Origin of the sequence: Pseudoalteromonas sp. SWXJZ94C, from assembly GCF_015864385.1 — a bacterium.
In the GTDB taxonomy this organism is placed as follows: domain Bacteria; phylum Pseudomonadota; class Gammaproteobacteria; order Enterobacterales; family Alteromonadaceae; genus Pseudoalteromonas.
Genome location: NZ_JADYXF010000002.1, coordinates 57,672 through 115,342, shown reverse-complemented (window position 1 = coordinate 115,342; position 57,671 = coordinate 57,672). Strand labels below are relative to the sequence as shown.

Sequence of the window (57,671 nt, the reverse complement as noted above, 5' to 3'; positions counted from 1 at the left end):
ACATTGAAAGATGTACATTTTAAGTTCGAGGAAGGTAAAGGTGTTATTACTGAATATCTAGCCGATTATAAAGATATTATTATTCCGGATAATTTTGATGGCATACCTGTCACTGTTATTGATTATGAAGCATTTAAAACACGCGGTCTTAATAGTGTCGTTCTTCCTAATTCTTTGGTTGAGATTGAAGGGAAAGCGTTCTTAGGTAATAATTTAAAAAGTGTTGTAATCCCTGATTCTGTGACGTATATCGGGGGTAGTGCCTTTGCATCCAATCGTTTAGCTGAGGTACAAATATCTAGCTCACTGGAAATGTTAACGTCAAACGTATTTTTTAATAACGCCCTAACACAAGTCGTTATTCCTGATTCTGTTATTTCCATTGGTGACTCATCGTTTGGAACAAATGCGCTCACCAATGTTACTATTTCCTCTTCCGTAACACATATTGGCCAATCTGCTTTTGAAAATAATAAACTGACCAACATCACGATTCCTAATTCAGTAATTACCATCGATAAGAGTGCTTTTTCAAATAACCTGTTGACTAATATTGCGTTCTCGAGCAACTTAAAAGATATTAAAGAAGAAGCGTTTCGCCATAATTTATTGGCTAATTTAACAATTCCAAATTCCGTAGATAAAATTGGTGAATCCGCTTTTCGTGATAATGTATTAACCACCCTAACCCTCCCAGATTCTATACGGACGATCAGTAAGTTTGCATTTCGTGACAATAAGCTAACTGACGTTTCTATGGGAAATTCAATAAGATCTATTCATGACGGCGCATTTTTTAATAACAAATTAACACATATTACGTTACCAGACTCGACTCGTAGTATTGGGGCATCGGCTTTTTCTAACAACGCCTTAACCAGTGTGATTATTCCAGATAGCGTAGAAAGTATAGGAGGAGCTGCTTTTTATAAAAATGAACTCACGAATGTGGTCGTTCCTCCTAGAGTTAAAATTATTGGTGATTACGCATTTGATAAAAATAATCTAACCAATCTAGATATTCCTTATTATTCCCTGTCGAGAATAGGCGTATCAGATCATTATGCAAAGCGAGGTGGTACGGTACTCACTTTAAGTAGTGTGGAGTTTGACAAAGAAAGCGGCACACTTGGTCGCTATAGAGGTTCTGCTAAAGATATTATAATTCCTGATAACTTTGACGGTGTTGCAGTGACAACAATAGACTACTTTGCTTTTTCCAATCAAGGAATAACCAGTGTGGTCATCCCAAACACGGTAACAACGATTAAGAGAAGTGCGTTTTCTTATAATTCATTAACCAGTGTCGTGATCCACGATTCTGTTACTAAGATTGGCAGCGCTGCATTTACCAGCAATATGCTCATTAAAGAAACGCTCCCTTCCTCTTTAGCTGATGTTGGAGGCAATGCATTCTCTAAAAATCTACTGAGTCAAATAACTATTCCTGCGAGCACTGTTTTTCTTGGTGGGGCGTATTCCGATAACATTTTAACGAGTATTGATATTCCTAGTTCTGTTGCAAAAATTGACAACTGGGCATTTTATGGCAATCATTTGACGAGAGTAACGATCCCGGATTCTGTTACTGAACTGGGTGAATTCAGTTTTTCAAATAATTCATTAACCAGCGTGAGCTTATCTAACTCATTAGTTATCATTGGACCTCGTGCTTTTTCTGGTAATGCATTAACCAGTATTACTCTGCCTAATTCTGTTGTTAACATAGACGAGGCTGCCTTTGCTAACAACAAACTAACATCGGTCGCTATTCCAGATTCGGTCACCCAACTTGGGGCTGCGGTGTTTGTAAATAATGCCTTAACGTCTGTTTCTATTTCTCACTCTTTAACAGCGATAGAGGGAGCTACATTCGCTCAAAATGCATTAACCAATATTACTATTCCAGATAATATTACTACAATTGAGCCTTCTGCTTTTGCCAACAATGCATTAACCAGCTTGACCATTCCTCGTTCTGTAAAAACGATAGGCGTTAACGCATTTATAGATAATGCAATTAAAACGGTGACAATACCCAATACGGTCACCTCCTTTAATGAGTTAGCTTTTGATAAAGACGTCGATATAGAAAAAGAGTAGCCATTAAGCGTAACTTATTTCAGTATAGTTCAGGTTAAATTCTGAAAAATGATTATGAAGACTTTCCATTAGGTACCAATGGAAAGTCTCGAGCTTATTTTCTCAATAAGTATAAAAATTAAAGCGCGCGTTTCTATAAAATATTTAATTAAAGTAGTCAGTAAATAAAGTAAGAATAACGCTCGTTAATCCTCATATACACAATCCACCTACATGAAAAATACCCTTTCGGGTTTATTTTTCATGTAGGTACATAACTTGCTGCTAATACTTAAACAAGTAAAAAAAGGGTTAAGTAATGTCTGCAGATACACTTTTCAATCTCACAAAACAACCTTGGCTTGTTATTGTAGTTTGCCTTTTAATTTTAACTACTGCATTGTTTTGCATCCGCTTTTTTATAATGTACTGGCTTAAAAAGTGGACATCAAAAACGAAGTTTATATTTGATAGCTTACTTATTGAGTCAATAGCTAAACCATTAACAACTTGCACTATTATTGTGCTGTTAACCATTTTGGAGCAAGGAGCCATTATAAAAGAGGCTTCTTTTTCGAAGTACATTCCGTTTTCAACAATAAATATTATATTAGGTTTACTCGCATTAATTCTCTTTTTTGATCGCTTTATTATTGGCACCGTTAATTATTACAGTAAAGAATCAGCTGTAATTTTTAACTCCCAAAGTATTATTAAAGGCGTTATTAGAGCGACCATTTTATCGGTAGGTATTTTGGTTTTATTAGGTACATTGGGGATTTCTATTACGCCAATAATCGCCTCTTTGGGTATTACATCCTTGGCGGTTGCACTCGCACTGCAACCTACCCTCGAAAACTTTTTCTCTGGTGTTCAGTTAGTTATAGACAAGCCTATACGGGTTGGCGATTTTATTGAGCTAGAATCAAAAGAACAAGGCTTTGTAGAGCACATAGGATGGCGCTCCACTTGGGTTAAAATGCTACCTAATAATATGATTATTATACCTAATAGCCAGCTGTCTAAATCACGTATTATTAATTACTTTTATCCTGAAAAAGAATTAAGTGTGCCTGTTGATGTAAATGTACATTACGATTCTGATTTAGAATTTGTAGAGCAAGTTACTTTAGAAGTCGCACGTGAAATCCTGATCTCTCACGAATGGGGGGTGGATGATTATAATACCTTTGTAGTTTTTCATACCTTTGATAGCTCAAGTATTAACTTTACCGTAATGCTAAGAGCTAAAGAGTATTTTAATCGGTTTTGGGTTAAATCTGCTTTTATAAAAGCGTTGCATAAACGCTATAAAAAAGAAGGCATCGTTATCCCCTTCCCTATTACAGCTATTAATACCACACAAGAAGCAGCAAAATTTAAAAGTGATATCTAGATAATAAATCCATCTCAAGTAACTATTTTCAGCGATAACTGCAAATCTCTAGCTAGAAAAAGTAAGTTTAAATATCATATAGTTTATTATGTTAGTAAATCTATTAACCAACGATCTGGTTAATTAAATAAGAGAGTAAGTAATACTTACCCCCCTTATTTATAAATAACTAAAACTGATACGTAATTTGCCCAACAATTTCACGAGGGCTACCCGGAAAATGTCCATTACGCTGACTAAAGCCACTTACAGCATATTCTTTATCAAACAGATTATTAATATTTACACTCAATAACACGTCATCAAAGCGACTCGTCCAGCTCATATCAAATACGGTAAATGGTTTTACTTTTTGGCCATCAGAGCTTACTTGCTCACTTACATAGTTAGCACCAAAAGCAATAGAGGAATTAATCGAATCTAGCCCAAAGCGAGACCATAAACCCGCTTGATGACGCGGCGCATTAGCAAAGCGCGAGCCATCACCAAATGTATCTGAAAAAGTCTCGCCAAGCGCTCCTTCAACCACAACCGTATCGTTATATGCGTAGTTAGCCGTTATTGTCCAATGCTCAGATAGGTCACCTACCAAGGTTGTTTCAAATCCACGGCTTTCTACTTCACCTATATTTAAAAGTGCAGCAATACCATCACCTGCTCCCGTATCGTCAGGGTTACTCATTACCACGTTTTCTTTATTAATTTGGTAAACTGCAAACGTACTCATTATTTTGCCATCAAACCATCGGTTTTTCATACCAAGTTCGGTTTGTTTACCTGTCTCTGGATCTAAGTTTCCTTCACCTATCACATCTTCTTGATCGCCCGACGATGTCGGATTAAAGCTTTCAGAGTAGTTTATATAAACAGAGGTGTTTTCTACTGGCTGGTAGGTTAATGCTACGCGAGGCGTAACACCGTTATCAGAATAACTAAAGCCAGTTTCTTTATTTAATTCTTTAAAATAGTCATAACGTAGGCCAGCAATTACAGTCCATTGCTCACCAATACTAATTACATCTTGAACGTATACACCAAAACGGTCTGTATCTATACCATCACGATCTAAATCAGTTAAGTTATAGGTGCTAGGATCTGTTTCACCATAATTTAGAGTGTAAATATTTAAATTTGCTACACCATCGGCTTCATATTGTGCGCGCAAATAATCGTATTGCGTTTCGACTATGTGATAATCACCACCAAATAAAAACTGATGTTCTACATCGCCCTGATCAACACTGTAAACAAAATCGGTTGTTAAGCTAATTTCTTCGTTTGCACGAAACTGTTTGCGGTACTCTCGCCTAATAGTTTCATCATCAATATTAGCAATGCCATCGCCGTTTACGTCAACCCAATTTTGCGACTCGTGATAAGCCTGATCACGCTCATTGTCAAGGTATCGTAGAGTGGAACTAACTGAAAACTTATCTGAAAAATAATGGTTAAGCTCAGCTTGTAGCACTAACGCTTCCATATCTTGATAGTCAAATGACTCATTTGCATTATAAGAAGGGTCTACAAGAAAGTTACCGTTATCATCTACTGGCACTCCACGCAATCGATTGCCACCCAAGTCTTGTTTAATATAATCAACACTTGTTGTAAGCGATGTAGAATCGCTTAAATCAAATAATAAACCGCCTGTTAGTTCTGTGTTTTTTGAATCTGCATTATTACGAAAGCTGTCTTGCTCTTCATAAAAACCACCAATACGATACGCCATTTTTTCACTCAAGCCGCCAGTTATATCAACTGATGCGCCACGAGTATTAAAGTTACCCAGTGTGAGCTTTAATTCACGCTTTTGCGTGTAGCTTGGTTTTTTTGTAACGTAGTTAATCATGCCGCCAGGCTCACCACCACCGTACAAAGCAGAAGCTGGACCTTTTAATACTTCAACACGAGAAACATTAAATAATTGTGGTACACCAAAGCCCGAATATGGGTCGCCACGCACCCCATCATAAAATACATTTGCGTCATCTCTAAAGCCACGAAATGTAACTCCCGAGTAACTGTATTCACTAACACCCGCAATTGAACGGTATAAATCGGTAATATCGCGTGCGGCTTGATCAATAATAAGCTGCTCTGTTAATACTTGAGCAGACTGAGGAAGCTTAATAAGATCTAAATTAGTTTTAGTACCAACCTTGCTTTCTGTTTCTAAATAAAACTGCTGAGCACGCCCTGTTACTTCAATTTTTTCAATTTCGTCGTTTTGTTGTGAAAAAGCCATATGAGAAAAAACAGATAAAGACGCAGCAATACTTAATGCCAAATAGTTAGGGTTAAACATGATGATTCCTGAGGGAGGTGTAAAATAATTAACATCTTAATGATAACTCTTATCATTTTCATAATCAATAACAGGAGGGAGGTTAACACATCTAAATATTAGAACTAATATCATCAAAAACAGGTGGTTATTAACAATGAAATGTAACCATTATTATAAAACCACCTGTTATTTATAAAGTAACTTAACGCTTAATCCAGCCAATACTTAGAATATAACGACAGCCTTTTTCAATCTTTGAAACACTGTGCTCATTTATATCGGGTCTAAAGAGTTTTATCCTACTTTTATTTACTATTGAGTTATCGCAAGTAAATTCACCGCCTTGTTGTGCATGCTTTAACACAATATTTAACCTAAAGTGCTTGCCGGTTTTAACGTTGTCGGTGTGTGGTTTTATTTCGCTTCCCTGTGGGAATTTAATAAAGTAAACATCAAATTTTATAGGCCATAGAGCACCACATAACAGCATTTTATGATAACCAGACTCCTGCCTGCCACAATCCCATCTGAATAATTTATTTATCATAAAAACAACTTAAGTTTATAAGGCAACACTCTAGCCTTTTGCGGTGACCTTATTATTACGGTTCAGAGGGTAAAATAAGTACGTAAACTAAATCCACCTTACTTTTAACTTCGCAAAGTGTACTCGCTCTACTTGCGGCTTTATTAAATTACAATTTATATCAATATAACTAATTTCATTTGGCGCTAAAAACATATCATTACTTTGCCCTACACAGTTACCAATAAACTTATTATTTTTATCAAATGTTGACGCAACTATAGCCCTCATATATATGCTCTCGTTGGTGATGTTTTGTAACTCTGCAGTAATTCTTACTTTACCATTATCTTTAAAAACATCTGATAAAGTGAGCTTTTAGTCATCATCAAAGTCAGTTGTTGATTCTAATACTTTATTGCTCACCATTTTTTTAAATCCGCTGTCAATCTCAGCCGCTACTGTTAAAGCATATACACTTATGCCTCCAAGTAACGCAATTACAAATCCCAAGCCCCAAAAAAATCCTTTTATAGATTCGTTAAAATTACCTAAATTCATTTCTAACTCCTTTTAAAATTACAATTAATAAGCTGGTAGTTTACCATTGTATTGCATTTACTATGTACCCAAAATAACCTTCTTCGCCAATCAAGTTTACTTTTTTGTTTTTTAGTTTCAGCAACTCATCATTATCCAGAAACCATTTAATTGAGTACTCATTATGTGTAGATAAATCCGAAAATGTGAGGTTTACACACTCATAATAGTCTTTAGTGCACTCGTTAACCTCAACTAGGACGTATTCTTGTGACCATTGCTCACCTAAATGATAATGAGTCCACAACTTTATTGGCAACAAAATTAATGAGGACAAATACAAATAAATAAATATCGGTGCTATAAGTAAAATAAAGGCATTGCCCAGCCAGTTCCCTAAATCAAAGTATTCTTTTAGCCATTCACGAACCCCATGGTTATGTTTATAATTCTTAAATAAGATAAATAAAGCAAGTAGGGTTAAAAACATTAATACCCAAGAATCAATAAAATTGTAATGTTGGTTAGGAATAAAAGCGGGATCCTCACTCTCATGCCATCCATAGAAAGTTGCCGGTAGCAAAAACAATAACAACGCTATAATAAAAATAAATAAACCTCGTTCTTTGCTCGTTTTCATAGTTTATAGCGCTTTACTAATACTTCATAATTGCAAAGAGTATACCGTGTTTATAAAGAGAAACTTTGTTTTTTATTTACAATAAGTTTGCTTATTATACAAATATAATAAGTGACTATTACTAACAATCTTACCGTAGTGAAATTAGTATTCTGTATTTCGAAACCAATTGTAAAATCAAAATATATTAATATTAACGCACCAAAAAGGTACTAAATAATTAGGATGCAAATAAAAACCCATCATTTTAACTAGCTATTCTTGTAAGTTTTGAACAAAGCTGTAAATTACACTTGTACTAAATAATCTCATAACGGACTAATATGACGGATAATTTTCAAAGTAATGTTTTAAATAAAAGCACATGGATAAAGCTTTTTATTCTTACTTTATTTTTATTTCAAAGCGGTGCTTTGCAAGCAAATGAGCAAATTGAAAAATCAACTCAATTTACAATGGATCGCGATACAGCTAAAAGTAGCATCAGTCACTTTAAAGCGAATAAACTAGATTATCTTCAAAATAAAAAACAGCTAAAAAAAATATTTGAAGTGAGTAAAGAACAAAATTGGGAAACACTTCATTTAGAAGCGGCTGCTTTGTATGCAGAACTGCTTTTTAGAGATGAGCAATATGACGCGCTAAATACCCATGTAAATAAGTACCTAGCAATGAAAGCTATTCAAGCACGCTGGGATTTATACTTATTACTGCTAGAAGCAAAATTAAAGTATCTCTCGCAGCAAGAAGAACAAACGCCAGCTAAAACATTAGTAAAAAAACTAGAAGCCCGGCTGCCAGAGCGAGATATAAATGAAAAAATTATTATCTATCGGGCTCTCGCATACTATTACACCAGTTCAGATTCGCTTAGCAAAACACTTGATGTATCGCTTGAAGGCTTAAACCTGTCGATAGAACAAGCCGACAACGCCTCGCAAGGGTTTTTCTTACGTAAAATTGGTGATGCATATAATTATTTAAATGAAAAAGATAAAGCCGTAGATTATGCAAAAAAAGCAATTGTCGCGTACGAAAAAACCCAAGATCACTTACTCACAGCAAAAGCTTATTGGAGCTTGGGAAATGCACTTTTAGATGTAGGTAACAGCAAAGATGCCATTGGATACTTTAAAAAAGCCTTACTTTATTTTAAATCGGTCAATATGCAAAAAGGAGTTACTTTTGCTCAATACTCAATAGCGAGTATTCAATATGAGCATGGTAATTATAAAGATGCACTGAGTACTGTTAATCAAAACATAGCGCTTGCAACCACTGCGGGTGTATTTGATATGCAGCTAGCCTCCATGATTTTATTGAGTGATATTTACGAAAAACAAAATTTATATAAAAAAGCAAATGATACAAATGACCACGTTTTTTTATTACTTGATAAATTTAGTAGAAGTATTTATAAATCCGATTTTTTAGGTAAACGCTATAAACTAAAACGACACCTTGGGTACGATAGCGATGCATTTGAAGCAATTGAGCAAGAACTTTTTTATACAAAAAAACACTTAGAAGCGACTAGCGAAAATCATATAAGATCGCTGCAGGTAAAATACGAAGTTAAAAAGAAGGAAGAAGAAATATTGCGCCTTGCGCACCAAAACGACATTAGTGCTTTTAAAGCGAAAGAAGAATACCAACAAAAATTGATCTGGCGCTTAAGTACAGCGATTGCTTTTATTTTAGTACTTGCATCTTTATGGTTATTTTACAGACAAGTTGCCCAACGTAAAAAGTATCATGCACTTGCATCAACCGACTTCCTTACAAAATGCCTTAATAGGCGCGGTATTATGCAACTCGCTGAAAATATAATAAAAGAGCAAGCAACAACAATTGCAATTGTCGATCTCGATTACTTTAAAAAAATTAACGATAGCTTTGGACACGATATTGGCGATTTAGTGCTTATTGCTTTTGCCAACGCAGCCAAACAATCATTAAAAGGTAATGGCGAATTTGGTCGTTATGGTGGCGAGGAATGGTTGTTTATTTTAAATACGACGGACGTATCAACAATTAATACTATTTTTTCAGATTTAAATAAAAATTTGTCAAAGTACTGTGCTGAAATAAGCTCAAAAAACACTTCATTTAATGAACCAGTTACGTTTAGTGTTGGTGCAGCTATTAGCCACTCAACTCAAAATCAGCTTGATGATCTGATAAAAAATGCAGATAAGCTACTTTATCAAGCTAAAGAAAGTGGACGAAACCAAGTCGTTATTAATTAAAAGTTACAATTATCATCTTAATTTAGGTCGTAAATTAATATGTATTAGGCGGTAAAAAAGCCGCCAAATATTTATTATTGGTATTTTTTCCATTGAGTTTTTTTACTAAAAACCCATTTAAATTTATAAATTCAAGCATTCTTCTATCAGTACAATTCATACCCCGTAAAACTAAAAACCACTAAATACGCAGTAAATATTATTTAAAAAACACTGGAAAATTCATCGTGAATTCAGTTAGCGATTATTATCGAACTGCTATTTATGTCGCTAATAAAGATAAGCTAATCCATTAAAATATAATAAGATTATTTAAATTTATATATGATTCTATTTTACAACGACAATCTATGACTTATCGCACAAAAGGGTTAATTCACCGCATCAAAAGTTGAATTATCGGTACAATTACACTAGTGTAAAAAACAAGCATTTAAAATCACTCATGGAGATAAGTTACATGGTATCACGAAGGAGTTTTATAAAAGCTGGTGCAGCATTTGGTATTGGCTCAATGTTGAGCGCACCAACGTTAGCACAACAATTGAAAGTAAAAATGTCATCTGGGAAAGTAATGCCCACCAGAGGCCAAATTGACGAAGATGCACTACTTCCCACTAATAATATGGATAATAGTAAACATTATCGTCCTAAATCAAGAATGGGTTTAGGCGGTTTAGCTGCAGGCAATGGCTTTAATACTATTTCACCTGATGAAGAAATTCTTCAAATGCTACATGCCGCTTGGGATTCAGGCATTAGGCATTTTGATACATCACCGTTTTACGGTTTAAGCCTAAGCGAAAGACGTTTTGGTGACTTGCTACGTAATAAAAACCGCGATGAGTATGTATTATCATCTAAAGTAGGACGCCTACTTACACCTAATGCCGAGCCATTAGAAAACAGCTGGCATTGGGCTGATCATTCCCCATTTCATTACAAGTATGATTATTCTGCTTCGGGTACTCGTCGTTCCATTGAGGACACCCTGCAACGTATTGGTGTTGCTTCGCTTGATATTGTATACATTCATGACTTATCGCCTCAAAACAGTGATATGGGCGAAGATTGGCTTAAATACTTTGACCAAGCGGCTAAAGGCGCTATTCCTGAACTGACCAAAATGCGCGATGAGGGAATAATTAAAGGCTGGGGCTTTGGAGTTAATACCCCAGACGCAATTTACAAAGCAATTGATATGTCTGATCCTGATATTTGTTTATTAGCGCTGCAATATTCTATTTTGGATCACAAACAAGCATTAGATAAAACATTCCCAATGTTAGACAAACACGATATTTCGGCTGTCATTGGTGCCCCACTTAATGGCGGTTTTTTAGCTGGTCGCAACCGGTTTAATTACTCACCTAAAATCCCACTGCCAATGCAGCAAAAATACGTAGCAATGAGTGAAATTGCAGCTAAGCATGGTATTGATATGAAAACCGCTGCACTGCAGTTTGCAGAAGCACCTTCAACTGTTTCAGCTATTATTCCTGGTGCACGTACAGCGCAGCAAATAGAAGCGAATGTTGCTTCAATGAAAGTTAAAATCCCAGATGCATTTTGGAGTGATTTAAAATCGAAAGATCTTATTGCCCAAAATGCGCCTATTCCAACCTAAAGCCAAATATTACTGTTAAAGCGTACCCTTTAAGCTTAATGGGTACGCTACTATTACTCGCTTTTATATTATTTATTGAGCTAGGTAGTGCTAAAAAATAATATCAGTCTCTTTTAAATCGCCCTTAAAAGCTTAATAACTCCTAAATGAAATATATCGCATGACCAGTAAAAAATGTTATTTATAGTAAAGCTGGGGGAAAGCAGGTAATTTATTCAGCCTTAATTGCAGTGTAAGATTGAAAAACCTCATTGTTATATACTAAGCTCAAAGATTAAGTATTATTGAGCTATAAACTCTTATTTTACTTTTCCTTTAATTACTTTTTTAGCTGACTTTGACCTTTTTGGCGGCTTTGGCGGTAAAGAGTCTACAAAATTAACGCATACGCCTATCCAGTATTCTAAATCAGCGTCCGATTCAAAACCCTCGGGTAAAATATAAACCAAGCCCTTGACCGGCTTACCTGTAAAGTCCATTTCAGTTACATGAGGCTTAGTTAAGCAAGAGCTATAATTTTTTGGCCCGACACGTACCATCAGTTTATCGCCAATAATTACGCAGCACATATACTCCGAGATTATAAAGCACAAGCCACCAAACATTTTCTTTACTACTAAATCGTGGCGCGCATTAAACAACTCATAAAGTCGCTCTTCTAACCCTCTGTCAAAAGCCATTTAAGCATCTCTATTTTTTAATAAAACACATTGAAAAACTAATTATATAAACGATTTATAAATATTACAGTAAGTTTTTATTGGCTTTATTTTTTAAAATTAAACATAAATAAAATAACAAAAAAGTTGGTATGAATAATGGGGATTTACAAAGTGGTGGGATTTTGACGTTTACTTTTTTATATAATCGCACTAACTCATAGCTGATAATTAAACTGAGATTAGTGCGACTTTAAAATAGGTGTTAACTAAAATTCACTGGTTTAATTTAATAAACCAAAGTGCTTATGCTGACAGCTGCACTTGAGTATCATCTACAGATGCTTTTTTCATACTGCCTTCTTGCTCTAAGCGAATATGCCAGCTAAACGCTTCTTCAAGTAAATGAGGGGTGTGCCCACCACGCTCACAAGCGCGCTCATAATAGTCTAACATCGCTTCGCGATATTCTGGGTGCACACAATGCTTAATAACTTGTACAGCACGCTCACGCGGTGCTAAACCGCGTAAATCAGCTAAACCTTGCTCAGTTACTAATATATCAACATCATGCTCGTTGTGATCAACATGGCTAACCATAGGCACTACGCTTGATATTGCGCCATCTTTAGCAATCGACTTAGTCACAAATATAGCTAAATGAGCATTACGAGCAAAATCACCAGAGCCGCCAATACCATTCATCATTCGTGTGCCACAAACATGCGTTGAATTTACGTTGCCATACATATCAAACTCAAGCGCGGTGTTTATTGCAATAATACCTAAACGGCGCACTATTTCAGGGTGGTTCGAAATTTCTTGAGGGCGTAACACTAGCTTGTCTTTGTATTGTTCTAAATTATTAAATACTTGCGCGTTACAACGCTCAGACAACACAATTGAGCTGCCCGATGCAAAACTAAGCTTACCTGCGTCAATTAGGTCAAACGTCGAATCTTGTAATACTTCAGAGTACATTGTTAGGTCTTTAAAGTCAGAGTCAAGTAATCCCATCATTACAGCATTTGCAATATTACCAATGCCTGCTTGTAGCGGACCTAAATTAGCTGGCAATTTATTTTGAGCCACTTCTTCTTTAAAAAAGCTAACTAAATGGCGCGCAATAGCGGCGGTGTCTTCATCAGGATCGGTAACGGTAGAAAACGAATCACTTTGGTTAGTAAAAACAATACCAACAATTTTTGCAGGATCGATAGGAATTGCAGTACTACCAATTCGGTCATCCACTTTAACTAACGGCATTGGTTGGCGAGTAGGACGATACGAAGGAATGTATATATCGTGCAAACCTTCAAGATTCGGGTTATGCAGCATATTAATTTCAACGATGACTTCTTTGGCAAAAATAGCAAAACTCGCTGAATTACCAACCGATGTAGTAGGCACAATATGCCCTTCTTCGGTAATGGCAACGGCTTCAATAACAGCCACATCAGGCATAGTTAATTGATGGTTACGTAAATGCTCAACCGTTTCAGATAAATGCTGATCAATAAACATTACTTCACCGTTATTAATCGCTTTACGTAAAGTGCTGTCTACTTGAAAAGGCATGCGACGCGCTAAAATACCCGCTTCTGTTAGTAGCTTATCAAGATCATTACCGAGTGATGCGCCTGTCATTAAATTTATTTTTATTGGATTTTTTTTGACTTGCTCAATTAATGCTCTGGGTACTGCTTTAGCTTCTCCGGCACGAGTGAAACCACTCATCCCTACAGTCATTCCATCTTTAATAAATTGGCTTGCCTGCTCTGCTAACATTACTTTTTGATGCAGGCTACTATTACGAATACGTTCCAAGTGCATACTGAGCTCCTCTCTAAATTTGACGTTATTCTAAGCCTTACATAGTACTAAACAATCTAGACTTAGGTCGTATTTACTAAAGAAGTATGAGGGTAGTGCTAAAGAACAGAGGTACGTTGCTATTTATTGTTATTATTTAAAGTGGGCATCTTGGATATCCCCCTTTTAGCTACAACCTACCATGAGAAAAATTAAGCCACCATTCTTTATAATTATTGAGCTTTACGGTGCTGTCACGTCAAAGTCATTTTTCACTAAAAAATCAGGAATGTAATCAGTTTCAACCGTTAGCTGGTAACCTTTAAGATCATAAGCATGGCTAGCAGCAGCCATTAAGGGTAGTGATATCCACCCTTGCTGCTTTCTTTTATCCTTTTTCCAATATTTTTTATGAGCCTCTAGCGCCTCTACCATGGCTTCATTAAATTCATCTTGTGCGTTGGCAGTGTAAATACAGCGGTATACTCGCATCAAAGGTAATAAAATATGTTGCACATAACGGCGACGACCAGACGCTATTGCATTAGGGTCAGCCGCAATTAATGCCGCCTCAAGTAAGTCCCCCATATTGGCTTCAGGCTCAAATAAACCCTTCATTAAATTAATAAGCGCAGTATCAAATGCATCAGCTCTTAGGTTTGCATTATCAAACACACTTTGAGGTACTTGAATAAGTTGCTCTATCGCTTTTTTGTCACGCAGTGTTACCGCTGCATAAAATACTTTTTCCCACACATCGGTATGTAAATAAGCACCCGCAGGGCCACCTGTTAACGCAAAAGTATCATTGTTAATAGTTACACCAAAGGTTTCACCTTGCCGACAAGCAAATGCAAAATTGGCACAACCAAACTCTTTAATATGTTGTAAATAGCGCACAATTTGTTGATGAGGCACTTCAGCTAACACCGCCTCACCAAAGGCGTTAATAGAATCTTGAATAGAACGACCTAAAACACCTTGAGAGTTTTTAGTTTTTATAGTGTTTATTTTATTGGGCACTCGCTCTTCGTATTCATTAATATCTTCAAGTAACAATTCCATTTTTGTTTCTTTGTAATGCCTTGCTATCATCTATTATATTCCTTTATTTTTTTAGTGTAGGTATTGCTAAAATCACTGGTTTTAGTTTTGGCTAACGAGCCATCTTTGTGTAGTTTTTGACTGACCTTTTTCGATAAAACGCAAAATCAGAATGGGTTTCATTGTTATTTTTCTTTCACGTCAAAGTCATTTTTCACTAAAAAATCAGGAATGTAATCAGTTTCAACAGTTAGCTGGTAACCTTTAAGATCATAAGCATAGCTAGCGCAGCAATTAATGGGAGTGATATCCACCCTTGCTGCTCCCTTTTATCTTTTTCCAATATTTTTTATGAGCCTCTAACACCTCTACCATGGCTTCATTAAATTCATCTTGTGCGTTGGCAGTGTAAATACAGCGGTATACGGGCATCTAATTAATCTTCTATTATGTCCATTATTTCATCGTAATCGACATCTACAAGTTCGGGATCAGGAGTCCCCGTAACTAAAAAAGATAAAAAATCAGTAAAAGTATTAAATTTAGACTCTTCTTGTCCGTAAGTTTCCGTTAAAAATAGCCCAACTTCACCAGCGCGTTCTGACTCTTGTGAAAATAAAAAATAATAGCCACCACCATCATATGAGTTAATAACCAGCCCATGCTGGGGCACTGATTGATATTCATCTTTATTGTCATATCTTTTACGGTAATATTCAGATGCTCTTATCACATCATCCTCTTCATAATATTCATAATCTTCATCTAAAGGGATAAGCCCTTTTACATTATCTCCACACCATAAACAAAAACCGTATTGCTCTAAAAAAGTTTTATAGGATTCAGGTAAAGTTATTTTAAATTTTTCTTCTAAACTTTTAATCTGCACCTGTGGCGCACCGCCTCTTCTGCATCTAAAGTTTTCAAGTTTTTGAGCTTGCCCCATTATGTTGATTATTTCGTTACTCATTTTATTCCTTTAGGTTTGAATTTTGTTTTTTTAATATAAAACGATTAAATTTTTTTTGAACTTAAACGTGGGTCGTCACTGTTATTGCCGTATAAAACTTTATCCTATTTGCATCAACAAGTGTAAGCGACTGTCCTCATTAGTTATCTTTAATTCTCTTCGCCATCGTCTAATTCTACAACCATAATAAAATCATAAAAACTATCAGCTAATTTTGAGAAAATATTGGGAACTACCCCATTTTTAGGATCAAAAGCATCACAGGCTTCTTCTTCAAATTCATAGTCATCAAATTCACCAGAATCCATATAGTGATCCCTTTCCATAAAGTATATTTCGCCAATAGAACCAGAAACCATACTCATAAATATATTACTACCGTCCCCGGTCTCCTCAATTAATATCGATTTAGGTGGTAACGAACGACCCCATTCATCACACGACTCAATCATACCTTCTATAGTCAAAGAACAATCTAAAGCTATAGACTCTCTACCTCCTTTAGGTTTAGGCAATTTAATAACATAACACCTATCAAGGGAGTCAGGAGGAACGGTCTCATACCAACCGACTTTTAGTAAGAACTGTTTAAAATCATCAGGCAAGGGAGCTTCGACTAAAGATTCTAGTTTAGGTATGTATTTAGCTTGTTCTGTACTCCTTGAGGAAGTTTCAGATATCTTACTTAATTTATTCCACATATTATTTAAATTATCCATAATTCCTCCAGAAACTATTAGCTATTCGCATTACTTACCCCACCAACATGAGGAAATTTTTATGTACTTTATAATCAAGTATTTGCCTACTCTGCATAGCTTGATGATGTGTATATATTGGTTTATCTGAGGCAACATTAATTTTCGGATTATTTTTACTACGGATATATAACCGTTTTTTTTGTAGTATTGGTAAGCCCTGAATATGCTTGTGATATTTAGTTAGTTTTGAATCAGGGCTAATCTTGATCTTTTCACTGTTAACCTTATATGCTCTTTTAGTCGCGACTTACTATGGGAACCGACATTTAGACGGCCCTTTATAATCATTGAGGTTTATGGTGCTGTCACGTCAAAGTCATTTTTCACTAAAAAATCAGGAATGTAATCAGTTTCAACAGTTAGCTGGTAACCTTTAAGATCATAAGCATGGCTAGCAGCAGCCATCAATGGAAGTGATATCCACCCTTGCTGCTTTCTTTTATCCTTTGTCCAATATTTTTTATGTGCCTCTAACGCCTCTACCATGGCTTCATTAAATTCATCTTGTGCGTTGGCAGTGTAAATACAGCGGTATACTGGCATCAAAGGCAACAAAATATTTTGTACATAACGGCGACGACCAGACGCTATTGCATTAGGGTCAGCCGCAATTAATGCCGCCTCAAGTAAGTCCCCCATATTGGCTTCAGGCTCAAATAAACCCTTCATTAAATTAATAAGCGCAGTATCAAATGCATCAGCTCTTAGGTTTGCATTATCAAACACACTTTGAGGTACTTGAAGAAGTTGCTCTATCGCTTTTTTGTCACGCAGTGTTACCGCTGCATAAAATACTTTTTCCCACACATCGGTATGTAAATAAGCCCCCGCAGGGCCACCAGTTAACGCAAAAGTATCATTATTAATAGTTACATCAAAGGTTTCACCTTGCCGGCAAGCAAATGCAAAATTGGCACTACCAAACTCTTTAATATGTTGTAAATAACGCACAATTTTTTGATGGGGCACATCAGCCAACACCGCATTACCAAAGGCGTTAATGGCATTTTGAATAGAGCCACCTAAAACATCTTGAGCATTTTGAGTTTTAATGGTGTTGATACCTATGAGCAGTAACTCTTCGTATCTATTAATTCTATCAATTATGCGCTCTATTTTTTTTGCTTCAAAATGCCTTGTTATCATCTATTATATTCCGTCTTTTTTTTAGTGTAGATATTGCTAAAATCACTGGTTTTAGTTTTGGCTAACGAGCCATCTTTATGTGGTTTTTGCCTGACTATTTTCGATAAAACGTAAAAATCAGAATAGGTTTCACTGGTATTTTTCTGTTACGTCAAAGTCATTTTTCACTAAAAAATCAGGAATGTAATCAGTTTCAACGGTATACTGGCATCAAATTAACCTTCAATTATGTCCATTATTTTATCGTAATCGACATCAACGAGATCAGGATCAGGAGTGCCAGTTACAAGAAAAGATAAGTAATCCGTAAAACTCTTAAATTTAGACTCTTCTTGTCCGTAAGTTTCTGTTAAAAATAGCCCAACTTCGCCAGCACGCTCTGATTCCTCTGAAAATAAAAAATAATAGCCACCACCATCATAAGAGTTGATAACCAGCCCATGCTCGGGTACTGATTGATATTCATCTTTATTATCATATCTTTGACGATAATATTTAGTTGCTCTTATCACATCATCATCTATAAAGTCCTCTTCGTCTTCATCGCCTTCATACTCATCTTCCAAAGGGACAAGCCCTTTCACATTATCTCCACACCAGAAACAAAACCCATATTGTTCTAAAAAAAATTTATAGGGTTCAGGAAGAGTAATTTTAAATTCTCTTTCTAAATTCTTAATTTGTAATTGTAATTGTAATTGTAATGTACCTTTTTTTTTCCGACATTCGAAATTTTCAAGTTTCTGAGCGAGAGCCATTATGTTAGTTATTTCGTTACTCATTTTATTCCTTTAGGTCTGAATTTTGTCTTTTTAATATAAAACGATTAAATTCCCTCTGAATTTAAACGTGGACCGTCACTGTTATTACCGTATAAAACTTTAACCTCTTTGTACCAATGACGTATTTTATTCACAGCTGCTTTTTATGTCTTTGCAGGTTTTGCGTACATAAATATTTGAACAATTTAATTAGAACATAAATTCAACCATTTTTGCCTAGCGCTGGCGTAATTTTTATTGTCGTTAAATAGCTTTTATATAAGCAGATTAATATAAATATGACTATTGATGGTGAAAACCAAAAAAGTAAGCTTCAAAATAAAAAGAGGGTTCAACTAAAAAATAGATTTTTGACTAGCAAATTTATAGAGGTTTTTGATGAAGGCATGTTTTATTTTTATGAGATGTAAGTCAGCCAACTAACTACTTGGCTAAATATCAGATTATATAATTTTTGTGTTTTTGTGTTTTTGTGTTTTTGTGTTTTTGTGTTTTTGTGTTTTTGTGTTTTTGTGTTTTTGTGTTTTTGTGTTTTTGTGTTTTTGTGTTTTTGTGTTTTTGAAAATATGTCAACTTATACTTCAAACAACACCCAAATGAGGAATTTGGGTGGCAGTCTTATCAGCCACATCTCGGCACACACGTCACAAACTGTGGCTGCTCCCTTCCGGGCCTGACCAGGTTCGCCTGCTAGTGTTGCGAGAGGACCAATAAGACTACCATTGAGGGCCTTGGTTGGCGCGGGAAGGATTATCTCTACTTTTGCTCTGTTATTCAAGGGATAATCGAAAAAGAAAGTGCGATTGCATACTTCATATACAATCGCAGCGTATTTAGCTATTTAAGTGCGTATTAATTGCTCTCTAACTGCGCTTTTATGTTACGAAGCGCTGCTTTTACTTTTTTCATGTTTTCTGGACCCATGCGTAAAAGTTGTTTTTGTGCAGCTGGTAAATCTTCCCATTCTGAAAACGCATACTGGAATGTGACTGAATCGCGAAGTAACGGCAAGTCACCTTCGGGCTCTGGCGTATCGAGTAGTAAATCAATCGCATCTTCTAGGGTTTGATTAAATTCGTCATCACCATAACCAATCTCAGTGTATGCATTGTTTATAAGTGGCTTGTACTCATCGTACATACGTACCGCTTGTGCGGCGCTCATGCTAGTAAATATTTTTACATACGGTGTGTAACGCTCATAACTATTAGGATCGATTGTTAAAATGTCACCTTCAGCTACGCTAAATTTTTCTTCAGGTTTAACTACTGGAGTATGCTTAGCCGCTATTTTACCTTTGGCTAGGTTATCTATAAATACAACACCACGGCGAATAACATCGTCAGTTACCATTAGGCTCATTACTGAGTCACTTAGGTATTCATCCATTTTAGCTACAACAACTGAGTCGCTTTCATCAAGTGTTGGTAATGGTTTTACCTCAGGTACTGGTTCTGCTGGGCGCTGAGTTGGCACTGCAAGTTCAGTAGGCTTTTCAGGGGCTACCGCTGGCGCACTTACAACAGGATCATTTTCTGGTTTAATCTCCATCATCGGCTGCTCTTCAACAGTTTGCTCTACTTCGGTACGTGTTGAAGTCTCGTCGCTTGGTTTTAGCAATACAAAGGCTGCCGCACATGCTACTACTATTAAAATAATAACGGCAAAAAGAAGATTGTTATTAGGTGGACGTTTTTGAACATCTGACGCTTCTGGTTTATCTGACATACGAACTCCATAAAAATTAAAATGCGATATCACTTAGAGTACGCTAAGTGGATTAAATTCATTCTACAAATAATAAAAATTACATTAATACATAATATGTTAGCTAATTAAATTAAGCACTAAAGTACTCTGCTATTAATGTAAAAAGTATAAAAGTAGTTATCCTTTGATTCTTCTAGCTTAAAGACTTACAGTTAATAAATAAAGTAAAGACGTAGAACAGTTTAATCGCCAATATGAAAATCAAACAAGTTGACCCTCAAAAACCTAAAATAGCCTTGTTATTAACAGGCGGCGGCGCTCGCGCTGCTTATCAAGTGGGTGTGCTTAAAGCATTAGCCCATAGTATGCCAAGAACTGCCCCGCTGCCTTTTAGAGTAATAAATGGCACATCGGCTGGTGCAATTAATTCTGCTGCATTAGCATGCTATGCATCTTGTGCGCATTTAGCCGTGCGAAAGCTTGAATCTGTTTGGAAAAACTTTTCTACTTCAATGGTCTATAAAAGTGATTTTTTTAGTGTGTTTGGTCATATTGCTCGTAATATTTTAACGAGCTTTCAGTCAGAACATATTAACCATCCACCAGCGAGTTTATTAAATAATCGCCCTTTGCGCGGTTTGTTAAACGAGATTTTAGATTTACATAGAATTGAGCGTAACTTACACCGTAACTATTTAGAGGCGCTTTCTATTACTGCATCTAGCTACACGACAGGTGATTCGGTAACGTTTTTTCAATCAAATACGCAAACATCTTGGCAGCGCGCTAAGCGTGAAGGTCGGGCGGCTCGTATTAATGTTGAACACTTAATGGCATCAAGCGCCATTCCTATGGTGTTCCCTAGTGTGAATATTCATAACCATTACTTTGGTGATGGCTCTGTGCATTTACTTTCACCACTGAGTCCATCAATTCATTTGGGCGCTGAAAAAATCTTTATTATTGGGGTCGAGCAACCAAGAGAGCTGCATCCTCCAGGTTATTCTCCGCACTACCCTGGGTTATCGGCTGTGGGCGGGCATTTACTCGACAGTATATTTACCGACACTATGCTCTCTGATTTAGAGCGGTTAGAGCGTGTTAATCGCACATTGGGTTTACTCCCTGCGCGCGATAAACATAAAGAGCTTAAGCAAATCGAAAGCTTTGTTATAAATCCTTCGCAAAATTTTAACGCAATTGCTGCACAATATTACGACGATATGCCTTGGGCTATAAAAGTACTTTTAAGAACAATTGGTGTTAAAAAGCATTCGCAATCGAGTTTAACCAGCTATTTATTATTTGAAAAACGCTACACCCAACATTTGATGCAAATTGGCTATGAAGACGGCATGGCGCAATTACCTAAAATGCGTGAATTTTTAGAGCTAGATTAAGTTCGTAATTAACTATTTAACCTGAACTCTGGTTAAGAGATTTCTTATCCACAGTGCAGGTTATATAGGTAGTTATATAGGTAGTTATATAGGTAGTTATATAGGTAGTTATATAGGTAGTTATATAGGTAATAATTTAACTGTTTATTCTATCCCGTCGAGTAAAAAATGCTCTACCCGTTCAACTCGCCTTGGTTTACCTTGTAGCACTAAAACATCGTTAGCGAATAATGTGGTGTCCTCTGGTGGCGTATCTATCTCGTGCCCTTCTCTGCGCAATGCTTTTACGAGCACTCGTCGTTTAGCTAAATTTAATTCTTCAATTGTTTTGTTTACGGCAAATGCTTTGCCTGGCAAGGCAACTACATGTAAATATTCTAATCGGTCACCAGAGGTATCTTCGTTATCTTTAAAGTAGCCAGCATAAAAGCTTTGCATTAGCGGGTAGCGATTACGACGTTCTTTACTTACTCGGCGCACAATTCGGGTCATTGGCACACCCGACATAGACAATACATGCGATACCAACATTAAGCTTGCCTCTAACGACTCAGGTACGACCTCAGTTACGCCTAACTCTTTTAAATAATTAAGCTGGCTGTCGTCGCGTGTGCGAATAAGTATTTTAACGTTAGGCGCGAGTTGCTTTATTGCATCAATTACAACTTGAGCATGGTCAAACTCTGTAAAGGTAATAATAACTAAGCGCGCACGCTCTACTCCTGCACATTTTAAAATATCTTTTTGCTTAACATAGCCAAATATTACAGGCTCGCCTGCAGCTTTCCCTTCTTGTACAAGTATAGGGTTACTTTCAATAGCGACGTAATCTATTGCCTCGGGCTTTAAAAATCGAGCAATGGTTTGCCCAACACGCGAAAAACCACAAATAACAACATGGTCACTATAAAGCGTACTGCTTTGAGGCTCACTCTCTATTGCCATACTAGGGCGGTCGAGTATGCCTAAGCGGTTTAAAATAAATGGCGTTTTATCAATTAAAAATGGAGTTAACGCCATTGAAAGCACACCCAATGCAATTAAAAATGATGCCTGCTCTGAATTTAATAACTCATGCTGCCCAGCAAGTGCTATTAGTACGAAGCCAAACTCCCCCATTTGCCATAGCATGATGCCACAAGCAAGTGAGTCTTGATTTCGCTCATGCATTAGCCGTGCACTTATTGTAACCACGGCTATTTTTAATATGAGTAAACCAAGTAATGCACTAATAATAATTAAGCCATGATCCAACACAAATAAAATGTCGAGCTGCATGCCTACAGTTACAAAAAACAGCCCCATTAATATATCGCGAAATGGTCTTATATCAGCCTCTAACTGATGGCGATAACGGCTTTCTCCTAGCATCATACCGGCTAAAAAAGCGCCAAGTGCCATTGATAAACCAAACATATACGTTAAAAAACCAGCAAATAAAGCCACTAATATAGTAGTAAGCATAAATAGTTCATCGGTACGTACTTGGGCTATTTCTTTAAAAACAATAGGCAGCACCCATTTGCCAATAGCCCAAAGCAGCATGCATACAAACGCCCCTTTAGTTAACGCAAACGCTAAAGCCCAGCCAATACTTTGCGTACCGCTTGATGCAAATAAAGGTAAAATGATAAGTAGAGGTACAACCGCAATATCTTGAAAAAGCAGCACACCAACGGCTAACTGCCCTCGTCGCTGATTAAGCTCACCCCTCTCTTTTAATAACTTAACAACCACCGCAGTTGAAGAGAGCGCCATAATAGTGCCAATAGTAAAACTGGTGAGTAAGCTAAAATTTAAACAATATAAAATAATAATGAAAAGTAAGCTGGTTATACCCACCTGAAGTGAGCCCAATCCAAATACAAGATTACGCATTGCCATGAGCCGCGAAATCGAAAATTCTAACCCTAAACTAAATAATAAAAATACAATGCCAAGTTCAGCTACAAATTCTATTTCGTGCGTTTGTGCCAACCAGTCAATGCCATGACTACCCGCTAAAACCCCTGTCGCCAGGTAAGCTAAAATAGGTGGCAAACCTATACGCTTGAAAAACCATACAAAAAGTACGGCTGCGACTAACAAGCCAAAAATCTGAACATTAATGCTTTGCAAAAGTGACCTCATAATTTAATTAAAGCAAAGTACTGCCTTTTAAATACAGCAATTACCTATTTTAAAACCAATTTGAAATGTGGCATAAAAATCGCTTAGTAACTGCAAAGCAATACCCTCGGGGGAAGAATTTAATGGAAAATGTCCATATTTTGACACAACGTGTAACTGGTCGTGGTGATTTTTTGCCGTTTTCGGCTGAACCTACGCGTATCGATGAGCCTGCGGCAACGCATGAGCTCGTTACAGAGTTACAAACTAGTTTAGTAATTGAAGATATTTTGGCTATATATGCAAAATTTGCAAAGCAATTAATAAATTTTTCAGGGTTGCAGTTCCAATCGACACTTGGCACAGCACAAACATCTGATAGCAACACAACAAGTACGCCATATTTTTATGATTTAACTATAGGAAAAGAACACCTAGGGCAGCTAATTTACTTTAGCCAATACCCACTATGTTCTGCAATTGAGAAAAAGCTTCGTGTTTTACATACTGCACTTGTTTATCCTCTTCGCAATGCGATGATGTATAGCCGAGTATTAAAGCTGGCTACAAAGGATGCATTAACAGGTTTAAATAACCGTAGTCAATTTAATGACATTCTATCGCAAAAGCTCGAAAATTGCCGCCGTTATCAACGCCCATTTAGTTTAATGCTACTTGATTTAGATAATTTTAAACAAGTGAATGACAATTACGGTCACAAAGTTGGCGACGACATGCTTAAAGTGTTTTCTGAAGTTTTGTGTACAAGTATTCGTGGCACCGATTCTGTATTTAGATTTGGCGGTGATGAATTTGCAATATTAATTGAAGATCCAGAGTTCACGACTAATAAAGCAGTCGCTGAGCGTATTATGCGCCTTGTTAGAACTTCAAGTATGATGTCGCAATACAAAGTAACAACCAGTATTGGTTTTACGTTGGCAAATAGCCCAGATTGCGAAAACGAAATATTCTCTAGAGCCGATAAAGGGTTGTATAGAGCAAAAGCGTCTGGCAGAAATTGCGCTAAAGCTTATTAACTAGCAAAATAAAGTAAATTATATAGCCTAGCTTCCCCCCGCTAGGCTTTTTTATAGATATAAATAAACGCATCAAACCGCCATTAATAGCTAATTAAAAATGCTTCAATCTTAAATCTGATTATTTGGTATTAGACTTACCAAACATAATTTTATAAATTACTAGCGCAGCACAAAAACCAAAAAAGAAACCACTGATTAAATTAAGTAAGGCTGTAATAGCAACTAGCGGCGTTAACAAAACTAAAAGTAGCGGAACACTCACACCTAAAATAAAAAACAAACCACCTTTACCTAACCAGTATGATAACAAAAGTGCTGCTGATATAACTCCACCTGCAATTGCATAGCCTAAGGTTATAATATTTAGCTCAAGTAAAACATTTGCTATAACAGCAATAATAACCGTGATTAGCATACCCATTGGTGCTTTATTTACTAACGACAAACCAACATGAGGTTGTTTACTCATTTACTTACACTCCCAATAAATACCATTTTCATCAATATGTTTTGCACTTATAAAGTATCCAACAACTTGAACTAATTCTTCGTTATAAAAAATAAGCGGCACATTACCGCGCAGCCAAGGCGCCACCTTTGTGTCTTTAAACCAATGTTTTAGAGTGTTACTTCCTGGTTTTTTTAATGGCTTTATACGCGCACTATTACAGTTAAAACGCACGGTTACCTGTTCATTAGAGTTTGGAGGTCTAATTCCCTTACTTTTTTTACCTGTTTGTTTTTTAAGTAAACGACCATCAGCTAGCTTTAGCTCATTTTGGTTAAGCTCTGTATCGCTTAATTGCTCTGTTGCAATAACAAAGTATAAATACCCTTGATGACGTCGTATTTGCCCACCAGTTAGCTCAATAAGTATTTGAGCGTCTTTTTTAGCATCTACTGCCTGATTAATTATTTGCTCAAGTTGCTTTTGCGATGGCATAACTTGCGTAAACAGCGACAACCATGCACGCACTACGTTAGTGATTCTAATCGGTGTGAATGCTCTAATAGCACTTATGCTTAAAGCACTTTGCTCATTAATACACAGTGCTAAATCGGCCTGAGTATATTGTTCTAGTAATTCTTGTTGTTGTTGTAATAAATGGATACTGCGTGCGGTGCATTGCTCAAAACCAGTAAATCGTTGTGCTAGTAGTGGCACAACTTGTGAGCGTAAAAAATTACGATCAAAGCTTTCATCGCTATTAGAGTCATCGGTTATATGATCAATACTAAACTGCGCTGCAAAAGCTTCTATATCACTGCGTTTTACGTTTAACAGTGGTCTAAAACATACGCGCCCACTTTGTAGCAAACGCTCTTGGTGCATTGCGCCAAGCCCTTTTAAACCCGATCCACGCTTTAAGCGCAGTAAAAAAGTTTCTACTTGGTCGTTTAAATGTTGTCCGAGTAAAATAATACTGTTTTGCGGGCTTAGCTCATCAAGTGCTTTGTAACGAACATCTCGCGCTTGGGCTTCAAGGCTCGTGCGCGATTGCTGCTCTATACTTACTTTAGCAGCCTGAAAAGGCACGTTAATATCTGCACATACATTTTGACAAAAATTTTGCCAATCATCAGCATACTGACTCAAACCATGATGAACATAAATAGCGAAAACTTGAATAGCAGAATTATCTGTTTTAAGCGTATTCATTAAATGCAGCAATACCACAGAGTCAACACCACCAGATAACGCCACTGTGAAAACGGTTTTACCTTGCTCTATATAACTATTTAGCGATTTTTTTAGTTGCTGGTAAATTGCTGATTTATGCATGTGTCCACACTTTAGGTGAGTTATACCAATTGTATTAAATAAGTAATGATTTAATAATTGGTAGTTATAAAAAACTCTGACTATTTTAAAGCAAAAAAGCCGCATAAGCGGCTTTTTTTTAACATTTAATGAGTTTAGCAGTAGCCAAACGACATCAAACGTTTGTAACGTTGATCAAGCATCTCTTCAAGCGTAAGTGCTTGTAAGTCTGCTAAATCACGCTTAAGGCGTACTTTTAAATTACGTGCCATTGCATCGTAATTGCGGTGCGCTCCACCTAGAGGTTCATCAACTAAGTTGCTGATTAAATCTAGTTCTTTAACTCGCTCTGCGGTTACACCCATTGCTTCTGCTGCAAGAGGTGCTTTATCGGCGCTTTTCCAAAGAATAGACGCACAGCCTTCAGGCGAAATTACAGAGTAAGTACTGTACTGCAACATGTTAACTCTATCGCCAACACCAATTGCTAAAGCACCACCTGAACCGCCTTCACCAATAACCGTACATATTGTCGGCACTTTAAGTGTCGCCATTACTTTTAAGTTACGCGCGATTGCTTCAGATTGACCACGTTCTTCAGCGCCAACACCTGGGTATGCACCCGGCGTGTCGATAAAGGTCATGATTGGCATTTTAAAACGCTCAGCCATTTCCATTAAGCGTAAAGCTTTACGGTAACCTTCTGGCTTTGGCATACCAAAGTTGCGTTTAATTTTTTCAGCCGTATCGCGCCCTTTCTGCTGACCAATAATCATTACTGGTTCACCATCTAAACGCGCTATACCACCTAAAATAGCCGGATCGTTAGCAAAAGTACGATCACCAGCAAACTCATCAAACTCCGTGAAAATACGCTCGATATAATCTCGAGTATAAGGACGCAACGGGTGACGTGCCAACTGTGATACTTGCCAAGCGCCTAGTTCTGAGAATATTTTCTCTTTTAACTGGTCGCTCTTCTCTTTTAATTTACTGACTTCCTCTTCTAATCCAAGGTCTAATTCGCCAGCGCGGCTTACATTTTGTAATTCTTCAATTTTCGCTTCTAATTCTGCAATCGGAAGCTCAAAATCAAGATAATTGAGGCTCATGCTCTAAACTACCTAATTAGTTAAATTCCAGTTCTACATCTTGCGCCGCCATTAGCGATAACTTATGAATCAAGTCATCACTTGGCGTAACACACCATTCGATCCCAAGAGTTAATTGCGCCAACGCATCTGGGCGTTGGTAATAAACCTTGATCGGACACGTTCCCATTTTGTAGGGTTCGAGTACTTTTTGTAATTTATCGAAGAAACCTGCTTCGACTTGCACCATGTTCAGCGTCATTTTAATCGCTTTTATACGTTTTTCACGCGCTTGAGCAATGGTGTTTATTTCTCTGGCGGTCATTGTAATACCACCAGAGAAGTTATCAAAGCTGACCTGTCCGGATATTACCAAGATATTGTTAACTTGGAGCATATCTTGGTACTTTTCAAACTCGTCTGAATACAAGCGTACATCAATGCGTGCACTCTTGTCATCTAAAGTTACTAAGGCCCAACGATTTCCTTTTTTATTAATTAATACCCTAGAGGCAATTACTAGACCTGCAGCCGTTGCAAATACATCGCGATTAGTTGGTTGTAAATCAACTATTTTTCCGCTGGTATAATGTTTAAGCTCACGTCGGTACTGATTAATTGGATGACCAGTTAAATATAAGCCTAGGGTTTCTTTTTCGCCATCTAACCATTCGTTATCGGTTAAACCAATTGCTTTAATAAATGCTTGTTCTACTTCATCAGATTCAGTTGCTAATAAGCCAAATAAATCACTTTGACCTAATAATTCAGCTTTATTGTGCTGATCGGCCGCGCGCATAGCACTTTTTAAACTCGCTAGTAACGTAGCACGCCCTGATTGTGTTTTATCGGGACCTAGTTTATCAAGTGCCCCTGAATAAATAAGTTTTTCGGTTACACGTTTATTTAAGCGTTTTAAATCAACACGAGCACAAAAATCAAATAGGTCTTTAAATGGACCCCCTTTTGCGCGAGCTTCTAAAATAGCATCTACCGGTGCTTCACCCACGCCTTTAATAGCACCAATTCCGTAAACTATTTCGCCATCAAGGTTTACTGTAAACTTAAACTCACCTGCATTTACGTCTGGCGGTAATAAGGTGAGCTTCATGTTTTCACATTCATCCACCAAAATAACGATTTTGTCGGTGTTATCCATATCTGCCGACATTACTGCTGCCATAAACTCAGCCGGATAATGAGTTTTCATCCACAGTGTTTGATACGAAACGAGTGCATACGCTGCCGAGTGAGATTTGTTAAAGCCGTAACCTGCGAATTTTTCTACCAAATCGAAGATTTTTATCGCTAGTTCGCCGTCAATGCCATTATTTCTTGCACCATCTTCAAACGTTGAACGCTGCTTAGCCATTTCTTCGGGTTTTTTCTTACCCATTGCACGGCGAAGCATGTCGGCGCCACCAAGCGTATAACCTGCTAAAACTTGGGCTATTTGCATTACTTGTTCTTGATACAAAATAATGCCGTAAGTAGGCTCCAAAATAGGTTTTAAGCTTTCGTGCTGATACTGCGCATCTGGGTATGAGATTTCTTCGCGACCTAGTTTCCGGTCGATAAAGTTATCTACCATGCCTGATTGCAGCGGACCTGGGCGGAACAAAGCAACCAATGCAATCATATCTTCAAAGCTATCGGGCTTTAAGCGCCGTACTAAATCTTTCATACCGCGCGACTCTAGCTGGAATACAGCAGTCGTTTCGGCGCGAAGTAGTAACTCAATACTCTTTTTATCATCTAGCGGAATAGTATTTATATCGACTAGATTTTTACCTTGGCGCTTCATGCGCACATTGGCCATATCGACCGCCCACTGCAATATAGTCAGTGTGCGTAAACCCAAGAAATCGAACTTAACTAAGCCTGCGGTTTCTACGTCATTTTTATCAAATTGCGTTACCGGAAACTTACCTTCATCATCGCAATAAAGTGCAGCAAAGTCGGTAATAGTGGTTGGCGATATAACAACACCACCCGCATGTTTACCAGCGTTACGTGTACACCCCTCTAAAATGCGACACATGTCGATTAAATCTTTTACTTCGTTGTCGCCATCGTAGGCTTCTTGCAAGCGTGGTTCTATATCAAACGCTTTAGCAAGTGTCATCCCAGGATCCCCTGGAATCATTTTAGAAATACGATCGACAAACCCATAAGGATGCCCAAGTACTCGCCCTACATCGCGTATTACCGCTTTTGCAGCCATGGTACCAAAGGTAATAATTTGCGATACGGCGTTACGCCCATACAAAGCCGACACGTGATCAATTACTTCGTCTCGTCTATCCATACAGAAATCGACGTCGAAATCGGGCATTGATACACGTTCTGGATTCAAAAATCGCTCAAAAAGCAAGTCGAATTCAAGCGGATCCAAATCGGTAATTTTAAGTGCGTACGCAACTAACGAACCCGCACCTGAACCACGACCAGGTCCAACAGGTATATTGTTATCTTTACTCCACTGAATAAACTCCATTACGATTAAGAAGTAACCGGGGAATCCCATTTGGTTAATTACGCCAAGCTCTATATCAAGTCGCTCATCGTATTCAACGCGTTTTACTTTTCGATCTTCTTCATCGGGGAATAAAAACTGCAGTCGCTCTTCAAGACCATCTTCTGACACTTTAACTAAAAACTCATCAATCTTAAGTGAGCCAGTTGGGTAATCAGGTAAAAAGTAAGTCCCTAGCTGAACAGTTACATTACAACGTTTAGCTATTTCTACCGTGTTTTGTAAAGCCTCCGGTATATCACTAAACAACTCAGCCATTTGCTCTGATGTTTTTAGGTATTGTTCTTCAGAGAATCGTTTAGGCCTGCGTTTATCGTCAAGCGTGTAACCATCAAAAATAGCAACGCGAATTTCGTGCGCTTCAAAGTTTTCAGGTTTTAAAAACACCACTTCGTTGGTCGCTACAACAGGTAACTGCTCTTTTGTAGCAAGCTCTACCGCCATGTGTAAGTAGTCTTCTTCAAGCGGTCGATTGGTGCGAACAAGCTCAAGGTAGTAGTTGTCGCTAAAATGCTGCTTGTAAAAGCTAACAACCGATTCAATAACACTTGGGTTATTTTTTAGTAACGCTTTACCTAAATCACCGTCTTTAGCACCCGAGAGAATAATTAAGCCCGTTTTATGTTCCACCAGCCATTCTCGGTCAATAACGGGGCGATGAAATACATGCCCACGCTGATACGCTTTAGATATTAATAAGGTGATATTTTTATAGCCGTCATTATCTTTTGCCAATATGGTTAGACGACTTGGCTCATCAGGAAATTCAGGGCTGCGAACCCAAAAGTCAGCACCCACTATAGGTTTAATACCTGCGTTATGCGTAGCACCATAAAAACGCACTAAACCACAAAAGTTCATTTGATCGGTAATCGCAATGGCTGGCATTTGCAGCTCTTGCGCTTTAGCAACTATCGGCTTTGTTTTAGCAAGGCCGTCAACCATCGAAAAGTCAGAGTGAACCCTTAAATGAACAAAATCAGGAGCAGCCATGCTTAACCCTCACCATTGGCTTGCGCTAAAACACGCTGCACAGGTTTAAAGCTTTTACGATGCTCGTCAATCGCGCCGTACTGCTCAAGCGCTGCAAAATGTGCTTTAGTTGGATACCCTTTATGCCCTGCAAAGCCGTATTCTGGGTGGCGTTTATCAAGCTCAATCATTTCGTCATCGCGCGCTACTTTAGCTAAAATAGACGCGGCTGAAATTTCAGCTACTAAGCTATCGCCTTTAACAATAGCTTGCGCTGGCATAGTGAGTTTTGGCAAACGATTACCATCTATAAATACAAATTCAGGTTGTGTGCTTAATGCCTCTACTGCGCGAGTCATGGCGAGCATAGTTGCGTGTAATATGTTTAACTCATCAATTTCTGTTGGATTGCAGCGGCCATACGCATAGCACAATGCTTTTTCTTTTATTTCAATCGCAAGCGCTTGGCGTTTTTTATCCGTTAATTTTTTAGAGTCCGCTAAGCCAGCAATCGGTTTAGTAGGGTCTAAAATGACTGCAGCAGTAACTACATCACCCACAAGTGGACCGCGCCCTACTTCGTCTACACCGGCAATTAAGGCTACATTTGGTCTATCAATTTGCATTTATTAACTCCGCCACAGCGTTCGCTGCTTGTTCGCTGGCATTTAATCTAATTTTTTCGTGAATAGCTAAAAAGCGCGCTTTTAGCTCGATGTTATCTGTGTTGAGCATAGGGGTAAGCGCGTTCGTTAAATTAGTTACGTTGCACTCGCTTTGTAAAAACTCAGGTACTAATTCTTCGTCGGCTAATAAATTAGGCAGCGAAAAATATTTTATATTAAACGTAAATAAGGTTTTAAAAATCCAATAACTCAAAGGTTTTATTTTATAACCCACGACCATCGGTTTTTTATAAAGCATGCCTTCAAGTGTTGCTGTGCCCGAGGCTAATAAAATGGCGTCGGCGGCTTGCATGGCTAATTTTGATTGCCCATCAAGCAAGTTAACATTAAGGTCAGGCGCAGTGGCATTTAAAATAGCAGTAAACTGCGCTCTGCGTTTTTCGTTAACTAATGGCACTACAATTTTAAGGTTTGGGTTTTGCGCTTGCAGCTTTGCAGCTGTTTTAATATAAGTTTCGCTTAATAAGCCAACTTCAGAGCCTCGACTACCCGGTAGTAAGGCAAGCACTTTATCATCAAGGCTTAAGCCTAACTCTTCACGCGCTTTACTGTCATCGTGCTCAAGTGCTATATCGTCAGCTAAGGTGTGCCCTACAAATGTACACGGCACTTGGTGCTTATCGTAAAATTCTTTTTCAAAAGGCAATAATGCAAGCACTAAGTTAGTCGCTGCACTTATTGTATGAATACGCTTTTCTCGCCAAGCCCAAACAGACGGGCTTACATACTGTACTGTTTTAATACCGGCATCTTTGAGTGGTTTTTCTATTCGTAAATTAAAATCAGGGGCATCTATACCAATGTACACATCAGGTGGGTTATCAATAAAGTGTTGCACTAGTTGTTTACGAATTTTAAGCAAACGCGGTAAACGACCAAGTACTTCTACAAGCCCCATTACAGAAAGCTCATCCATATCGAACAACGTTTTGCAGCCCTGAGCTTGCATTTTAGGTCCTGCTATTCCTTCAAAAATAGCATCTGGGTATTGTTTTTTAAGTGATTTAATTAAGCCTTCACCTAAAATATCGCCCGACAGTTCACCTGCCACAATGCCTATTCGTAGTTGTTTTTGAGCTTTATTCATTTGATTTTATTTCACAAGTAAACCATGCGTTCATACGTATTAGTTTACCGTGTTTTAGTGTTTCAATAAACGCCTAAAAATAGTCGTTCTATTGTGCGCTAAATAATTCTGATCATTGTATATTTATAATACTGATGTAGCATGAATAAGACATTCGCTTTTACTAATATATGTATTGACAAAAATTGCACAAAAGTAAATAATATTACAAACTTTCAGTAATTACTGAAAGTTCATTAAACTTTAACGTTGCCAATTGCTATATTGCCCTGTTAATCCGTCACTCTCAAGGAGCCAATAATGATAGATGAAACCTTTGTGGATCTATCGCGATTACAGTTCGCTGTTACCGCTCTCTTTCATTTCTTGTTTGTACCTCTCACTATAGGTATGACCTGGATCTTAGTTATCATGGAAACGGTTTATGTTATGACCGGTCGCGAAATCTATCGTGATATGACTAAGTTTTGGGGCAAATTATTTGGTATTAACTTTGCGATAGGTGTGGCGACAGGCCTTACCATGGAATTTGAGTTTGGTACTAACTGGTCTTATTACTCGCATTATGTGGGTGATGTTTTTGGGGCTCCCCTCGCTATTGAAGGCTTAATGGCATTCTTTTTAGAATCAACCTTTGTAGGTATGTTCTTTTTAGGTTGGGATCGACTTTCAAAACGCCAACACTTAGGCGCAACGTTTTTAATGGCAATTGGTACCAACATGTCGGCGCTGTGGATTTTAATCGCTAATGGTTGGATGCAAAACCCAGTAGGTGCTGAGTTTAACTATCAAACAATGCGCATGGAAATGACCAGCTTTGCAGAGCTTGTGTTTAACCCTGTTGCACAAGTTAAATTTATTCATACAGTATCAGCAGGTTATGTAGCAGCGTCTATGTTTGTGCTTGGTATTAGTAGTTGGTATATATTAAAAGGTCGTGATTTAGCATTTGCTAAGCGCTCGTTCTCTGTTGCGTCTGCTTTTGGTTTAGCCTCTGTTTTATGTGTAATTTTACTGGGTGACGAATCAGGTTACGAAGTAGGTGAAGTTCAAAAAGTAAAACTAGCTACAATTGAAGCAGAGTGGCATACCGAAGAAGCGCCAGCTGCTTTTACCGCGTTTGGTTTTCCTGATTCAGAAGAGCAAGTTACTCATGCTGCGGTTAAAATACCCTATGCACTTGGGTTAATTGCTACGCGCTCACTTGATGAGCAAGTAATTGGTATTTCTGATTTAGAAAAACAACATGAAGTGCGTATTCGTAACGGTATGATTGCTTATGAGTACTTAACAAAGCTCAGAAACGGTGAAGACACACCAGAAAATGTTGCTAAATTTAACTCTATTAAAGACGATTTAGGTTATGGCTTGTTACTTAAACGCTACACACCAGATGTTGTAGATGCCACTGAAGAGCAAATTCAAAAAGCAGTTAAAGATTCATTCCCTAAAGTGGGTCCTATGTTTTGGTCGTTTAGGATTATGGTTGCCTGTGGTATGGCAATGCTAGCGGTATTTATACTTGCCTTTTACTACAATGCTCAACGTGTTATCGAACACAAACGTTGGTTATTATGGGCTGTAGTATTAAGTATTCCACTACCTTGGATAGCTATTGAATTTGGCTGGATTGTTGCTGAGTATGGCCGTCAACCTTGGGCTATATCAGAAATACTGCCGACCTTTTTAGCTACGTCGTCACTAACTATAAACGACATATTAATTAGTTTAACTGGGTTTATTATTTTTTATACTGGTTTAGCCATTGTTGAAGGTTGGCTGATGATCCGTTTTGTTAAGCTAGGTCCAAGCTCGCTGCATACTGGTAAGTATCATTTTGAATTACCTAATAACACCGCTGAAGATAAAGGAGACCAGTTATGATTTTTGATTATGAAACATTAAAAATGCTTTGGTGGTTGATCATTGGCGTGCTGCTTATTGGCTTTGCGATCACCGATGGCATGGATATGGGTGTAGCTATGTTGCTACGCCTTGTAGGCAAAACAGATTCAGAACGTCGTACGGTAATTAATACCATTGGTCCACACTGGGATGGTAACCAAGTATGGTTTATTACCGCAGGCGGCGCGTTATTTGCAGCGTGGCCTATGGTTTATGCAGCTGCATTTTCGGGCTTTTATTTTGCTATGATGTTAGTACTATTTGCCCTGTTTTTTAGACCACTTGGGTTTGATTACCGCAGCAAAGTAGACTCAAAACGCTGGCGTAATAACTGGGATTGGGGTCTGCTTGCAGGCAGCGCAATTCCAGCTTTAGTATTTGGTGTTGCTTTTGGTAACTTATTTTTAGGCGTACCATTTAATATTGATAACTTAATGCGTGTTAGCTACCAAGGTTCATTTTTTGGTTTACTTAACCCGTTTGGTTTACTTGCTGGTTTAGTGAGTATTACTATGCTGATTGCTCATGCTGGTATGTGGTTACAGCTTCGTACAGCTGATGCAGTAGCAGATCGCTCGGGTCAATATGGTCGTTATTCACTGATTGTGTTTATTATACTGTTTGCAGGCGCTGGTTTTTGGGTTGCTAATTTAACGGGTTACCAAATTGTATCTATGCCTGATACACAAAGCCATGCAGACCCATTAGCTAAAGTAGTAACAACAGCCCAAGGCGCTTGGCTTAGCAATTACAGTGAACGCCCATGGACTATGACCTTTCCTATTTTAGCGTTTGTAATGGCACTAAGTGCGCTATTGTTTTCTAAATTGAACAAACCAGCACTAGGGCTTATTTCTACAAGTCTTATGCTAATAGGTGTAATTATGACGGCGGGTGTATCACTATTCCCATTCATTATGCCATCAAGTAATAACCCTAATATTAGTTTAACAATTTGGGATGCTGTATCGAGCCATAAAACACTCAATATAATGTTTGTTGCTGTGTGTATTTTTGTACCACTTATTTTAACTTATACCACGTGGTGTTACGTAAAAATGTGGCGCAGAGTAACGGTAGAAGAAATAGAAAACAACTCTCATGGTAGCTATTAAGGAGACTAAACGATGTGGTATTTTGCCTGGATTTTAGGTGTACTTTTAGCCTGCACATTAGGTGTAATAAACGTAATGTGGTATGAGTTTCATCAAAATAAAGACAGCATTGCTGATGACGAACAAGTTATGCATGATTTATTAAACGATGCTAACAACACAAAAGATGACGACTAACCCCCGACCAGATCGCGCGCAGCAGCAATCTCTGCGCGCTTTTTTAAAGCGACAAAGTAAACCTGCGGCAATGTGGCTAAAGTTAAGCATTGCCTTGGGGACTTTTAACGCGCTACTTATGATTGCAGGTGCTTATTTACTGGCTCAAGCTATTCACAACGTTATGTTTGAAGGTAATAACTTAGCCCAAGTTACTCATTTATTGTGGCCATTAGCAGGTATTATTTTACTTCGTACTGTATTTTTGGCGTTAAGTGAGCGCTTAAGTGCATTTGCAGCACTTAAAATAAAATCGGCTATGCGTCAAACCCTCTTAAATAAGTTAGCCTTATTAGGTCCTAGTTATATAGAACAACATGGTCAAGGTGCTACTCTTAACACGCTGCATAATGGCGTAGAGGCACTACATGATTATTACGCTAAGTATTTACCGGGTGTTGCTTACAGCGCACTTATTCCGCTGGCAATACTGATTGTTATTTTTCCAACAGATTACAAAGCCGGATTAATATTTTTATTAACCGCTCCACTCATCCCCTTTTTTATGATTTTAGTCGGCTCTAAAGCCGAAGCACTTAATCAAAAACGCTGGAAACAACTCGCGGTATTAGGAAATTACTTTTTTGACCGAGTACAAGGGTTAACACAACTCAAGTTATTTAACGCGACTCAAATAGAACTAAAACAAATAGCCAAAATATCTGATGACTTTAGACACGCCACACTTGATGTTTTAAAAATCGCATTTTTGTCATCTTTCGCTCTTGAATTTTTAGCGACTATTAGTGTTGCATTAGTGGCGGTGATTATTGGTTTTAGATTGTTTTTTGGCACACTCGATTTTGCTACTGGCTTTGTTGTATTGTTACTAGCGCCTGAGTTTTATTTACCACTACGCCAATTAGGCAGCCATTACCATGCGCGCTTGCAAGGTATTAGTGCCGCTGCAGATATGCTAATTATTTTGAATGCGCCATTACCAAACGATGAAGCAATAGCAGTTAGTACACCGATAAATAATTTAGCTTTAAATACAATTAACTCAATAAGTATTACCGACCTTAATTTTATATACCCTGACAGTAACGAAGGTATTAAAAATATTAATTTAACATTGCCAAATAAGGGTCTAGTTGCCTTAGTAGGTGCAAGTGGTTCGGGTAAAAGTACCTTATTTGATTGCTTATTAGGTTTTCATCCTGAGGTTATTAATCATATAAGCATTAATGAGAACACACTTAACTCGTCGCAAATAAACCAGTTACAAAATAATATTGCGTGGATACCTCAAAAAGCGACATTATTTTACGACAGCATTGCCGCAAATATTAAATTAGCAAAACCTAGTGCAACCCAGCAAGAGCTTGAACACGCAGCGCAGCAAGCGGGTGCTCTTGAATTTATAAATGCCCTACCCGATGGCTTTAATACACTTATTGGTGAACAAGGTGAAGGACTTTCTGGCGGTCAAAAGCAGCGTATCGCGCTCGCCCGTGCATTTATAAAGCAAGCGCCAGTCTTAGTGCTTGATGAGCCCACAGCGCATCTTGATAGCCAAACAGAGCAACTTATTCAAAATGCTATTAATGAATATGCTAAAAACAATTTAGTATTAGTAATTGCTCACAGACTTAATACCGTACAGCATGCCAATAACATAATTGTTATGCGCGACGGAGAAATAATAGAGCAAGGTAATTTTAATGAGCTCACAAACAAAAATGGTGAGTTTACTAATTTATTAAAAACAGCCCAACAAGGAGTAGCGCATGACTAATTTTATTCGCTTATTAAAGCTTTGTGCTCCTCATTATAAGGCAATGTTACTTGGTACATTTTTAGCCACAATTACCGTGCTTGCCAATGTAGGTTTACTGGCTATATCTGGCTGGTTTTTAGCTTCTATGGCTGCAGCGGGTATTGCAGGCGTACAAATGAATTACTTTACCCCAGCCGGTACTATTCGATTTTTAGCTATTGTGCGCACAGCGTCACGTTATGCAGAGCGACTAGTAACCCATAACGCTACTTTTTTATTACTAAGTGAAATACGCGTTAATGTATTTTCTACACTCAGTAAATTAAATAATGTTGATTTAGCAATGAGCCGCAGTGCGGACTTAGTAAATCGCTTACAAAACGACGTAGATGCCCTTGATAAATTTTACCTAAACATATTATTACCTATGCTGGTGGCATTGTTAAGTGTGCCAATTATCATGCTATTTATGTCGGCTTATAATGCCAACGTAGCGCTAATTTGCTTTACTGGCATTGTGTTAATTGGTGTGGTTTTACCTGCATTACTCAGCGCTAAACTTAATAAGAACAGCCACAAAGAAACCCAGCTCAGTGCACAGCTTCGCTCAGAGTTGTCAGACACACTAACAGGACTCAGAGAGCTTAGTATTTATCAAGCGCGTTCGCAGCAACTTAATAAATGCGACGAATTAAGTGAGCAATATAACCAGCAGTTATTTATTCGTCATAAAGCACTGGCAAATACAGATGGTTTAAGCTTATTAATAGTCCAACTCGCAATGCTGGTTAGCATCGTTACTATCGTCCCTATGGTCTACACCAATACGATGGCTAATGTTGAACTAGCAATGCTCAGCCTTTTTGTTCTAGCGAGCTTTGAAAGCGTACTGCAACTTCCTAATGCTTTTATAGAATTACCAAATGTCTTAAAGGCAGCTGATCGATTATTTACGCTCGAAGATAAAGCAGCAAATTCATCTGTTAAAAATAGCGAAACTCTTACACAAAATATTGATACAAAAGGTAGCGCGTTAATACTTAAAAATATTCACTATCAATACGGCGATCAAAAAGCGTTAAACGATGTAAGCTTTGAGCTAAAAGCACAACAAAAAGTAGCCATTGTTGGAAGAAGTGGCAGCGGAAAAACAACGCTTGTAAATTTACTTACGGGTTTATGGCCGTTACAGCAAGGGAGTATTACTTTAAGTAATAACGGTGATCCTGTTAATTTACATTCATTAAGTAACGATACCCGTGCAAACGTTATTAATATTTTGGCGCAACAACATCATATTTTTGATGGTACGTTGAGTGAAAACCTTCGATATGCACATCCCAATGCAACTAAAGAGCAGATGATTGAGGCGCTGACACTTGCACAACTTGAACCGTGGTTTAATGATTTAAAAGCCGGTTTAAAAACACGACTAGGCACTGGCGGGCGCAATGTATCGCAAGGTCAATCTAGGCGCATAGCAATAGCTCAAGCTTTATTACAAAACCCTGCTATTTTAGTGCTTGATGAACCCACCGAAGGGCTCGACAATCAATCTAAACAAAGTGTAATGCACGCTATGATGCAGGTAATGAATAAAACGAGTGTGTTAACCATTACCCACGACCCTGCATTACTAGAGCAAATGGATAATATAATTTGGCTTGAAGACGGTAAAGTAGTTGCACAGGGGCTACATAAAAACTTGCTGAGTAATTATGCAGATTATGTATCGCTTACAACGCGCTTTTAGTCACTTAAAACAACCATTGATACATCAATAACGCCGACTTTAGGGTCGGCTATTTTTTTAAACATATCGCGAGATAGGTCAATAATTCGACCGCGCACATACGGACCTCTGTCGTTAATTCTTACTACTACCGATTTATTATTCGCTAAGTTAGTTACTCTTACCCTAGTTCCAAAATCAAGTTTTAGATGAGCTGCAGTAGCGGCTTGTTGGCTAAAACGCTCTCCATTTGCGGTTGTTCTGCCGTGGTATTTATTAGCATAAAAAGAAGCTTTCCCTACTTGAGTAAGCTCTCCAGAAGACGATTTAATAATTGGCTGGCTACTACAAGCAGCTAAAATTGAAAAACAAACAACAGTAAAGATTAACTTAGGTAAACGCATAGGATAGCTTTTATTATACAAATTAGGTGCATGTTAACCTGAGTAGACTGAGTATTGACTGAATCACTCCTCAATTTTAAGCAATAAAAAACCACCATCGATGTTATATCTGAGGTGGTTTTTTATATCGAATTTGTATTAAGTGAAAGGCGTTATCTTAAAATACCGCGCTCTGAACTTTGAACAAAATCAATCATCAATTTAACAGCTGGGTACTTTGCAGCATCTTCGCTAAGTGACTTAATTGCCTCGTCAACACCTAAACTTTTACGATAAAAAGTTTTATAAGCACGACGTACAGCCATAATTTCATCACTTTCAAAGCCTCGGCGTTTCATGCCTTCAGTATTAATTGCAACTGGACCTGCTGGTATGCCAATAGTAGTAACAAACGGTGGTACATCTTTATTGATAGCAGAGTACATACCAACAAATGCATGCGCACCCACTTTACAAAACTGATGCACGCCAGAGTTACCCGCTAAAATAACCCAGTCACCTATATGTACATGACCCGCTACACTCGCATTATTAGCAAAAATTACGTTATCACCTATTACCGCGTCATGTGCAACATGGGTATAAGCCATAAATAAGTTATTACTGCCAATTTTAGTAACACCTTGATCCTGAGTTGTACCACGGTGAATTGTAGCGCATTCACGAATAACGTTATTATCGCCAATGATTAACGTAGTTGGTTCGTTGTTGTATTTTTTGTCTTGGCAGGCTTCACCTACAGACGCAAATTGAAAAATATGGTTACCAGAACCAATTGTAGACGGTCCTTTAACAACAACGTGAGATTCAATAATACAGTTATCACCGATAACAACATCATTGCCAATATAACTATAAGGACCAACTGAGACATTGTCTCCCAGTTTAGCGCCAGGTTCGATTATTGCTGTTGAATGAATCACTATTAAAACTCTCTTCTAGCACACATAATTTCGGCACTACATACTACTTTGCCGTCGACTTTTGCTTCTGCAGAAAACTTCCAGATGTTACGGCGTTCTTTTAAAAACTCAACATGTAGATGCAGTGTATCACCAGGAATTACTGGTTTTTTAAAACGTGCATTATCAACAGCAGCAAACAAATAAAGCTCATTTTCGCTGCGATTTTCAACCGTTTTAAAACCAAGTAAACCCGTGGCTTGTGCCATCGCTTCTAATATTAACACACCAGGGAAAATTGGCTGATTTGGAAAGTGCCCAGTAAAAATAGGTTCATTTATAGAAACATTTTTAATAGCATGTAGCGATTTTCCCGGTGTAAAATCGATAACACGATCAATTAATAGCATCGGGTAACGGTGTGGTAATAAAGCTAAAATTTCTTGAATATCAAGGCTATTTAATTCGTTTGCCAAAATAGCATCCTTATTAGTGTTCAACGTTGTGACTTAGCCAATGCTTCAAGCGCTTTAAGACGAGACTTCATATCTGAAAGGTTACGCAAGTGAGCAATTGATTTACGCCATTCTTTGTTTGTTGTATGGGGTATGCCAGATGAGTAAATATCTGGTTCGGTGATCGACTTAGTCACCATGCACATTCCGGTAATTATAGCACCATCGCATATAGAAATGTGACCATTAATTGCAACCATGCCGGCAATCTGACAATTTTTACCAATGGTCGTACTTCCTGCAACTACGCTGCAACCAGCAATTGCAGTGCCTGAATTGACTTCAACGTTGTGCGCTATTTGGCACTGATTATCAATAATAACGTTGCTATGAATAATCGTATCGTCAAGTGCACCGCGGTCTATAGTCGTACTAGCACCAATTTCAACTTTGTCGCCAATAGTTACAGAGCCAAGTTGAGGAATTTTAATCCACTGACCGCGCTCGTTAGCATAACCAAAACCATCACTACCAATAACACTGTTTGCTTGAAACAAACAATCAGAGCCAATTTTAACATCATGATAAATAGTTACACTCGGCCAAAGCTTAGTGCCAGAACCTATTTTAACACGTTCACCAATAAAACTGTTCGGACCAATTTGTGCGTTGTCACCAATAACAGCATCAGCTTCAACAACAACATTTGCACCAATAGCCGCACTCTTGCTTACAAGTGCAGTAGGGTGAATAACAGCACTAGAATGAATGCCCGTTGATGCAGAACGCGGTGTAGTATCCATTAACTGGGCTAACTTAGCGTAAGTAACGTACGGGTTTGCAACAATGATTTTATTGCCATTAAAGTAAGGAGCATCGGCTGCGCCTAAAATAACAGCACTGGCCTGAGTTGTTTCTAGCTGAGGACGGTATTTCTTGTTCGCTAAAAATGCAATATGCCCAGAACGGGCATTTGCAAGAGTAGCTATTTTTTTTATTTCTAAAGCGCCATCACCTTGAAGTTCGGCGCTTAGAAGTTCCGCAATTTGCGAAAGCGTATAATTTTGCATAGATTGATTATTTCTTGCTAACAGCTGCTACTACTTTAGATGAAAGATCAGTTACTTCTTTAGGGTTAAAGTAAATAGTTGTATCTTTTACTTTAACTTCATCAAAGTCGCCATCTTTAGCTATATCTTCAATAGTTTTAATAATTAAACCCTGAACTTTAGCTAGCTCTTGGTTTTGACGTGTTTTAATTTCTTGCTCTAAAGGACGACCTTGTTCAGCAAGATTTTTTTGCATGCCTTGAATTTTATCGCGTAATGTATCTTTTTGAGCTTGGCTCATTGTTGTACTTTCGCGTTTAAATTTTTCAGCTTCAAAGCGAATATCACCTTGTAGCTTTTCAAGCTCTTGGCGACGCTCAGCAAATTCAGTTTGTAATGACTGCTCAATTTTAGCCATTTGAGGAATTTGCTTATAGATTTCTTGCATATCTACAATGCCAACTTTGTGTGCAAATGCACTCGTAGAAGTACCCATAACTAATGTTGCTAAAACAGCTACTGCCGTTGATTTAAATAATTTTTTCACAAAAAACTCCTTTAGAAAGTGTTACTAATATTAAAGCTGATAGTTTTCGTATCGTCATCTTCTTGTTTTTGCAATGGATAAGCAAAACTAATCAGCATAGGACCCATTGGAGAGATCCATTGTAATGATAAACCGGTCGACACCCTAAAACGTGTTGGATCTGAGTAATCGTCTAATTTAGCACGCTCATCAACGCCTAAGTTTTGAAAACGGTCTACGCTAAATTCTGTATCCCATACGTTTGCAGCATCAACAAAGAAGCTCGTACGTACAGAACTTGTATTTTCTTCATCTAAGAACGGTGTAGGAACAATTAGCTCCATACCTGCAACCGCTTTAGCATTACCACCAATACGACCTTGAGGTACTAATATATCAAACTCAGACGCACCACCTATACTACCTGTAGTTGAACCATCTGCATTAGGTGTACCAGGAATAGACGAAGGTATGCGCGATATTGCTTGCGGTAATATTGTATTACGGTCAAAGCCACGTAATTCCATTTCAGTAATTCGGAAGAACTCTTGGAATGGTAATGTTTGTTCATAACCATTTGTTGAGCCATAGCCATTACCATAACCAAGCGCAGCACGCGTTGAGAACACCCAACGATGGTCATTCGAAATTGGCCAGTAGAAGCGCGAATCATAATTCAGTTTAAAGTACTTAAGGTCTGAATTAGGCGTTGTTGCTGTTAAGTTTAAAGTTTGACGCGAACCTGCAGTTGGGAATAAACCTCGGTTAACAGTAACACGCGACCAACCTACACTTAACTCATATTTAGTAAAGTCAAAACCAGCATCTGGATTTTCAGGGTCTAAGAAGGTTTCTCGAAGTACTCGTGTTTGCTCGTACTCTGCAATATCAGAAAGTTCTTCTTGTATCCAACGCACCCCAAAGTTAACACGATTAATCGCATCAATTGGGAAACCTATGTTTGTACCAATACCATAACTTTTCGATTTATAATCAACAAGGCTAAACGCACTAGCATCGTAATTACTATAAAATATGCTACTACCTTGCGATACACCGTCTGGTGTAAAGTACGGGTCAGTGTATGACAAACTTACACGTTCAGAACCCTTTGAAGTATTAATATTAAAGCCAATTTGGTTACCAGTACCTAAAAAGTTAGATTCTGTTACACCAATATTGAATTGTAAACCTTGGTATGAGCCATATGCTAAGCCCGCGTTAAAGCTACCAGCTGATTGCTCTTTTACTGTAAAATCAACATCAACTTGGTCATCAACACCTGGTACAGGAATAACGTTAAAATCAACTTTTTCCATGTACGCTAAACGCTGAATTTGAAGTTTTGAACGCTCAAGGTTTTGATTAGATAACCATGCACCTTCAAGCTGAGTCATTTCACGACGCAACACTTCATCAGACGTATTTTGGTTACCACCAACAATAATACGGCGTACATAAACGCGTTTACCTGGATTAACCGACAACGTTAATTGTACTTCTTGATTCTCGTCGTCAATTTCAGGAATGGTACGTACTTCAGCATTAGCATAACCAAAACGTGCTAAGTAACTCTTAATAAACTCTTCAGAGGAAGTAACCACTGAGCCGTTATAAAGCTCACCTGCTCTAAGTGGAATAACACTCTTAATTAAATCTTCACGACCAAGTAAGTCACCAATAAAGTCAAAACCTTTAACTTTATATTTAACGCCTTCAGTTAAGTTAGCTGTAACATAAACAGACTCACGCTCAGGGCTTACTGATACTTGTGTAGAATCGATATTAAAACGTAAATAACCACGGTCTAAATAAAAGCTGCGGATTTTTTCTAAATCGCCTTCAATGGTTTGCTTTTGGTAGCGGTCGCTACCCATAAACTGCCACCAAGGTAAATCTTGCTGTGACTCAGCCAGTTTTAGCAAATCTTCATTAGAAAAAAGCTCATTACCTACCAAGTTAATTTGGCGGATAGATGCAGCATCACCTTCATCAAACTCTAATTTAAGTTTAACGCGGTTACGTGGTAATTTTGTAATGCTAATTTCAACTTTAGCATTGTATTTACCAATACTGTGAAAGAACTCAATTAACCCTTTTTCGATATTATCGATAACGGTTTTATCAAGCGGTTCACCTTGGCGAATATCTTGTTGCTCAAGTGATTCATTAAGCTGCTCGTCTTTAATGTCTTTATTGCCTTCAAACTCAATAAAGCTAATTGTTGGACGTTCAGTTACTTTAAAAACAACGTTATTGCCATCGCGAAGCGCTTTGATATTGTCAAAGTGACCTGAGCGGTAGAGTGATTTTATTGTTTTTGAAATCGTATAATCATCAACATTGTCGCCCACATTGATCGGAATATGCGTTAAAGCAGCACCAAGTGCTACACGCTGTAAGCCTTCAACTTTAAGATCTTCAACAATAAAGGAGTTCTGGCCTAGGGCTGCAAAACTTGCACCCAATAAACTTGTTACTGCCAAATGTTTTTTTATAGCCATTTTATTATCTTTATCCTATACAACTGTATTACCGCTTAACATCCAAAATTAGAGATGCTTTACAATCGTGTTCTAATTAGTAATTTGTCACGCTGCAACTACAAACGCGATACATCATTGAACAAAGCGAAACATGTTAGAAAAATGAGTAACAAGGCACCCACTTTAAAACCAAACTCTTGTGTCTTTTCAGAGACTGGCTTTTTACGAAAAAGTTCAATTATGTAATACATTAAGTGTCCACCATCAAGCACTGGCAAAGGTAATAAATTAAATACACCTAAGTTAACACTGATTAGCGCTAAGAAGCTTAAAAAGGCGACTAAGCCATAGCTTACGCTAGTTCCAGCGCCGACTGCAATGCCCACCGGACCACTTAAATTTTTAACCGAAACCTGACCTGTAATTAAATTCCCTATCATGTCAAAACTAAGAGCAATTAATCGCCAAGTTTCTTTAGTGCCACGCACAATACTATCCAGCGGACCATAATGCCTAGTCTCAACAAAGCCTTCTGGCCACTGCTCTACAACGGGAGCAACGCCTAAAAAGCCACGCTCAGTACCGTCATCTGCTAATTGCCCTTTAGGGGTCACGGTAATGGTTTTTGTAGTATCTTGTCTTTTTACACTAAATTGTAAAGATTTGTTAGCCGACGTGGTAATAAGATTAACTAATTGCTGCCAACTGCTTATTGTTTCGCCATTTACAGACAAAATAGTATCGTTAACCTGTAAATTTGCTTGTTCTGCTGCTGAATCTTTAGTCACTGCCGCAATAGTTAATGTTGCTTGAGGTCTAAATGGAACGATACCTAATGAGCTTAATGGGGGTACATCTTGTTGATCAAGCTTCCAGCCATCTAAATTAAGTATTTTAACGCGTGGTTGCAGGTTTTCATCACGAACAATAACCTCTACGCTTTCCTCGCCTAAGCTCGACATTAATGCAAATGTAGCATCTTGCCATGTTGTAATTTCGTCATCGCCAATTTTAATAATATGCTGGCTTGGCATTATACCCGCCTGCTCTGCTCGGCTTCCCTCTGTTACGCTTCCTACAACGGGTTTAACCGATTGCACACCCACCATATACATTACAGCAAGTGCAAAAATAGCGAATAAAAAGTTAGCCATAGGACCCGCAGCTACAATAGCTATTCGGGCCTGAACAGATTTTGCATTAAACGATAAATGGCGTTGATTTGCCGGTACTTCATCAACACGCTCATCAAGCATTTTTACATATCCGCCTAATGGAATAGCGGCAATTACATATTCGGTTTTATATTTGTCATGCCATTTTAAAAGTGGTTTACCAAAACCAATAGAAAAACGCAGTACTTTGACGCCCATTTTGCGTGCAACCCAAAAATGGCCGAATTCATGGACTGTAACTAAAATACCAAGCGCTAAAATAAATGAGCCTAGGTTCCAAAAAAAATCAAACATATTAATGCACCACTTTTTTAATAAATTGCGAAGCGCTTAAGCGAGCTAACCGGTCGCACTCTAAAATTTCGTCTAAGCTTTGTACATTGGTGTACGTAGCCGCTTCGAGAGTCTGTGCATTTATTTTATATATATCGGTAAAACCAATTTCACCTTTTAAAAATGCATTAACCGCTATCTCGTTTGCGGCATTCACCGTTGTTGTTGCTCCTTGCCCGGCACTGCACGCCTCAATAGCGAGTTGCAAATTAGGGTAACGAGAAAAGTCAGGCTTGGTAAACGAAAAATTAGAAATATCAGAAAAATTTAGAGGCTTAACGCCTGCATTTATACGCTCAGGGTAAGCAAGTGCATGGGCAATAGGCGTGCGCATATCGGGATTTCCCATTTGCGCTAAAATAGAACCATCATGGTACTGCACCATCGAGTGGATAATACTTTGCGGATGGATAACCACATCAATATCGCTAGCATCGCAATTAAACAGCCATTTAGCTTCAATAAATTCCAAGCCCTTATTCATCATGGTTGCCGAATCGACAGATATTTTTTGCCCCATAGACCAATTAGGATGCGCAACAGCTTCACTAACGGTTACATCTTTGAGTGTATTTACATCACGCGTTAAAAATGGACCGCCAGAACCTGTAAGTAAAATTTTACTTACTCCGTGGTTTTGTAGCTTTTGATCGCCGTTACCATTTTGTAATGAACTAGGTAGGCATTGAAAAATAGCATTATGTTCGCTATCAATTGGCAGTAGTGTTGCCTTGTGTTGTTTAACTTTATCAATAAACAACTGACCCGACATAACTAGGGACTCTTTATTAGCAAGCAGTACTTTTTTACCAGCTTCTACTGCACTCAATGTAGGCAGTAAGCCCGCAGCACCAACAATTGCTGACATAACAATATCAACATCTGGATGAGCACATAAGTCGCTCATTGCTTGCTCACCGTGCATAACCAGTGTTTGGCACTGAGTATTAGCTAAATGACTAGATAACTGCTCAGCAGCTTGCTGCGTTGCCATAATCGCATAAAGCGGTTCATGCTCAATGCACAACTCAGCCATTTTTTTTGCATTCAGCCCTGCGGCCAACACAAAAACATCAAATAATTCTTTGTTTCGCGATACAACATCAAGCGTACTTAAACCTATCGATCCTGTAGCACCTAAAATAACCAATAATTGCTTTTGGCTCATAAACTCAGAGTCCACGCGTAACACATAACAAACATAGGTGCCGCCGCCGTTAGGCTATCAATTCTATCTAAAATACCGCCATGACCAGGTAAGCAGCTGCCGCTATCTTTTAAGCCAGCTTCGCGCTTAAACATACTTTCTAACAAGTCACCAACCGCAGAAAACAACGCGATAAATGCAGTCATAATTGCATAAATTGGCCAAACATATAAATCTACGTCAGTGAAGTAACAAAACGCCAATACAAATATGATTGATGCGGCTACACCACCGGCTAACCCTTCAATTGTTTTGTTTGGGCTCACTTTAGGCATTAACTTATGCTTACCAAAGCTTTTACCCGTAAAGTAAGCACCCACATCAGCGCTCCACACAATTCCTAAAACAACTAAAATAAGTACAGAACCAAAATGAGTAGACTCCATGTACTGAGCACTGCGTAATGTATTTAGTGCAAGCCATAGTGGTACAAGCGTAAGTAAACCGGCAATGCCACGCATTACCAAACCTTCATTCCACGCTTTTGCCATTGCTGGATAGCGCCATATTAAATAACTAGCAACAATCCACCAAGCAAACGCAAGTGTAAATAAATAATTCGCATCACCAACTAGCTTACCGTTTTGCCATAAAGCTTCAATTGGCCAGTGTAAATTAAGCAGCGCTAATAAAGCGGCAACTAAAAGTACAAACGATCCTCTTTTGAGCTTGTTACACAAACCCATGAATGCAGACCATTCCCATGCACCCAATAATACTATTGCACCAGCAAAATAACTAAATAACGTAAGCGGTGTATAAAAAACCAAAGCTAATGCTAATGGAGCTAGCACTAGTGAGGTTAAAATTCGTTGTTTTAACAAAATTGTGACCCTTATTCTATTTAGGTTTGAGCGAGTAATTGTTTTATTTGTTCGCCCGTACAACCAAAACGTCGCTCTCTGGCAACGTAACACGCAATAGCCTCAGCAAATGCTGCTTCATTAAAGTCAGGCCAAAGTGTTTCGGTAAAGTAAAGTTCAGCGTAAGCCGTTTGCCATAGTAAAAAGTTACTAATACGAACATCGCCACCTGTGCGAATAAGTAAATCAGGTTCAGCCTGATCTGCCATGCTTATATGTTGTGCTAAACGCTCTTCGGTAATATCTTCTGCGTTAAGTAAACCTTGTGCTACTTGCAACGCTAATTGCTTTGCAGCATTGGCAATATCCCAACGTCCACCATAATTGGCTGCAACATTTAAACGCAACCCGGTGTTATTTTCAGTCAGTTCTTGTGCAGCATATACTTTGCTACGCAAACTTTCAGAAAATCGTGATAAGTCTCCAATAATGGTCAGTTTTACATTGTTTTTGTGAAGCTTTTTTACCTCTTTTGTTAAAACAAACAAAAAAAGCTCCATTAAAGTATTTACTTCGTCTTCAGGGCGGCGCCAGTTTTCACTACTAAAAGCAAATAAGGTTAAAGATTGTATTCCTAACTTAGTACAAAACTGAACAGATTGACGCACAGCGTCCACGCCTTTTTTATGCCCATATACACGAGGTCTTTTTCTAGCTTGTGCCCAACGTCCATTACCATCCATGATGATAGCAACATGTTTGGGTAAACATTGCTGTGAAATTGTATCAGCGTCTAGAGCCATAAATATCGAGTATTCCATAAAAAAACGCCGCCTAGTATACCCCAGACGGCGTTTCAAAACTAATAATTTTAGTTGCTTAGATTTCCATCAATTCAGTTTCTTTCGCTGCTAAATGAGTATCCATATCTTTGATAAATTTATCTGTAAGCTTTTGAATTGCATCTTCTGCTTGACGCGCTTCATCTTCAGAAATTTCTTTATCTTTTAGTAACGCTTTAAAATCACCGTTTGCATCACGACGAATATTACGAACAGCAACACGACCGCCCTCAACTTCAGCGCGTACAATTTTAATTAAATCTTTACGACGTTCCTCTGTAAGTGGAGGAAGTGGTACACGAATAACAGTACCTGCCGACATAGGGTTTAAACCTAAATCAGACGCCATAATTGCTTTTTCAACAGCTTGCGCTAATGACTTATCGAAAACACCAATAGCAAGTGTACGAGAGTCTTCAATCGTTACGTTTGCAACTTGGTTTAAAGGTGTTGGCGCGCCGTAGTAAGACACCATAATACCGTCTAATATCGCTGGGTGAGCACGACCAGTACGAATTTTAGATAGTTGGCTGCCTAGTGCTGTTACACTCTTTTGCATGCGCTCTTGCGCATCTTTTTGAATATCGTTAATCACGGTTCAATCCTAATCTATTTGATTATTTCATCTGAGGCTTGTGAAGAAATAAGGGTTCCTTCTTCTTCACCCATAATAACACGCTTAAGCGCGCCTGATTTATTCATGTTAAATACGCTTAGTGGCATTTTATGATCGCGTGCCAAAGTAAACGCAGCTAAATCCATAACTTTTAATTCTTTATCAATAACTTCATTGTAGCTTAAGTGGGTATAAAGCGTTGCATCTGGATTTTTAACAGGGTCATCACTGTAAACACCATCAACTTTAGTTGCTTTGATTACGGTATCGGCTTCAATTTCAATACCGCGTAAACACGCAGCAGAATCGGTAGTGAAGAACGGATTACCCGTGCCCGCTGCAAAAATAACAACGCGACCTGTTTTTAACAAGCTAATTGCTTCAGCCCAATTGTATGCATCACATACACCATTTAATGGGATAGCCGACATTAAACGACAATTTACAAATGCACGGTGTAATGCATCACGCATTGCTAAACCATTCATAACGGTTGCAAGCATGCCCATATGATCGCCAACTACGCGATTCATACCCGCTTCGGCAAGAGAGCCGCCGCGTAAAAAGTTACCACCACCGATCACTAAACCCACTTCTACGTCGAGTTCTACCAGCTCCTTGATCTCTTGAGCCATACGATCTAAAACTTTTGGATCGATGCCAAAGCCTGCGTCTCCCATTAAAGCTTCACCGCTTAATTTGAGAAGAACACGTCTAAAAATAGGTTTGCGATTGATAATCATAGTATTGGGGCCAACTTTTATTGAATTATGGATAAAAAATAACCGCGCTTATGTTAAACATAAAAGCGCGGTTATTTTAAAGAATTTCTAGCTGCGAAGCAAAACCAAATAGTACTTTAATTGCATCTAATTTCCTTTTGCTTCACAAATAGTAATCTTACTTAGCTTTAGCAGCAGCAATTTGAGCAGCAACTTCAGCAGCAAAATCTTCTTCTTTCTTCTCGATACCTTCACCAACTTCTACACGTACGAAGCTAGTAACTGTTGCGTTTTTCTCTTTAAGAATATCGCCAACAGTTTTCTTAGGTTCCATGATGAAAGCTTGACCAGTAAGAGAAACCTCACCAGTGAATTTTTTCATACGGCCAACAACCATCTTCTCAGCGATTTCAGCAGGCTTGCCTTCATTCATCGCGATTTCGATTTGTACTTGTTTTTCTTTTTCAACAACATCAGCTGGAACATCTGAAGGTGTTAAGTATTCAGGGCTAGATGCAGCAACGTGCATTGCAACGTGCTTAAGTGTTTCTTCATCAGCAACACCCGCAACAACAACACCGATACGATCGCCATGACGATACTCAACTAGGTTTTCACCTGTTACGTACTGTAAACGACGTACATTGATATTTTCGCCAATTTTAGTAACTAGCTCAACACGGTCTTCTTCAAACTTAGCTTGTAAGTCTTCGATAGAGATTGTGTCAGCAATTGCAGCGTCAGCAACTTTATTAGCAAATGCTAAGAAGCTTACGTCTTTTGCAACGAAATCTGTTTGACAGTTAACTTCTACTAGTACTGCAACACCCGCGTTTTGCTTGATGATGATAGTACCTTCAGCAGCAATGTTACCTGCTTTTTTAGCAGCTTTAGCAGCGCCACTTTTACGCATGTTTTCAATCGCTAACTCGATGTCGCCATCAGTCTCAGTTAACGCTTTTTTACAATCCATCATGCCAGCGCCTGTGCGCTCGCGTAATTCTTTAACTAGGGCAGTAGTTACAGCCATTAGTAAATCCTCAAATCTGAATTCTGGTTTAGATAAGCGGGTTACCCGCTCTACAAGAATAGCAAGTCTTCACCTTAAAAAGATGAAGACTTGATGACAGCTAATTACTCAGCTTCTACGAAGTCGTCTTTCTCAGCTTGAGCAACGATGTTATTCTCGCGGCCTTCAGTGATAGCAGTGGCAACAGCACTTGTGTAAAGGCTTACTGCACGGATAGCATCATCATTACCAGGAACGATGAAATCAACGCCGTCTGGATTAGAGTTAGTATCAACGATTGCAACAACTGGAATACCTAGGTTGTTAGCTTCACGGATAGCAATGTGCTCGTGGTCTGCATCGATAACGAAAAGCGCGTCTGGAAGACCGCCCATGTTTTTGATACCACCAAGGCTTTTTTCAAGCTTTTCCATTTCGCGGTTAAGCATTAACGTTTCTTTCTTAGTTAATTTCTCGAAAGTACCGTCTTGGCTTTGTGCTTCAAGGTCTTTAAGACGCTTGATTGATTGACGAACTGTTTTCCAGTTAGTCAACATGCCACCTAACCAACGGTGGTTAACGTAAAACTGATCGCTAGCGATAGCTGATTCTTTTACTGCTTCGCTTGCTGCGCGCTTAGTACCAACGAAAAGAACTTTACCTTTGTTTGAAGCAGCACCAGTTAAAAACTTAAGTGCGTTATTGAACATTGGTACTGTTTGCTCAAGGTTGATGATATGTACACGGTTACGTGTGCCGAAGATGAAAGGTTTCATCTTAGGGTTCCAGTAACGAGCTTGGTGACCAAAGTGAACACCAGCTTGAAGCATATCGCGCATTGAAACGTTTGCCATTTTATAGATCCTCTATAGTTGTTAGGGTTAGGCCTCCACATATCCCATAGCACCAACACCGAAGTATTTAAACTTCAAATGCACCCAAGTGTATGTGACGATACGTGTGTGTGTTAAAATCAAATTGTGTTTGCCTTAAATACAAAAAATCATTTAAGAATTTATTTGTAAAAAGACGGCGCGCTTTATACCATATTAAAATTAAATACTCAACATCGCGTGCAAAAATTATGCAGCGATAAATATTCAAAACTCAATTTTGGAGCCTCAATGAGCGCTATTATCAAGACCCCTGAAGAAATAGAGAAAATGCGCGTAGCTGGGCGCTTAGCGGCAGATGTACTTGAAATGATCGGCCCACATGTAGTACCTGGTGTTACCACTGATGAACTAAATACACTTTGTCATGATTTTATTGTTAATGTGCAAGAAGCAGTCCCTGCTCCATTAAATTATCATGGCTTTCCAAAATCGGTTTGTACATCAGTAAACCATGTTATTTGTCATGGAATCCCAAACGATAAACCATTAAAAGATGGTGACAGCGTTAATATTGATGTAACCGTAATTAAAGATGGTTACCACGGTGACACATCAAAAATGTTCCACGTTGGTACACCAAATATTCAAGGCAAACGTCTTTCAGAAGTAACACAAGAAAGCTTATACCTTGCCATTAAAATGGTTAAACCAGGTGCACGCCTAGGTGATATTGGTGAAGCAATTCAAAAATATGTTGAAGGTTTTAACTACTCAATCGTACGTGAATACTGTGGTCATGGTATTGGCGCTGGCTTTCATGAAGAGCCACAAGTAATGCATTACGGTAGAGCAGGTACTGGCGAAGCATTAAAAGCGGGTATGTGTTTAACAATTGAGCCAATGGTTAACGCGGGTAAACGCCAATGTAAACTACTAAAAGATGACTGGACCGTAGTAACACGCGACCGTAGTTTGTCTGCACAGTGGGAACATACGTTATTAGTGACTGAAAATGGTGTTGAAATTTTAACGCTACGATCAGATGATACAATCGACAGGATCATAGAACACTAATAATAAGGACATGTGACTTTTTAGATTTAGTAAATTTTAATTTCTAAAAAGTTAACATGCCCAATAAAAGGAGCTCGCCCAGGTGGCATTACCCAACAAAGTAAAAAAGTTACTTAGCGATGCTGAACAACTGAGTGATTATCGCGATTGTTCTAGCTATTTTTATAAATGGTTACATAACGAATTTTCTAAACAACCGGTTGGGAATTTAATTAATGCCCGGGCTGAGTTTATTGACCGCCTACTTATCAAGCTGTTTCATGTTTACGATTTAGCTCATGAATCTGACTTAGCATTAATTGCAGTAGGCGGGTATGGGCGCGGAGAACTGCACCCCTACTCCGACATCGACTTTTTGTTGCTTGTTACACAGCAACCAAGCGAAGATGTATGTGAAAAAATAGGTCAGTTTGTTACTATGTTATGGGATCTCAATTTAGAGATAGGCCATAGCGTACATACAATCGATCAAGCAATTGAAAAAAAGCGTGATGATGTCACCTTTGCCACCAGCTTACTCGAAAGTCGCCTTATTTTTGGTAATCACATTGAGTTTGAAAAACTCAAAATGCATATTATCGAAACACCAGTATGGCGCTCTGGTGAATTTTTTACTGCTAAAGTTCAAGAGCAAAACTTACGCCACAGAAAGTGCCACGGCACCGCGTATAATCTTGAGCCAAACATTAAAGAAAACCCAGGTGGTCTGCGCGACTTGCAAACCATTATTTGGGTAGCAAAAAAGCACTTTAGAACAGAAACCCTGCAAGAGTTAATAAGCCACGGCTACTTAACTCACGAAGAGTTTCAAGAGCTTTCAGAGTGCCTAGAAAACCTATGGAACATTCGCTTTGCACTGCATTTAGCCGCAGGTCGAGCCGAAAACCGCTTATTGTTTGATCACCAACCTCAAGCCGCCGAAATTTTAGGTTTTGGTAGCGACGGCAAAGCGTCTGTTGAACGTATGATGAAACGCTTATTTAGAATAATGAGCCGCGTACGAGAACTAAACCAAATGCTACTTTCATACTTTGAACAAAGTATAATGCCCGAAAGTAGTGAAAATATGGTGATAGAACTCGACAGAAACTTTGAACAAGTTGGTCATCAAATAAGAGTTAAAGATCCGTCAGTATTTTTTAGACGTGACCAACTCTTTGTATTATTTGAGCACATAGCCGACAACCCAGCAATAACGCATATTTACCCAAGTACTATTCGAACTATTCGCCAAGTACGCCGTCGTTTATTGGGCGATTTACAAGATTACGCAGCGTGTCGTGAAGCTTTTTTACGTCTTGTTAAACACCCTAACGGCATGGGTCGCGCATTTACGTTAATGCATAAACACGGCATGCTTGCTGCCTATTTGCCGCAATGGCGAAATATATTTGGGCAAATGCAATTTGATTTATTTCATGCCTATACCGTTGATGAGCACACCCACAAGCTAATTAAAAATATATACCAATATTTTAATAAAACAGGTATCAGCGAATTTCCTATTTGTAGTGAAATTGTCACTCGAATGGATAAACCTGAGCTGCTTTATTTAGCCGGTATTTTTCATGATATAGCCAAAGGGCGTGGCGGCGATCACTCAGAGCTCGGCGCGGTCGATGCTATAGCTTTTGCTAAATTACATGGTTTTTCATCGGCTGATGCTAAGCTAGTTGCATGGCTTGTAAGTAACCATTTACTTATGTCGGTTACTGCGCAGCGTAAAGACATTAACGACCCTGCTGTAATAAAAGACTTTGCAACACGCATAAAAACAGAGCGCCAACTCGACTACCTATATTGTTTAACCGTTGCCGATATACGTGCAACAAACGACAACCTATGGAACGATTGGAAAAACACCCTACTGCGTGAGCTTTACTTGCATACGCAACGCGCATTGCGATTAGGGCTCGAAAACCCGATGGATCAACGCGACCAAATTCGTGATAAAAAACACCAAGCAAAACAGCGTCTTATTAACTTAGGTTATGCTGAGGAAAAAATTGATTTAATTTGGAGTCGTTTTAAAGCAAATTACTACACCGCTTTTAGCGAACAACAAATATCGTGGCAAAGTGAGCATTTATTAAATAGCCCCGACTTAAGCCAGCCCAGTGTTGTTGTATCAAATAGAGCAATGCACGGCGGTACACAAGTGTTTGTATACAGCCCATATTCTAGCGTATTGTTTGCGCGTTTGGTGAGTGTAATTGGCTCTAAAAAAGCGCAAATACAGCATGCGCAGGTGCTTACCACCAAAGATGGCTACGTACTATTTAGCTTTGTAATACTGGAAGTTAATGGCGAGCCTATTGCAAGTGGGCGTGCGCAATCGATTAAACGCGGATTAGAGCAAGCGCTTAGCGACCCTCGTAGAAAAATACGCTTTAAAAAGAACCGTTCACAGCGCTTTAAAGACTTTAATATTAAACCTAAAATTATACTGCGACCACATGCACGTAAAGACCGCAGCTTAATAGAAATTCAAGCCGTCGATATACAAGGTTTATTGACCAAAATAGCCGAAGTTTTCCAAGCGCATTTACTACACATTCACGCTGCCCGTATTACCACGGTAGGTGAACGTGCTGAGGATTTCTTTGTTGTATCAAATAACGAATACCAAGCACTGACTGATGAAGAGCAAGCAAAGATTCATCAGGCATTACGTAAAAAATTCAACGCCGAAACAGAATAGAGGACACACATGTCAGATTTAAAAACGATGATCGAAAACGCATGGGACAACCGCGATAGCATTAGCCCAAGCACAGTATCAAGCGACGTAAAACAAGCTATTATCGACGCACTAGATTTACTTGATAGCGGCGCAGCACGCGTTGCTGAAAAAATATCAGGTGAATGGGTTGTACATCAATGGCTTAAAAAAGCAGTATTACTGTCGTTTCGTATTCGCGACAACCAACCAATGAACGACGGCGTAAACCAGTTTTACGACAAAGTACCACTTAAATTTAGCGACTACACGCCAGAGCAGTTTCAGCAAGGCGGTATGCGCGTAGTGCCAAACGCAGTAGCGCGTAAAGGCAGCTTTGTAGGTAAAAACGTAGTACTTATGCCATCGTACGTAAACATTGGCGCATACGTTGACGATGGCACCATGGTTGATACATGGGCGACTGTTGGCTCGTGTGCACAAATTGGTAAGAATGTACATTTATCAGGTGGCGTAGGCATAGGCGGCGTTTTAGAGCCTCTACAAGCTAACCCAACCATCATTGAAGACAACTGCTTTATTGGCGCACGTTCTGAAATTGTGGAAGGCGTAATTGTTGAAGAAGGCGCGGTAATTTCAATGGGCGTTTACATCAGCCAAAGCACCCGTATTTATGACCGCGAAACAGGCGAAATTCATTACGGTCGTGTACCAGCAGGCGCAGTAGTTGTACCAGGCGCACTACCTTCAAAAGATGGCACTCACAGCCTTTACGCTGCAATCATCGTGAAGAAAGTAGATAAGCAAACACGTGAAAAAGTAGGCATTAACGCCCTACTACGCTCAATTGATGAGTAATAGTCGGTTGGGTTGAGTGAAACGAAACCCAACGATACGTTGAAGTTAAGTGTTTTAGCTGAACTTTAATTGTATATAAAAAGCTCTAA

At 38.4% G+C, this 57,671-nt stretch carries 49 protein-coding genes and 1 other RNA gene (1 of these 50 only partly in view); 14 read left to right on the top strand and 36 right to left on the bottom strand.

Going from position 1 to position 57,671, the window contains the following annotated elements; translation table 11 throughout:
• Together I6F65_RS01320 and I6F65_RS01315 are read left to right on the top strand one after the other, a co-directional pair.
• A protein-coding gene (locus I6F65_RS01320) for a leucine-rich repeat domain-containing protein (RefSeq protein ID WP_197111156.1) crosses the window boundary here: on the top strand, positions 1-2,103 show its 3' portion. Its footprint begins 96 nt before the window's first position; only the last 2,103 of its 2,199 coding nucleotides appear in the window; its start codon lies off the left edge, out of view; the stop codon is at positions 2,101-2,103.
• A gap of 298 nt (positions 2,104-2,401) precedes the next feature.
• Positions 2,402-3,478: a mechanosensitive ion channel family protein gene (locus I6F65_RS01315; RefSeq protein WP_197111153.1), complete on the top strand. Its 1,077-nt coding sequence runs from the start codon at positions 2,402-2,404 to the stop codon at positions 3,476-3,478.
• Positions 3,479-3,647: 169 nt separating this feature from the next.
• Here the strand turns inward: I6F65_RS01315 and I6F65_RS01310 are convergent, their stop codons facing one another.
• The 5 genes from I6F65_RS01310 to I6F65_RS01295 all read right to left on the bottom strand — a co-directional run bounded on the left by I6F65_RS01310 (position 3,648) and on the right by I6F65_RS01295 (position 7,471).
• Positions 3,648-5,783, bottom strand: a complete 2,136-nt coding sequence (locus I6F65_RS01310) for a TonB-dependent siderophore receptor (RefSeq protein WP_197111151.1) — start codon at positions 5,781-5,783, stop codon at positions 3,648-3,650.
• 184 nt (positions 5,784-5,967) lie between these two features.
• Complete coding sequence (locus I6F65_RS01305; protein ID WP_166114669.1) at positions 5,968-6,312, bottom strand: 2OG-Fe(II) oxygenase; 345 nt, start codon at positions 6,310-6,312, stop codon at positions 5,968-5,970.
• Positions 6,313-6,399: 87 nt separating this feature from the next.
• Positions 6,400-6,582, bottom strand: coding sequence for a hypothetical protein (locus I6F65_RS21665; protein ID WP_231613068.1), 183 nt, complete (start codon positions 6,580-6,582; stop codon positions 6,400-6,402).
• Positions 6,583-6,669: 87 nt separating this feature from the next.
• Positions 6,670-6,852, bottom strand: a complete 183-nt coding sequence (locus I6F65_RS21660; RefSeq protein WP_231613067.1) for a hypothetical protein — start codon at positions 6,850-6,852, stop codon at positions 6,670-6,672.
• Between the two features lie 40 nt (positions 6,853-6,892).
• Positions 6,893-7,471: a hypothetical protein gene (locus I6F65_RS01295; RefSeq protein WP_166114666.1), complete on the bottom strand. Its 579-nt coding sequence runs from the start codon at positions 7,469-7,471 to the stop codon at positions 6,893-6,895.
• A 323-nt stretch (positions 7,472-7,794) separates the two neighbouring features.
• Here I6F65_RS01295 and I6F65_RS01290 point away from each other — a divergent pair, with 323 nt between their 5' ends.
• Positions 7,795-9,720 carry a tetratricopeptide repeat-containing diguanylate cyclase gene (locus I6F65_RS01290; protein ID WP_197111149.1) on the top strand — a complete coding sequence of 642 codons (1,926 nt, stop codon included), beginning with the start codon at positions 7,795-7,797 and terminating at the stop codon, positions 9,718-9,720.
• A gap of 460 nt (positions 9,721-10,180) precedes the next feature.
• Entirely contained in the window at positions 10,181-11,347 is a 1,167-nt protein-coding gene (locus I6F65_RS01285; protein ID WP_166114660.1) for an aldo/keto reductase, read from the top strand.
• Between the two features lie 299 nt (positions 11,348-11,646).
• Here I6F65_RS01285 and I6F65_RS01280 read toward each other — a convergent pair whose 3' ends face one another.
• From I6F65_RS01280 to I6F65_RS01240, 10 genes are all read right to left on the bottom strand, one after another.
• Positions 11,647-12,027, bottom strand: a complete 381-nt coding sequence (locus tag I6F65_RS01280; protein ID WP_197111147.1) for a TfoX/Sxy family protein — start codon at positions 12,025-12,027, stop codon at positions 11,647-11,649.
• Between the two features lie 285 nt (positions 12,028-12,312).
• Complete coding sequence (locus tag I6F65_RS01275; RefSeq protein ID WP_166114654.1) at positions 12,313-13,839, bottom strand: acetyl-CoA hydrolase/transferase family protein; 1,527 nt, start codon at positions 13,837-13,839, stop codon at positions 12,313-12,315.
• 222 nt (positions 13,840-14,061) lie between these two features.
• Entirely contained in the window at positions 14,062-14,913 is an 852-nt protein-coding gene (locus I6F65_RS01270) for an immunity 49 family protein (RefSeq protein ID WP_197111145.1), read from the bottom strand.
• A gap of 134 nt (positions 14,914-15,047) precedes the next feature.
• Positions 15,048-15,176, bottom strand: coding sequence for a hypothetical protein (locus tag I6F65_RS21960; RefSeq protein ID WP_269435949.1), 129 nt, complete (start codon positions 15,174-15,176; stop codon positions 15,048-15,050).
• A 122-nt stretch (positions 15,177-15,298) separates the two neighbouring features.
• On the bottom strand, positions 15,299-15,832 hold the full coding sequence (locus tag I6F65_RS01265; RefSeq protein WP_197111143.1) for an SMI1/KNR4 family protein: 534 nt from the start codon (positions 15,830-15,832) through the stop codon (positions 15,299-15,301).
• A 149-nt stretch (positions 15,833-15,981) separates the two neighbouring features.
• Positions 15,982-16,551, bottom strand: coding sequence for an SMI1/KNR4 family protein (locus I6F65_RS01260; RefSeq protein WP_197111141.1), 570 nt, complete (start codon positions 16,549-16,551; stop codon positions 15,982-15,984).
• Positions 16,552-16,887: 336 nt separating this feature from the next.
• Entirely contained in the window at positions 16,888-17,739 is an 852-nt protein-coding gene (locus I6F65_RS01255) for an immunity 49 family protein (protein WP_197111139.1), read from the bottom strand.
• A 215-nt stretch (positions 17,740-17,954) separates the two neighbouring features.
• Positions 17,955-18,521: an SMI1/KNR4 family protein gene (locus tag I6F65_RS01250; RefSeq protein WP_197111137.1), complete on the bottom strand. Its 567-nt coding sequence runs from the start codon at positions 18,519-18,521 to the stop codon at positions 17,955-17,957.
• A 616-nt stretch (positions 18,522-19,137) separates the two neighbouring features.
• An RNA gene (gene ffs / locus I6F65_RS01245) (signal recognition particle sRNA small type) lies at positions 19,138-19,234 on the bottom strand.
• A 139-nt stretch (positions 19,235-19,373) separates the two neighbouring features.
• Positions 19,374-20,249, bottom strand: coding sequence for a DUF3014 domain-containing protein (locus I6F65_RS01240; protein ID WP_197111135.1), 876 nt, complete (start codon positions 20,247-20,249; stop codon positions 19,374-19,376).
• A gap of 236 nt (positions 20,250-20,485) precedes the next feature.
• Between I6F65_RS01240 and I6F65_RS01235 the strand changes: the two genes are divergently transcribed.
• Positions 20,486-21,631, top strand: a complete 1,146-nt coding sequence (locus tag I6F65_RS01235) for a patatin-like phospholipase family protein (RefSeq protein ID WP_166109038.1) — start codon at positions 20,486-20,488, stop codon at positions 21,629-21,631.
• A 144-nt stretch (positions 21,632-21,775) separates the two neighbouring features.
• Here I6F65_RS01235 and I6F65_RS01230 read toward each other — a convergent pair whose 3' ends face one another.
• Positions 21,776-23,749, bottom strand: coding sequence for a monovalent cation:proton antiporter-2 (CPA2) family protein (locus I6F65_RS01230; RefSeq protein WP_197111133.1), 1,974 nt, complete (start codon positions 23,747-23,749; stop codon positions 21,776-21,778).
• Between the two features lie 134 nt (positions 23,750-23,883).
• Here I6F65_RS01230 and I6F65_RS01225 point away from each other — a divergent pair, with 134 nt between their 5' ends.
• Positions 23,884-24,780 carry a GGDEF domain-containing protein gene (locus tag I6F65_RS01225; protein WP_197111131.1) on the top strand — a complete coding sequence of 299 codons (897 nt, stop codon included), beginning with the start codon at positions 23,884-23,886 and terminating at the stop codon, positions 24,778-24,780.
• Positions 24,781-24,901: 121 nt separating this feature from the next.
• On the opposite strand, the gene I6F65_RS01220 is transcribed toward I6F65_RS01225, so the two are convergent.
• From I6F65_RS01220 to lpxB, 6 genes are all read right to left on the bottom strand, one after another.
• Positions 24,902-25,252 carry a hypothetical protein gene (locus I6F65_RS01220; RefSeq protein ID WP_197111129.1) on the bottom strand — a complete coding sequence of 117 codons (351 nt, stop codon included), beginning with the start codon at positions 25,250-25,252 and terminating at the stop codon, positions 24,902-24,904.
• Complete coding sequence (gene tilS, locus I6F65_RS01215) at positions 25,253-26,566, bottom strand: tRNA lysidine(34) synthetase TilS (protein WP_197111127.1); 1,314 nt, start codon at positions 26,564-26,566, stop codon at positions 25,253-25,255.
• A gap of 134 nt (positions 26,567-26,700) precedes the next feature.
• Complete coding sequence (accA, locus tag I6F65_RS01210; protein WP_024612386.1) at positions 26,701-27,657, bottom strand: acetyl-CoA carboxylase carboxyl transferase subunit alpha; 957 nt, start codon at positions 27,655-27,657, stop codon at positions 26,701-26,703.
• A 16-nt stretch (positions 27,658-27,673) separates the two neighbouring features.
• Complete coding sequence (gene dnaE / locus I6F65_RS01205) at positions 27,674-31,165, bottom strand: DNA polymerase III subunit alpha (protein ID WP_197111118.1); 3,492 nt, start codon at positions 31,163-31,165, stop codon at positions 27,674-27,676.
• A 2-nt stretch (positions 31,166-31,167) separates the two neighbouring features.
• Entirely contained in the window at positions 31,168-31,770 is a 603-nt protein-coding gene (gene rnhB, locus I6F65_RS01200; RefSeq protein ID WP_166109033.1) for a ribonuclease HII, read from the bottom strand.
• Positions 31,760-32,917, bottom strand: a complete 1,158-nt coding sequence (lpxB, locus tag I6F65_RS01195; RefSeq protein WP_166109032.1) for a lipid-A-disaccharide synthase — start codon at positions 32,915-32,917, stop codon at positions 31,760-31,762. Before lpxB ends, rnhB begins: the two co-directional genes overlap by 11 nt.
• A gap of 300 nt (positions 32,918-33,217) precedes the next feature.
• Between lpxB and I6F65_RS01190 the strand changes: the two genes are divergently transcribed.
• The 5 genes from I6F65_RS01190 to cydC are packed head-to-tail and all read left to right on the top strand — an operon-like array spanning position 33,218 to position 39,626.
• Positions 33,218-34,801 (top strand): cytochrome ubiquinol oxidase subunit I, encoded by a 1,584-nt coding sequence (locus I6F65_RS01190; RefSeq protein ID WP_024612390.1) that lies wholly within the window; start codon positions 33,218-33,220, stop codon positions 34,799-34,801.
• Positions 34,798-35,937 (top strand): cytochrome d ubiquinol oxidase subunit II, encoded by a 1,140-nt coding sequence (cydB, locus tag I6F65_RS01185; RefSeq protein ID WP_024612391.1) that lies wholly within the window; start codon positions 34,798-34,800, stop codon positions 35,935-35,937. Before I6F65_RS01190 ends, cydB begins: the two co-directional genes overlap by 4 nt.
• Positions 35,938-35,949: 12 nt before the next feature.
• The gene (gene cydX / locus I6F65_RS01180) at positions 35,950-36,114 is read left to right on the top strand and encodes a cytochrome bd-I oxidase subunit CydX (RefSeq protein ID WP_024612392.1); all 165 of its coding nucleotides are present in this window, start codon (positions 35,950-35,952) and stop codon (positions 36,112-36,114) included.
• Entirely contained in the window at positions 36,104-37,891 is a 1,788-nt protein-coding gene (gene cydD / locus I6F65_RS01175; protein ID WP_166109029.1) for a thiol reductant ABC exporter subunit CydD, read from the top strand. The genes cydX and cydD overlap by 11 nt, the downstream gene beginning before the upstream one ends.
• A complete protein-coding gene (gene cydC, locus I6F65_RS01170) occupies positions 37,884-39,626 on the top strand; it encodes a thiol reductant ABC exporter subunit CydC (RefSeq protein WP_197111117.1) in 1,743 nt (580 codons plus the stop codon). Before cydD ends, cydC begins: the two co-directional genes overlap by 8 nt.
• Here cydC and I6F65_RS01165 read toward each other — a convergent pair.
• From I6F65_RS01165 to rpsB, 14 genes are all read right to left on the bottom strand, one after another.
• The gene (locus tag I6F65_RS01165; RefSeq protein WP_197111113.1) at positions 39,623-40,009 is read right to left on the bottom strand and encodes a septal ring lytic transglycosylase RlpA family protein; all 387 of its coding nucleotides are present in this window, start codon (positions 40,007-40,009) and stop codon (positions 39,623-39,625) included. The genes cydC and I6F65_RS01165 overlap by 4 nt on opposite strands.
• 152 nt (positions 40,010-40,161) lie before the next feature.
• Complete coding sequence (lpxA, locus tag I6F65_RS01160) at positions 40,162-40,932, bottom strand: acyl-ACP--UDP-N-acetylglucosamine O-acyltransferase (protein ID WP_197111111.1); 771 nt, start codon at positions 40,930-40,932, stop codon at positions 40,162-40,164.
• A 2-nt stretch (positions 40,933-40,934) separates the two neighbouring features.
• The gene (fabZ, locus tag I6F65_RS01155; protein WP_024612397.1) at positions 40,935-41,387 is read right to left on the bottom strand and encodes a 3-hydroxyacyl-ACP dehydratase FabZ; all 453 of its coding nucleotides are present in this window, start codon (positions 41,385-41,387) and stop codon (positions 40,935-40,937) included.
• Between the two features lie 20 nt (positions 41,388-41,407).
• Positions 41,408-42,436, bottom strand: coding sequence for a UDP-3-O-(3-hydroxymyristoyl)glucosamine N-acyltransferase (gene lpxD, locus I6F65_RS01150; RefSeq protein ID WP_166109026.1), 1,029 nt, complete (start codon positions 42,434-42,436; stop codon positions 41,408-41,410).
• Positions 42,437-42,443: 7 nt separating this feature from the next.
• Positions 42,444-42,962 carry an OmpH family outer membrane protein gene (locus I6F65_RS01145; RefSeq protein ID WP_024612399.1) on the bottom strand — a complete coding sequence of 173 codons (519 nt, stop codon included), beginning with the start codon at positions 42,960-42,962 and terminating at the stop codon, positions 42,444-42,446.
• An 11-nt stretch (positions 42,963-42,973) separates the two neighbouring features.
• On the bottom strand, positions 42,974-45,445 hold the full coding sequence (gene bamA, locus I6F65_RS01140; RefSeq protein ID WP_197111109.1) for an outer membrane protein assembly factor BamA: 2,472 nt from the start codon (positions 45,443-45,445) through the stop codon (positions 42,974-42,976).
• 98 nt (positions 45,446-45,543) lie between these two features.
• Positions 45,544-46,896 carry a sigma E protease regulator RseP gene (gene rseP / locus I6F65_RS01135; RefSeq protein ID WP_197111108.1) on the bottom strand — a complete coding sequence of 451 codons (1,353 nt, stop codon included), beginning with the start codon at positions 46,894-46,896 and terminating at the stop codon, positions 45,544-45,546.
• A 1-nt stretch (position 46,897) separates the two neighbouring features.
• Positions 46,898-48,103: a 1-deoxy-D-xylulose-5-phosphate reductoisomerase gene (gene ispC / locus I6F65_RS01130; protein ID WP_197111106.1), complete on the bottom strand. Its 1,206-nt coding sequence runs from the start codon at positions 48,101-48,103 to the stop codon at positions 46,898-46,900.
• Positions 48,100-48,966, bottom strand: coding sequence for a phosphatidate cytidylyltransferase (locus I6F65_RS01125; RefSeq protein WP_197111098.1), 867 nt, complete (start codon positions 48,964-48,966; stop codon positions 48,100-48,102). The genes ispC and I6F65_RS01125 overlap by 4 nt, the downstream gene beginning before the upstream one ends.
• A 20-nt stretch (positions 48,967-48,986) precedes the next feature.
• Complete coding sequence (locus tag I6F65_RS01120) at positions 48,987-49,766, bottom strand: isoprenyl transferase (protein WP_024612403.1); 780 nt, start codon at positions 49,764-49,766, stop codon at positions 48,987-48,989.
• A gap of 58 nt (positions 49,767-49,824) precedes the next feature.
• Positions 49,825-50,382 carry a ribosome recycling factor gene (frr, locus tag I6F65_RS01115; RefSeq protein ID WP_024612404.1) on the bottom strand — a complete coding sequence of 186 codons (558 nt, stop codon included), beginning with the start codon at positions 50,380-50,382 and terminating at the stop codon, positions 49,825-49,827.
• Between the two features lie 14 nt (positions 50,383-50,396).
• The gene (gene pyrH / locus I6F65_RS01110) at positions 50,397-51,146 is read right to left on the bottom strand and encodes a UMP kinase (protein WP_008168615.1); all 750 of its coding nucleotides are present in this window, start codon (positions 51,144-51,146) and stop codon (positions 50,397-50,399) included.
• Between the two features lie 157 nt (positions 51,147-51,303).
• Positions 51,304-52,155 (bottom strand): translation elongation factor Ts, encoded by an 852-nt coding sequence (gene tsf / locus I6F65_RS01105; RefSeq protein WP_166109023.1) that lies wholly within the window; start codon positions 52,153-52,155, stop codon positions 51,304-51,306.
• Between the two features lie 104 nt (positions 52,156-52,259).
• Positions 52,260-52,988: a 30S ribosomal protein S2 gene (gene rpsB / locus I6F65_RS01100; protein WP_024612406.1), complete on the bottom strand. Its 729-nt coding sequence runs from the start codon at positions 52,986-52,988 to the stop codon at positions 52,260-52,262.
• A 270-nt stretch (positions 52,989-53,258) separates the two neighbouring features.
• Here rpsB and map point away from each other — a divergent pair, with 270 nt between their 5' ends.
• The 3 genes from map (at position 53,259) to dapD (ending at position 57,582) form a co-directional block, all read left to right on the top strand.
• On the top strand, positions 53,259-54,044 hold the full coding sequence (gene map, locus I6F65_RS01095) for a type I methionyl aminopeptidase (protein ID WP_197111096.1): 786 nt from the start codon (positions 53,259-53,261) through the stop codon (positions 54,042-54,044).
• Between the two features lie 82 nt (positions 54,045-54,126).
• Positions 54,127-56,745: a [protein-PII] uridylyltransferase gene (glnD, locus tag I6F65_RS01090; RefSeq protein WP_166109021.1), complete on the top strand. Its 2,619-nt coding sequence runs from the start codon at positions 54,127-54,129 to the stop codon at positions 56,743-56,745.
• Between the two features lie 9 nt (positions 56,746-56,754).
• A complete protein-coding gene (dapD, locus tag I6F65_RS01085; RefSeq protein WP_002958324.1) occupies positions 56,755-57,582 on the top strand; it encodes a 2,3,4,5-tetrahydropyridine-2,6-dicarboxylate N-succinyltransferase in 828 nt (275 codons plus the stop codon).
• Positions 57,583-57,671 lie beyond the last annotated feature (89 nt).

Coding starts and splice junctions, on each gene's coding strand:
- I6F65_RS01315 (WP_197111153.1), top strand. CDS start 2,402: ATGTCTGCAGATACACTTTTCAATCTCACAAAACAACCTTGGCTTGTT.
- I6F65_RS01310 (WP_197111151.1), bottom strand. CDS start 5,783: ATGTTTAACCCTAACTATTTGGCATTAAGTATTGCTGCGTCTTTATCT.
- I6F65_RS01305 (WP_166114669.1), bottom strand. CDS start 6,312: ATGATAAATAAATTATTCAGATGGGATTGTGGCAGGCAGGAGTCTGGT.
- I6F65_RS21665 (WP_231613068.1), bottom strand. CDS start 6,582: ATGAGGGCTATAGTTGCGTCAACATTTGATAAAAATAATAAGTTTATT.
- I6F65_RS21660 (WP_231613067.1), bottom strand. CDS start 6,852: ATGAATTTAGGTAATTTTAACGAATCTATAAAAGGATTTTTTTGGGGC.
- I6F65_RS01295 (WP_166114666.1), bottom strand. CDS start 7,471: ATGAAAACGAGCAAAGAACGAGGTTTATTTATTTTTATTATAGCGTTG.
- I6F65_RS01290 (WP_197111149.1), top strand. CDS start 7,795: ATGACGGATAATTTTCAAAGTAATGTTTTAAATAAAAGCACATGGATA.
- I6F65_RS01285 (WP_166114660.1), top strand. CDS start 10,181: ATGGTATCACGAAGGAGTTTTATAAAAGCTGGTGCAGCATTTGGTATT.
- I6F65_RS01280 (WP_197111147.1), bottom strand. CDS start 12,027: ATGGCTTTTGACAGAGGGTTAGAAGAGCGACTTTATGAGTTGTTTAAT.
- I6F65_RS01275 (WP_166114654.1), bottom strand. CDS start 13,839: ATGCACTTGGAACGTATTCGTAATAGTAGCCTGCATCAAAAAGTAATG.
- I6F65_RS01270 (WP_197111145.1), bottom strand. CDS start 14,913: ATGATAGCAAGGCATTACAAAGAAACAAAAATGGAATTGTTACTTGAA.
- I6F65_RS01265 (WP_197111143.1), bottom strand. CDS start 15,832: ATGAGTAACGAAATAATCAACATAATGGGGCAAGCTCAAAAACTTGAA.
- I6F65_RS01260 (WP_197111141.1), bottom strand. CDS start 16,551: ATGGATAATTTAAATAATATGTGGAATAAATTAAGTAAGATATCTGAA.
- I6F65_RS01255 (WP_197111139.1), bottom strand. CDS start 17,739: ATGATAACAAGGCATTTTGAAGCAAAAAAAATAGAGCGCATAATTGAT.
- I6F65_RS01250 (WP_197111137.1), bottom strand. CDS start 18,521: ATGAGTAACGAAATAACTAACATAATGGCTCTCGCTCAGAAACTTGAA.
- I6F65_RS01240 (WP_197111135.1), bottom strand. CDS start 20,249: ATGTCAGATAAACCAGAAGCGTCAGATGTTCAAAAACGTCCACCTAAT.
- I6F65_RS01235 (WP_166109038.1), top strand. CDS start 20,486: ATGAAAATCAAACAAGTTGACCCTCAAAAACCTAAAATAGCCTTGTTA.
- I6F65_RS01225 (WP_197111131.1), top strand. CDS start 23,884: ATGGAAAATGTCCATATTTTGACACAACGTGTAACTGGTCGTGGTGAT.
- I6F65_RS01220 (WP_197111129.1), bottom strand. CDS start 25,252: ATGAGTAAACAACCTCATGTTGGTTTGTCGTTAGTAAATAAAGCACCA.
- tilS (WP_197111127.1), bottom strand. CDS start 26,566: ATGCATAAATCAGCAATTTACCAGCAACTAAAAAAATCGCTAAATAGT.
- accA (WP_024612386.1), bottom strand. CDS start 27,657: ATGAGCCTCAATTATCTTGATTTTGAGCTTCCGATTGCAGAATTAGAA.
- dnaE (WP_197111118.1), bottom strand. CDS start 31,165: ATGGCTGCTCCTGATTTTGTTCATTTAAGGGTTCACTCTGACTTTTCG.
- rnhB (WP_166109033.1), bottom strand. CDS start 31,770: ATGCAAATTGATAGACCAAATGTAGCCTTAATTGCCGGTGTAGACGAA.
- lpxB (WP_166109032.1), bottom strand. CDS start 32,917: ATGAATAAAGCTCAAAAACAACTACGAATAGGCATTGTGGCAGGTGAA.
- I6F65_RS01190 (WP_024612390.1), top strand. CDS start 33,218: ATGATAGATGAAACCTTTGTGGATCTATCGCGATTACAGTTCGCTGTT.
- cydB (WP_024612391.1), top strand. CDS start 34,798: ATGATTTTTGATTATGAAACATTAAAAATGCTTTGGTGGTTGATCATT.
- cydX (WP_024612392.1), top strand. CDS start 35,950: ATGTGGTATTTTGCCTGGATTTTAGGTGTACTTTTAGCCTGCACATTA.
- cydD (WP_166109029.1), top strand. CDS start 36,104: ATGACGACTAACCCCCGACCAGATCGCGCGCAGCAGCAATCTCTGCGC.
- cydC (WP_197111117.1), top strand. CDS start 37,884: ATGACTAATTTTATTCGCTTATTAAAGCTTTGTGCTCCTCATTATAAG.
- I6F65_RS01165 (WP_197111113.1), bottom strand. CDS start 40,009: ATGCGTTTACCTAAGTTAATCTTTACTGTTGTTTGTTTTTCAATTTTA.
- lpxD (WP_166109026.1), bottom strand. CDS start 42,436: ATGCAAAATTATACGCTTTCGCAAATTGCGGAACTTCTAAGCGCCGAA.
- bamA (WP_197111109.1), bottom strand. CDS start 45,445: ATGGCTATAAAAAAACATTTGGCAGTAACAAGTTTATTGGGTGCAAGT.
- rseP (WP_197111108.1), bottom strand. CDS start 46,896: ATGTTTGATTTTTTTTGGAACCTAGGCTCATTTATTTTAGCGCTTGGT.
- ispC (WP_197111106.1), bottom strand. CDS start 48,103: ATGAGCCAAAAGCAATTATTGGTTATTTTAGGTGCTACAGGATCGATA.
- I6F65_RS01120 (WP_024612403.1), bottom strand. CDS start 49,766: ATGGAATACTCGATATTTATGGCTCTAGACGCTGATACAATTTCACAG.
- pyrH (WP_008168615.1), bottom strand. CDS start 51,146: ATGATTATCAATCGCAAACCTATTTTTAGACGTGTTCTTCTCAAATTA.
- tsf (WP_166109023.1), bottom strand. CDS start 52,155: ATGGCTGTAACTACTGCCCTAGTTAAAGAATTACGCGAGCGCACAGGC.
- rpsB (WP_024612406.1), bottom strand. CDS start 52,988: ATGGCAAACGTTTCAATGCGCGATATGCTTCAAGCTGGTGTTCACTTT.
- map (WP_197111096.1), top strand. CDS start 53,259: ATGAGCGCTATTATCAAGACCCCTGAAGAAATAGAGAAAATGCGCGTA.
- dapD (WP_002958324.1), top strand. CDS start 56,755: ATGTCAGATTTAAAAACGATGATCGAAAACGCATGGGACAACCGCGAT.